The following is a 57,671-nucleotide window of genomic DNA, read 5'->3' on the forward strand; positions in this document are numbered from 1 at the left end:
GTTCGTACCTCCATAGGTTCATAATGGTTTATATCAGTTCTATAATGTTCATTATAGTTCATCCACTTAGGATTTCAAGCATAATTTAAAGCGGATACATTTCCACAATTGACCAGCAATTCAGCGATCTGTTATGTTGAACTTGGAATGCAGATCTCTTAAATCGATTGTTATATAAGTTGAACTAAAGAATACGGAGTGTACCAATAACCGATTTCGATGCTTCAGCTTATATAACTCGTACAACGATGGAGGTGAAGATATGCCTGAGACGATCAACATTCGGCCGGCGGAGGCTGCGGATCTCCCGTTTCTGTGGGAAATGCTGTTGGCTTCCATGTACACGCCGGAAGGGGAGCCACCATTATCCCGCGATATCCTTGCACGCCCTGAAATATCGAAGTACCTGGACGATTGGGGAAAGGAAGGCGACATGGCCTTTATTGCCGTCTCCAGCGAAGGAGAGCGGCTCGGATCGATCACGCTCCGATTGTTTGATCCGGAACATCCCGGATACGGATATGTGGACGAGAATACGCCGGAGCTGGGCATGGCCATCCTGCCGGAACACCGCGGCAAGGGGATTGGAACCCTGCTTATGCAGCGGGCGTTCGAGGAGCTGCACGCTGCAGGGATACTGTCCGTATCCTTAAGCGTGGACCCTAGAAACCGTGCGATGAAGCTGTACGAACGATTCGGGTTCACGGAAGTCGGCATGTCGGGAACTTCGGTCACGATGAAAGCGCAGGTTCACCGTTCGGGTATACAGGGAGCCGAGGAACCAAAATACATAAATCGAAAGCGGGGAACAAGAACATGAGCCAAAGTGCCAAGAGGCTGGACAAAGAAATAACGAAGCGGGTCAAACTGGACTATTTGCTGCACCTGCCTGAAGCCTATGAAAGTGATCCTGAGAAAAAATGGCCGCTGATCCTCTTCCTTCACGGTTCGGGAGAGCGCGGGAGCGATGTGGAGCTGGTCAAAGTGCATGGCATTCCGAAGAACGCGGATCAGGATCCGCAGTTTCCGTTCATTGCCATCTCACCTCAATGCCCGGAAGACTCGTTCTGGGCGATGGAGGAAGACGCTTTAATGGCTCTCCTGGAGGAAGTGGAAGATCACTATCGCGTGGATCCAAAGCGCATTTATTTAACGGGATTAAGTATGGGCGGTTACGGTGCATGGCAGCTGGCTGCGATGTATCCAGATAAATGGGCGGCTGTCGTCCCGATTTGCGGAGGAATGGAACCGAAATATGCCGAGCAGATCAAGGATATCCCGATTTGGGCCTTCCATGGGGCCAAGGACGATGTCGTTCCGCTGTCGGAATCCGAACAAATCGTGAAGGCGCTGGAAGGGATCGGAGGGAACGTGAAATTTACGGTGTATCCGGACGCGAATCACGACTCATGGACCGAGACTTACGCCAACAAGGAATTGTATACCTGGCTGCTCAGCCACTCATTATCTTAAAATAGCAAAGGATGGATATGCCCGGTGCAGTGTCGGGCATACCCATCCTTTTTAAGTGTACAAACATCATAGTTTCAGCGTTCCGAAAATTATTCTAAAGCAAATCCCTGAACCGACAGGGAGAACGGCCCCCGCTGTATAATTCATTAATACCGAAGAGCTTGTCTACAACAAAAAGGGGCGGGGTTATGATGCGCAAGTCTTGGTTTAAGCGGCTGCTGTTATCCTACATGCCGGTATTTATCATTGTCGTCACTTTTATTTTCTTTGTTTTCTTTCAGCTGTTCAGCGTGCAAAGCCGAAGTGAGGCGCTGAATGCCAACAAGACGCTTTCACTTCAGGCGATGCGGATCGTGGATACGTCACTGAAAGTGATCGATAATATGATCGTCCTTGAGAGCATCAACAGTGAGCCGTTGAACAATTTTTTTCGGGCCAGCGGAGGCAGTGACCCATACATCAACATCAGGGCCGTGCAGAAGCTCAAGGAATTGATTAATTACTATCCTTTGATCGATTCCATTTACCTTGTGCGCAATACGGACGGTTATGTGCTCAGTGACGCAACCAACGCTTATATTGGCTCATATCCTGACCGCACGTTTATTGAGGAATATCAGGTATCGAAAATCCCGAAGTGGACCGGCGGCCGCAGCTTTGAACAATTCAAAATGATCGGCGGCAAACAGGTGGTCAGCCTGGTGCGAGGATCGCCATATATGAAAAATGATCTTGGTATGATCGTGGTCAACGTCTCAGCGGATTCGCTAAACAAGTTAACGGAAGATATGTACGAATCCAAGGTCAGCTTTATTCAGGTAAAGGATGCTTCCGGCCGTCTATTGTTTGGGAGTGAGGCGGCAGTAGAAGAATCCGAGCTTTTCTCGGAATATACCTCCGGCTACACCGGCTGGAAATATGGAAGCGGGCTTGTCAATGGCGGATATGTCAATGCCATATCGGCGATGTATAACCTGTGGTTCGCGGTAGGTCTTATCATGATCGCAGCCGGATTCATCTGGATGATCTATGTGACGCGGCGTAATGCCAAGCCAATCGAGCGGATTGCGGAACGTTTCAGCGGCTATTCCCTGCCAGTGAGCGGCGCGGGCAGGCCCGATGAGTTTGCATTTATTGAGTCGGCCTTTGATCATATTCTGGAGCAGTCCACGACATACCAGGAGAAATACCGGGAAGATCTTCATCTGCGGACAAGGTATTTGTTCCATCAGCTGATCGAGGGACAGACCGAGATGAGTATTGAAGAGTGGCGCGAGGAAGCCGCCAGGCTGAATTTGCCTGAGCCGCTGGACCGTTTTAGGCTGCTTATCATTGAAATGGACAAATACGGGGATTTCTGCCGGAAGTATACGACAGGTGACCAGAATCTGCTGAAATTCACCCTGCGAACCGTGGCGGGCGAGATTGCGATGAGACTGAATATCCGGATCTGGTCGGAATGGACGTCACCTTCCAGTCTAGCCGTCATTTGCTTTGAGCGGGAAGAGACAGACGATAGAGAAGGGGAGGTCCTTACCCGTTTTGCAGCGCAAACGCTGAGCTGGACCGAACAAAACTTGAAATTCACCGTTACGATTGGAAGCGGTGAGGCGATATACCGGATCCATGACCTGCCCAAGTCGTATAAAAGTGCAGTTGAAGCGCTCAAATACAAAATCGTCCTCGGGGAGAACCGGCTGATCCGAAGCCAGGATATCGCCGGCACAAGCAATGCCGAAGTATACGCGAACCTGGGAGAAATTCGCTCGATCATTCAATCCTTCCGAATGCTGAATATCGGGTGGGAAGAATCTTATGAGACGTGGTTTAAACAGTTGAAGGGCAGCCTGCTTACTAACGAAGAGATATTTAATCTGATGAATTATTTACTGTATAACGTCGGCCGGGAGCTTTCGGACATGAATAAAGATGCTTACCGGCGATGGGTCCAGGAAGGACTTCCCTTGCTGACGGAAATGTTAGACCACGGCAGTTCACTGGAGCAGCTGCGGTTTGCAATCAGGCAGGAGTTGTCCGGTCTGTTCGAATCTGTGCGCCGGCAGCAGGAAGGCAGGCAGTATACTACGATGATCCGGGACATCTGCAAGCTGATCGAACAAGACTATGCCAACCCGGACCTGTCACTGGAGATGCTCGGTGACCGGTTTCAGTTGAATCCTAAATATATCAGCAAGTTGTTCAAGGAGCATACCGGACAGAGGTTTGTCGATTTCCTCATCCAGGTTCGGATGCGGGAAGCGGTAAGGCTGCTGCTGGAGACAAATGCCTCGGTACAAGAGATCGCGGAGAGGGTCGGCTATACCCATGCCATCTCGTTTACCCGTGTTTTTAAACGGATTATGGGGGCGGCACCGGGCGAATACCGCAGCGATCAGCTTCGCAAAGCGAATGGGTGAAAACGGTTTGGTGGTGGAAAACGGTTAAGGCCGCGATAGAATCGCGGCTTTTTTTGTTTTGGCAGGGAAAGGCGAAAATGGTTAATCCGTATATTCTTGTTTCTTGTTGACCGGCGCTTCAGGCGTTTACAATCGCTTTACATTCCGCCGCATCTGGTAACGGGTGCAGCGATTTTCAAATCATACCTTGGAAGGAGTTCATGCTGATGCGAAGTCCGCACAACAAGCTGCAAACCGGTCCCGGACTGCCTCATCCTGTTCAGGCCTCCGCAGCCATCCGTCCCCGCCCGCAAACGACATGGGTTCGAATCAGGCGCCATTGGCAGCTGTACTTGGTTCTTCTGCTCCCCTTGCTTTACTTAATTGTGTTCAAATATGTACCCATGGCCGGGATCGTGATCGCATTCAAGGATTACAGCGTCATTAAAGGAATTTGGGGCAGCCCCTGGGTTGGGTTTAAATACTTTGAACAGTTTTTCCAATCCCCCAACTTCTGGCTCTACATCAAAAACACGCTCGGAATCAGCTTCTATGGTTTGGCCGTCGGCTTTCCGGCACCGATTATTCTAGCGCTCGCCTTGAACGAAATCCGCAGCGGCTTGTTCAAGAAAAGCGTGCAGATGATATCCTACGCCCCCTATTTTATATCCACGGTCATCATGGTATCGATCATAATCGTCAATTTGACACCCCATGTGGGCATGGTCAGCAAGCTGTTCGAGATGATGGGAGTGACCCAAACGAATTTTATGGGCATGCCGGGGCTGTTCAAATCCATTTATGTCTGGTCCGATGTATGGCAGTACACCGGATACGGGGCGATCATCTATATCGCTGCGCTCGCCGGCGTGAATCCCGAGCTGTATGAGTCGGCCAGAGTCGACGGTGCTTCCCGAATCCAGAAGATCATCAGCATCGATATACCCAGTCTGATTCCCGTGTCGGTGATCATGCTGATTCTGAATCTCGGCAACATTATGAAACTCGGCTTCGAAAAAATCTATTTGATGCAGAACCCGCTCAATCTCGCCACTTCTGAAGTAATTTCAACTTATGTTTACAAAGTAGGCCTGCTTGGTTCCAGTTTCAGCTTCTCGGCGGCCATCGGCTTCTTCAACTCGGTAGTGAATCTGATCCTGCTGATCGCCGTGAATTACATCGCCCGCAAGCTGTCTAGCAGCAGCCTGTGGTAAGGCGAAGTGAAATCGGTGTCGAAGCTGGAACATGATTCAGTAAAAATGTGCCAAGGAGGGGGAACAAAATGTCCAAAACAGCATCAACAACCATTCGGGAGTCCCGGGGGGACCGCATATTTGTCGCGATGGTGTATGTTTTCTTGAGCTTGATTCTGATCATTGTGGCTGTGCCGCTGATCTACATCCTCAGTTCGTCCGTAAGCTCGCCGCAGGCCGTCGTATCCGGCAAGGTGTGGCTGTTCCCGGTCGATTTTACGCTGGATGGATACAAGGCGGTGTTCCAGAACCCGCAGATCGGCGTCGGGTACATAAATTCCTTGATCTATACGGTGGTCGGGACGGCGATTAACGTAACCTTAACGATTATGTTCGGATATCCGCTTTCCAAGCGGACGTTATACGGCCGCCATTTCTTTATGGTTGTACTGGTCATTACGATGATGTTCGACGGGGGCTTGATTCCTTACTATCTCGTCGTGAAGAATCTGCATTTGCTCGATACCCGCTGGGCGATGATTCTGCCGGGAGCGATGGGAGTGATTCAGGTCATCGTTGCCCGCACCTTCTTCCAGACGACCATCCCGGATGAGCTGTCCGAAGCGGCGGAGCTGGACGGCTGCAGCGATATCCGGTTTATACTCAGCATCGTGCTGCCCCTGTCCAAACCGATCATCGCCGTCATGACACTTATGTATGCTGTCGGCCATTGGAATGCGTATTTTGACGCCTTGATCTTTCTCAGGTCTCCGGACTTGTTTCCGCTGCAAATCATTCTGCGCAACGTCTTGATTCTGAACACAGTGGATCCCTCGATGATGGCTAATGTAGACCAGGTACAGGCGCAGCAAGGCCTGAAGGATCTGTTGAAATATTCGCTGATCGTGGTGGCAAGCGCTCCGGTGCTGATCATTTACCCATTCGTCCAAAAGCACTTTGTCAAGGGAGTTATGATCGGTTCACTGAAAGGATAAACAGGAATCCGGCTTGAAGGAGGTGGTGCGGTCCGCTATTAAGGAAGAACCGGTGCATGGAGGATTTACAGGTTGTGACCCAGAATACCATGAAAAAGAATGGGGGAGTTGTTTCGATGCGCAGAAAATGGACGAAGTCTTTAAACGCTGCGTTAATCAGTTTATTAGCCCTGACGATGCTCCTAAGTGCCTGCGGAGGGGGAGGATCCTCTGATACGGCCAAGCCCGACGCCGCGGCTGAGCCTGGCGGGCAATCGTCTTCGGAACAAAGCGGATTATTTACAGAGGTCGGCACCTATCCGATTGCGAAGCAGCCAATGACAATCCGAATGTTCGCTCCGCAGTTCCCGACCATCGAAAATATGAAAACCAACGCCTTTACCCAGTACTTAGAGGAGAAAACGAACATCAAGATCGATTGGGACTTGGTTCCGAACAACGCCTTGAAGGACCGCAAACAACTGATGCTGGCCAGTGGAGATTACCCTGAGGTCATCCTGCAAGGAGACCTATCCAAGGAAGAACAGATGAAGTACGGCAAGCAGGGCGTGTTTATTCCGCTGAACGACCTGATCGAACAATACGCGCCAAATATAAAGAAGGCGATGCAGGATATCCCTTACATGAAGGATTCGATCACAGCCCCCGACGGAAATATCTATGCCCTGCCTCAAGTGAACGAATGTTACCATTGTGATAACGCGCTGAAAATGTGGATCAACAAGAAATGGCTGGATCAGCTGGAACTATCCGTCCCGACCACCACGGAAGAGTTTTATACTGTTTTGAAGGCTTTTAAGGAAAAGGACCCGAATGGAAACGGCAAAGCCGATGAAATCCCGCTTTCGGGCTCGGATGAGATGTGGGCGGGCAACGTGTCGGCCTTCCTGATGAACTCCTTCATTCTGGATGATTATACCGAGAAGAACGCAGGCACCTTCCTACGAGTCATTGACGGGAAAGTGGATTTTACGGCCAATAAAGATGAGTGGAAACAGGGCCTGATCTACTTAAACAAACTGTACAAAGAGGGGCTGATTGATCCGGCCGCCTTTACGCAGAATGCCGACGCCGTTCAGCAAATGGCGAACCGGGAACCGGACAACGTCATGGGGGCATTATCCACCGCGCTGATCAGTTACGCCTACAGCATGGATGACAAAGCGCCGCGGCATAAAGAATACGTCGTGGTACCTCCTCTGAAAGGGCCCGGCGGCGTTCAGCAAACCTTGAATTTTGCCGGTATTGGCAATTCACAGTTTGCCATTACGAATAAAGCGACCAAGGATCAGCAGATTGCCGCGATCCGCCTTGCAGACTACCTGTACACCGAAGAAGCAATCGTGCTGGAGGAGAACGGACCGGAAGACAAAGGCTGGCGGAAGGCAAAAGATGGGGAGCTGGACATTAACGGGCAGCAGGCCAAGTATACGTCGATTCCGAAAACGGACAAAAAGCCAACGCATAATGACGGATGGGAACAGATCGGGCCTTCATTAAGAACTTATGCGTACCGGGCTTCCTGGACCGCGCCGCAGGATCCGCTGGCACCGGACGGTTACGGAACGCGGCTGAATCAGGTATCCAAGGAATATGAGCCATACCATTCCAAGGAGCAGTACCCAAATGGCGTATTTATCGCGCTGGAAGACGCGGAGATCGCGGCGCAAATCAAAACGACGCTGATCGATTACGTCAAGTCCAACATGGCTCAATTCATTACCGGATCCAAAGACATCAACAAGGAATGGGACGCCTACGTCAAGGGATTAGATGGACTCCAATTAACCCAATACCTTGACATTTATCAGAAAGCCTTGGATGCAAAAAAATAAATGCTGAAGTAACATGGGGCTTCCATTCTCGGTTATACCGAGTGGGGGCCCTTTTTTACATGCAGTCATGCCCGGCTCTTCGCCACGCTGTAAAGCATAAAAACGGAATCGGCTGGAAACGCTACTTCATATCTTTGCCATCTAAAATTAACTAGCCTTTGTACATAAAGACGAAAAGGAGAACAGCAGCATGGACCAACAACAAAAGCCTATGGAGCATGGCACTTCAGTGACCGGTTCCGGCGATGCCCTTGACCCCCGCATGGCTCCGGGCGAAGACGAAATGTCTCTGACCACGCGCCAGGGCCATCCGGTGAAGAACAACCAGAACTTGCGGACGGTGGGAAGCCGCGGACCGGCAACGCTGGAAAATTATCAATTTATCGAGAAAATTACGCATTTTGACCGCGAGCGCATCCCAGAGCGCGTCGTGCATGCAAGAGGAGCCGGAGCGCACGGTTACTTCGAGGCCTACGGCAAGGTTGGAGATGAGCCGGTATCCAAGTATACGCGGGCGAAATTGTTTCAGGAAGCGGGCAAACGAACGCCCGTTTTCGTCCGTTTCTCCTCGGTTATTCACGGCGGCCATTCTCCGGAAACGCTGCGTGACCCGCGCGGCTTTGCCGTGAAATTTTACACCGAAGACGGAAACTGGGACCTGGTCGGGAACAACCTGAAAATTTTCTTTATCCGCGACGCCATCAAGTTTCCCGATATGATCCACGCTTTTAAGCCGGATCCGGTCACGAACATCCAGGACAACGAGCGGTTCTTCGATTTTTGCTGCAACTCGCCGGAAACGATGCATATGGTAACGTTTGTTCAATCTCCATGGGGCATCCCGGCCAACTACCGGCAGATGCAGGGGTCCGGAGTCAATACCTACAAATGGGTAAATGCCGAGGGAGAAGCGGTATTGATCAAGTACCACTGGGAACCGAAGCAGGGCATCAAAAATTTGACCCAAGCCGAGGCGGAAGCGATACAGGGTAAAAACTTCAACCATGCGACCCAGGACTTGTACGAAGCGATCGAGCGCGGCGATTATCCGGAGTGGGAGCTGTTCGTGCAAATTTTGAGCGACGACGACCATCCCGAGCTGGACTTCGACCCGCTGGACGATACCAAGCTGTGGCCGAAGGAGCAAATTCCTTGGCGTCCGGTCGGCCGGATGGTGCTGAACAAAAATCCGGAGAACTATTTTGCCGAGGTGGAGCAGGCGGCGTTCGGAACCGGCGTGCTCGTCGACGGGATGGATTTTTCCGATGATAAAATGCTTCAGGGACGTACACTTTCGTATTCGGATACCCAGCGCTACCGCGTTGGACCGAATTACCTCCAGCTGCCGATCAACGCGCCGAAGAAGCGGGTGGCCACCAATCAGCGTGACGGCCAGATGACGTATGATGTAGATATGGCGCCTGGACAGAATCCTCACATCAATTACGAACCGTCCTCGCTGAACGGTTTGAAGGAAGCTCCCCGGAAGGAAACCGACTACATGCCGCATGTGGAAGGCAAACTGATGCGGGCCAGCATTGAACGAACCAACGATTACAAGCAGGCCGGTGAGACGTACCGTGCGTTTGACGATTTTGAAAAGAACGAGCTGATCAGCAATCTGGTTAATGCGCTGTCTTCCTGCAGCCCGGTCATACAGGAGAAGATGATCCACCATCTGACCCAGTGCGATGAGGAATACGGCCGGCGTGTCGCCGAGGGGATCAAGCAGCATGGCTCAAGCAGCCATCATGGCCCGCTGGGCGCCACTCACACTCATGAAGCGGTGGAGGATGCCGAACGGAAGGGCCACAGCACCGACTCATATTGACACCATCCATGCACCTAAAAAAGCACGCATACCTAAACGGTCTGCGTGCTTTTGTCTGCCTTAAACTTTTCTCTCGCATCGTAATCTTTCCGAGCTTGTTCGATCTGAGGATAATGCTCGTTCAGCCAATGATTTAGCTGGCGCATATAGGGGATCAAGCTTTCTCCCAACGGAGTCAAGGTATATTCCACCACAGGCGGAACCTCCGGAAGGACGCTGCGCTCAATTAGTCCGTCCCGCTCCAGTTGGCGGAGCGTCTGGGTCAGCATTTTTTGGGAAATGTCGGCGATGCTTCGCTGAAGCTGACCGTACCGTTTGGTGCCTTTTTCCAATACGAAAATGATGAGGACCGCCCATTTATTCGAAACGATTTCCAGTACACGCCGAGCCGTGCAGGACGTTACCGAAAATGCGGGTTCCGCTGCTCTTATGTTTTCCATCATCCACCTCCTAACGCACCTGCGGGTTCGTAACGAACCGAAAAGTGCCTTCTTTTCACATTGTACTCACTGTATTAATCTATGTCTACCAACCCGAAAACCCCTCCACAATTTGCCAGGAGGCGGGTGGATCCCTTATCCATTTATTAGGAGGCTTACTTATGAATATAAATCATCAACCTCTTCGTGTCGGAATCATCGGTGCCGGTTTGAGCGGTGCGTGGGGAGCTCGGGCACACATTCCGGCTCTGAAGGCGCTGCCCGAGTTTATGGTGACCGCCGTCGGTACGTCGCGGCAGGAAAGCGCAGAAGCGAGCGCCGATCACTTTGGCGTTGAGCATGCCTTTTCCGATCCGCTTGAGCTGGCCCTGCATCCAGAGGTCGATTTGGTGACCGTATCCGTCCGGGTTCCGGAGCATGACCGGCTGATTCGTGCAGCTCTTGAGGCCGGCAAGCATGTGTACAGCGAGTTCCCGCTCGGACGGACGACCGCGGAATCGGCAGCATTGCTGCAGGCGGCCCGCGACCAAGGAGTTCGCCATTTCGCCGGACTGCAGTCGCGCGCCAATCCCGTCATCCGCTACGTCCGGGAACTTCTGGCAGAGGGTTACGTTGGGGATGTGCTTGCCGTTCACGTTAATTACGCCATACCGACGTATCCGATCCGTTCCAAGCAGATCGACCAGAGCCACGTTTATTTGCTGGACGATGCGAACGGAGCCAATCAGCTGACGATCGCCGGCGGCCATCTTCTGGATGGGATCATGTATCTCTTTGGTCCATTTTCCGAAATATCGGCCATATTGAAGACGCAAGCGCGGCAGGTTCCTGTGGAAGAGACGGGTGAAATCATCCGTGCATCGGCACCGGATCATGTCGTGGTTAGCGGGATTCTGCCGGGCCAGGCCGTTTTCAGCTCCCAAATCCGCAACGCGCACGTGGGAAGCTTCGCGATCGAGATCAACGGCACGAAAGGGGATGTACACATCCGCTCACGTCAAAACTTCATGTTCCAGATCGATGACCTGGTCGTGCTTGGCACGCAGGGGAGGGGAGAACTGAAGGAACTGACGCTGCCCGGGCATATCCACCTGCCTCCGGCCGAGCTGATGGGAACACCCGCTTACAATGTGGCGGGCATTTACCAGCAGATCCACCGGGATCTGGCGAAAGACACACACGAGGCGCCGGATTTTCAAACCGCACTTGCGGTTCACGAACTGCTGGATCAAGTGCGAAAGGCGGGGGAGACAGGAGCCGCATTGACATTAAAGAAGACCGAAACCGTTTAAGGTTTCGGTCAGTGGAAGCGGAACAACGAGAAAAGTCGGTAAACCGTCGCCTATTTCTCTCAGACGGCCGATTTATATTCGCATGGGAGACTTTGTGTGTATGAGTATCAGGCCAAAGTGCTTTCCAACGGGCTTTGGACGATCTCGATCCCGAAATCGATCAGTTGCTCCGCGCCCATTAGGGTCAACAGCACCTTAGCTCTTTTTTTATGCTTGTCAATTTTTTTAATCAGCTTCTCCATTCCTTTTAATGGACCCGCTTGCACGACGATGTGGGATTCCTGGAAATAAACCTTGGAATACTCGATCACTTCACTTTCGTTGATTAGGTTCAGTACCACCAACATTTCATCGCAGGGGATTTCTTTGAAAAATTGGGACTCGTCGACAAGATAATGTGGTACTTGATCGTGATCCAAGCCATGCGAATAAAGCCTGATGCATTTGTCTTTTTCATTTCTGTAATTCAGCGTCTGATATATGTAGGGATTTTCTTTCAATTGATAATAAATGGAGTAATTCATGTCAGCCTGAATGAACACATAACCCGGAAACAGCGTTTTAACCGTGTGAACGATTTCGCTGCGTCTTTTTTCCGGGACCTTTCTTTTGGGATTGAGGCTGTACAGCAGGTCTTGGTCGAACTTGCGATCCAGCCACTTTTTGATGTTGGATTCATATCCTGTTTTGACAAACAGCGCATACCATGACATGTTGAAAATCCTCCTTTATATGATCATGAAAATCATAGCAAAGATGGATTAAATTAATTGTCGAAATATGAATAAAAAGCCATTAAATATATCATCATAGCAAAAAAAATAATAGTTTACATAAACTCCAAAATATACTATTATAATTGGTAATTAATGACTTGTTTACATAAACTTATGTTCCACTTAATCGACGTTGCGGCGCGTTAAGAAGGCATAAGGGCCATATACACATCACTACGTTAAAGTGTTGGATGCTTGCGGATTCCCTTAGTTATATAGGGTTCCCGCAGGCATTTTTGCGTTTTCCGGCAGAAGACCAGGGAGAGAAAGACAGGAGGAACGTTCATGGAGAATGCAGAGATGGACCAAAGCCGGGAGGTGCGGTTGAAACACCTATTCAACAACAGGGATGGTCCTGAACAAGCCGCCCTGTATATGGTGCAAATGCGGGAGTGCTTGTACCGCGAGCATGCTGCAGCTTTTCTTCATCCGGGTGAATGGGAATTTTTCGGCACGCTGAAGTTCGAACGAAGGATTCACAGCTATTTGGCTGGACGATACGCCGCGAAGAAAGCCGTCTCGCTGCTTACGGGTGAATGCGATTTGCGCTCAATCCGGATCGAGCGGGGATGCTTCAATCAACCGGTGGTGATCGGATGGGCGAACGTTCAGGTCAGCATCACGCATGCCGGCAATGCCGCCGGAGCCATTGCGTTTCATGAGGCTATGCCGATGGGGATCGACATCGAAAGGGTATCCGTCTCGGCCATGGAGGTTCTGATGAACCAGGCTTCTCCCAGGGAGTTGGAGCTGATGCAGTCCATTCCGCATTCCCTGGAACGTATGCTGACGCTCTCGTGGTCCGTTAAGGAAGCATTGTCTAAGGTGCTGAGAACGGGGCTGACGATTCCAACCAAGCTGCTTGAGCTCAATCGGCTGGAAGCTTGTGACGGTTATGTCATCTCCCATTTCGCCAATTTCATGCAGTATGAAGCGGTTTCAACGTTTATGGGAAGCGATGTTTGTTCGATCGTTTATCCCAAAAGGCGGCCGCCCGACTTAGGTGTACTGCGGCATGCAGTGGAGCAGGCATATCAATATTCGTAGAGAGGATGTGGAGAGCTTATGTTAGCTTATGTGTTTCCGGGACAAGGAGCCCAGAAGAAAGGAATGGGGGGCGCCCTTTTTGACGAATTCCCGGAAATCGTTGCCGAAGCCGATCAGGTGCTAGGGTATTCCATTCGGGAATTATGCCTGGACGACCCCGATTCCAAGCTGAACCAAACCGAGTATACCCAGCCCGCACTGTACACGGTTAACGCCCTGCATTATTACAAAAAAATAAAAGATACCGGCATAAAGCCCGATTATGTCGCCGGACACAGTTTAGGGGAATACAATGCGCTCCTGGCCGCAGGTGCCTTTGAATTTGGCGCCGGACTCCGGCTGGTGCAAATGCGAGGTGCATTGATGAGCCGTGCCGCAGGCGGGGGAATGGCTGCCGTTATCGGATTGAGCGAGGAGCAAATCCACGAAGCACTGTTGGCGAATCAGCTGGAGAGAATTGATGTTGCGAACCTCAACAGCCCGAAGCAAATGGTCATTTCCGGCTCAAAAGCAGACGTAGAGCATGCCAGGCCAATGTTTGAGGGCATGAAGGATGTCATGATGTTCGTCCCGCTGCGGACGAGCGGCGCATTCCATTCGCGATATATGCAGGAGTCCTCGGAGGAATTCGAGGCTTTTTTGAGCGGCTATTCATTTGGCCGCCTGACCATACCGGTCATTTCCAACGTATACGCCAGACCTTACAGGGACGCGGATATCCGCACCAATCTCGTCAAGCAAATCACTCATTCCGTGAAGTGGACCGAGAGCATCAGGTATTTGTGGGGACGAGGGGTTGAACAATTTGAGGAAATGGGACCTGGCCGGGTTTTGACCGATCTGATCACTCGGATCCGGACGGAAGCTGAGCCGCTCATCGTGGATGACAATGAACCTCAGAGTGGCAAGGAAGCCTTGGATGACAAAAGCTCTATTGATTTTTTTTCCACCGTGCCCGCCATGGAGTCGCCCCAGGATCATACCATGGAACAAGTGACCGAACGTTTGGCCTGCATATCGGCCGCCTCCTTGGGGAGCAGTCAGTTCAAAAAGGATTACGGGTTGAAATACGCATATTGTACAGGCGCCATGTACCGCGGAATCGCTTCCAAAGAGATGGTCGTCCGCATGGGTAAAGCAGGCATGATGGGTTTTTTCGGAGCAGGCGGGTTGAAAATGCCCCAAATCGAGGAAGCCATCCTTTATATCAAGGAACGTCTGGATCCGGACCAAGCCGCGTACGGACTTAACCTTGTCCACAATCCTTCGGAGCCTTGGGTTGAAGAGCAGACTGTCGATTTGTTCCTGAAGCACGGCATTACCGTCGTTGAAGCCGCTGCGTTCATGAGCATTACACCGGCACTCGTGAAATACCGGGCGAAGGGACTTAGAAGGGATGCTGAAGGACAAGTGACGGCTTCCCATAGAATGATCGCTAAAGTGTCGCGGCCGGAGGTGGCCGAGCTGTTTTTGAGTCCGGCACCGGAGCGGATTGTCGGCAAGCTGTTGGAAGAGCGAAAAATTTCTCCGCAGGAGGCGGAGATGCTCCGAAAAATTCCAGTGGCGGACGATATTTGCGCCGAAGCGGATTCCGGCGGGCATACCGACGGGGCGGTCGCGTACGCACTAATGCCGGCTATGATCAAGCTGCGGGACGAAATGATGGACAAGTTTGGTTACCGGAAGCAGGTGCGAATCGGAGCGGCCGGAGGGATCGGAACGCCCGAGGCGGCGGCAGCGGCTTTTATGCTGGGCGCGGACTTTATTGTAACGGGTTCGATCAATCAATGCACCGTTGAAGCCGGTACGAGCGACGCCGTCAAAGACCTGCTGCAGCAGGCCAATGTCCAGGATACGGAATATGCACCCGCCGGGGACATGTTTGAAATGGGGGCCAGGGTACAGGTGCTGAAGAAAGGGCTCTTTTTTCCCGCACGCGCCAATAAACTGTATGACCTGTACCGGCAATACAATTCGATCGATGAAATCGACAGCAAAACCAAGGCTCAAATTCAGGATAAATATTTTAAGCAATCCTTTGCGAGTATTTATGAAAAGCTGTGCGCGTCCTATCCGCAGGTGGTGGAGAAGGCCGAGCAAAATCCAAAATTCAAGATGGCGCTTATTTTCCGCTGGTATTTCTCCTACACCACCCGCCTGGCGATCCAAGGAGACGAGGAGAATCGGGTGGACTACCAGATCCACTGCGGCCCGGCGCTCGGCGCTTTCAACCAATGGGTCAAGGGGACACCGCTGGAGCGCTGGCAGAACAGGCATGTGGACCAAATCGCGGAGAAGCTGATGCTGGAGACGGCAGAGCTGCTGAACCGGAGACTTGCGCTGTTTGCCCGGACTCCTGCTGCAAACGAAGTTCAACCCTCAGGATTGGACCATGTACCCGCAGGCGCAGCACGTTAGCGAAAGAGGGTGTGGGAGGCTACCACGGGATAAAGCCTGAAATCATCGTAAGGCGGTAGTAACAAGGAAGAAGTTCAATCACAAGATCGAGCGAGGTGTACCTTGACATGGATAAAGATATCGCCATTATCGGTATGGCATGCCGGTTTCCGGGCGCGCATAACTACGATGAATTTTGGGACAATTTGAAGGAAGGGCGTTCCAGCATTCAGGAAATTCCAAAGGAACGCTGGGATTGGCGGGACTATTGGGGCGACCCCCAGTCCGGCAAAAACAAAAGCAACAGCAAGTGGGGCGGGTTTATTCGTGATGCAGATGCCTTTGACGCAGCCTTTTTCGGCCTTTCCGCCCGCGAGGTCGAAGTTACGGATCCCCAGCAGCGAATCATGCTTGAGTTGTCGTGGGCATGCCTGGAGGATGCCGGGGTGCGGCCGTCTGAAATTTCCGGCGAAAAAATCGGCGTTTACATGGGCGTCTTCAACTTCGATTACAAAGGGCTCCAGGAGAGCTCCAACCAGACGATTGAAACCTATCATTCAATCGGGACGGCCTCGGCGGTCATTGCCAACCGGATCTCTCATTACTTCAATCTGAAAGGTCCCAGCTTTCCGATCGACACTGCTTGTTCCAGCTCCTTCAACGCCATTCATGCCGCAGCGCAGTCGCTCCAGCTGGGTGAATGCCAAATGGCGCTCGCGGGCGGCGTCAGTCTGATCCTGACACCGTCGCGCCATATTTCCTTCTCCAAGGCAGGCATGCTGTCGCCAACCGGTTCGTGTAAAACGTTCGATGACAGCGCGGACGGCTACGTACGCAGCGAAGGGGCGGGGGTTGTCCTGCTGAAGCCGCTGAACCAGGCGGTCGCGGACGGCGATCCGATTTACGGCGTCCTGAAAGGAAGCGCGGTGAACCATAGCGGCAAAACCCACACGCTGACTTATCCAAATCCGGACGCGCAGGCGGAAGTCATCGTCGAAGCCCACCGAAAAGCGGGAATTCCCGTTGATAGCATCAGCTATATCGAAGCCCATGGTACGGGTACGCCGAAGGGGGATCCGATGGAATTCCGCGGACTGGTCCAAGCTTTCGAGAAGCTGCGGCTTGACCAGGATCCCGCACTGGAGACCCCTGGGAACTACTGTGGCCTTGGCTCCGTAAAAGCAAACATCGGACACCTGGAATCGGCTGCAGGCATCGCAGGTGTGATCAAAGTGCTGATGTCCATGAAGCATAAACAGCTCCCCGGTCTGCACAATTTCAAAAAGCTCAATCACCGCATTTCTCTGGAGGCCACCCCTTTTTATATCGTAGATGGGCTTAGGCCCTGGGAGGCTCTAACCAGTGATACAGGCGAAGCTTATCCGAGGCGGGCGGGGATCAGCTCCTTCGGTTTCGGGGGAACCAACTCGCATGTGGTGCTGGAGGAAGCTCCGCCCAAGAAGAGGACGGTCAGCAGAAAACTGCCGTACTGCATGGTCTGTCTGTCGGGAAAAACCGAGGAAGCCCTGGGCCGGAGACTTCGGGATCTTCTGCAGTGGCTGGAACGCCAAGATGAGAGATATACGCTAACCGACATCAGTGCCACACTCCTGCTTCGGCGGGAGCATTTTGGGATTCGGGGTGCCTTTGTCGTTCGGGATATCCGTGAACTGCGAAAAAAAATTACCCAGGTGTTGGCCGGGAATGATGTCGAAGGCTGGTTGACGGCAAAAGTACCTCCGAGCAGACCTGAGGAATCGCTGGCGTTCGAGTCGCAGGGTAACGCATTAGTAAAGGATCTCCGCGCTTTGAAAAGGAGCGATGCGGAAGAGTATGAACGGAAGCTGCAGGAAATCGCTGATTTATATGTCCATGGATACGAAGCGGACTGGAAATCGATCTTTCCCGCTTCTGGATGGAAGCATGCCCATCTTCCGACGTATCCTTTCGCAAGAGAACGGTACTGGCTTCCCGAAGTAAAAGACGCGGCTGCTGGCGGAATGGCTGTGGGTGAGGGCGTTCAAGCCCAAGCCATTCATCCGCTGCTTCATGCCAATACTTCGGATTTAAGGGAACAGCGCTACAGTGCCGCCTTTACCGGGCAGGAATTTTTTCTGGCGGATCACCAGGTGAACGGGGAACGGATTTTTCCTGGGGTAGCCTACTTGGAAATGGCGCGAGCGGCCGTGATCTGTGCTTCCGGAAGGGAACGTAATCGCGAGGCGGCGGTGTCGCTTCGGAACTTGGTTTGGTCCGTGCCCGTCAAAGCCGGTGCAGATCCGGTGCGGATTCATATCGGACTTCATCCGGAAGGACATGATCAGGTGGCGTTCGAAATCTACAGCGAAAACGAAGCAGACGCCGATGAACTTACGATACATAGCCAAGGTACGGCTTATTTTGTTCAAACCGATCCAGGGCCGGCCGCTCCCGTTCGGGAGATCGCGGAACAAGCGCAACTCTCCCGTTTCACCGCAGAACGCTGCTATGCTTACCTTCGTTCCATAGGGCTTGATTACGGTCCTGCTCTTCGCGGAATTGCTGCGGTGTATCCAGGTAAGGAGGATACGGAGCTGTTTGCAAAGCTGTCGATCCCGCAGTCCCTTCGGGAAAGGAACAGTCCGTGGGTCCTGCATCCGGCCATGATGGATTCCGCGCTGCAGGGGGGCGTTCTTCTCCTGAATGGTTTTTTTCAGTCCCAAGAGGAGGAACCGCAAACTCCAGGCCAAATGTGGCTCCCTTTTGCCTTGGACGAGCTCCTGATTTTGCAGCCGTGCCAAGATGAAATGTGGGCCCGGATTCGGTACAGCAAGGACCATCACCCGCTTCGTCAGGTGCATAAGGTCGATCTGGATTGGATGGATGGCGAGGGAAACGTCTGTGTAAGCATAAATGGGCTATCTTGGAGGCATTCGGCCGGGCAGCAGGCAGCAAGGTCTAATGACACGAACGGAACGTTCCCCAATTCCGGATTGCTTCTCATGGAACCGTATTGGAAAGAGGAATCCCCGGCACTGCAGTTCGGGACAAGCAGCTATCGGGAGCACTTGATCGTATTATGCGGCTGTCCGGTGGATTGGGCCGGGCGATTTGCCGAAGGCATGGATACGGCGAGAATTCTGGATTGGCAAAATAGTGGCGAAAGATGTGATGATCATATCCGCGATTACGCCGAACGTTTGCTGAGAGAGCTGCAGCTTCAGATCGAAGATAAAACGCCGGGACGCGTGCTTATTCAGCTGATGTTCATGCGGAGAGGAGCGGACTCGCTCTTGCAGGGCTTGGGCGGCATGCTGAAAACCGCCATCCTGGAAAACCCAAAGTTAACCGGGCAAATGATTGAAGTGGACACGGATGCAACGCCGGATAAGGCGATGGAATATATCAGAGCGAGTATGCAGGATACCGGCCGGTTCCACATCCGATACTTACACGGATCCCGTTCTGTAATGGACTGGAAGTCGGTGGAAGCTAAAGCGGAGCCCATGCCGAATCCGCAGCCCTGGAAAAATGGTGGCGTTTATGTCATTACCGGCGGCTTGGGAGGGCTCGGCTTCCACTTTGCCAAAGAAATCGGCGCGCGCGTAAAGAATGCCACGATCATCCTGTCTGGCCGGTCATCATTAATCGATCACAACAACATGATGCTGGAAGAACTGCGTTCGCAAGGGACGCTCGTGGAATATGTTCAGTCGGACATAACGGTTAAGGACGAAGCCCATCGGCTCGTGCAAAAGATTGTCCAGGCACACGGAACGATCAACGGCATCATCCACGCTGCGGGTCTGATTCGGGATAGCTATCTGATCCATAAAACCGTTGGCGAGCTGCAAGACGTACTGGCTCCGAAGGTGACGGGTCTGATCAATCTGGATGAGTCAAGCCGCCATGTGGACCTCGATTTTTTTGTGATGTTTTCTTCCGTATTCGGTCCGATCGGGAATTCGGGCCAAGCCGATTACTGCACGGCCAACGCCTTTATGGATGCTTATGCCGCATATCGGGACGCGCTTGTGAGCTCAGGCGAACGGAGCGGACATACCTTGTCGGTCAATTGGCCGTTATGGAAGGACGGAGGCATGCAGGTCGCCGAGTCCATTGAACGCAGCATGCTTGCGGAGCTTGGCATGGCAGCCATGGCAAGCGGAACAGGATTAGAGGCATTTTACCAGGCTTATGCCTCCGGTGCGAACCAAGTCCTGATCGTAGAGGGCAACCCCGGCTTATTCTACTCCCGGCTCACGCGCTCCGCCAATCTCACGGATGAGGCAGTTCCGGATCGGAGTCTGATTCAACCGGACAGTGAAATCCGGCCAGCCGGTTATTCTTCGCCGCAGCTTTTGCAGGAACATTCGGAGAGCTTGCTGAAGCAGCTCATTTCCGGCGTCTTGAAAACGCCGGCATCCCGGATCGATGCCGAAGCACCGATGGAGCAGTACGGGATTGATTCGATCATGACGACCCAATTGACCCGCGAACTGGAAAAGACGTTTGGTTCCTTGTCCAAAACGCTCTTTTTTGAGTATCAAAATATCCGTGAGCTGACAGTCTACTTCTTACGGGAGCATCGGGATTCGATGCTGAAAGCCCTTGGAGGAGAGGAGCGGGCTTCGGTATCACAAGTCCAAGCCAAGGAATCCAAGGTTCCAGTTGACATGGACGATGACGGGCAAGGACTTCTCCTTGCCAACCAGCGCCGTCCAAGGTTTGTTCCGCAGGAGACCGCCAGAACGGCGGGCGCGGGCAGTGTCTCAGGCCGTTTTGATGTCGCCGTCGTCGGGGTGGCTGGCCGTTATCCCGGAGCGGGCAATGTCAATGAATTTTGGGAAGTGCTTAAGAAAGGAAGGGACTGCATTACGGAGATCCCGGACGAACGTTGGGATTACCGCATGTATTTTGACGAGGACCGGACGAAACCCGGGAAGGCTTACAGCAAATGGGGAGGCTTTATCGATGGGGTAGACTTGTTTGATCCGCTCTTTTTTCATATCTCTCCGCGCGAAGCCGAATTGATGGATCCTCAAGAACGTCTATTCTTACAATGTGTCTATGAAACGATGGAGGATGCCGGATACACCCGGGACGCATTAGCGGATTCGGGAACGGTCGGTGTCTACGTGGGATCCATGTATCAGGAATACCAACTGTACGGAGCACAGGAGCAGGCGCATGGGCGTCAGATCGCGCTGCCTGGACTGCCGGCGTCGATCGCCAACCGCGTGTCATATTTTTGCAACTTCCATGGCCCAAGCCTGACGATAGATACGATGTGCTCATCCTCGCTGACGGCCATTCATCTGGCGTGCCAGAGCCTGCAATCGGGTGAAAGCGATGTCTGCTTCGCGGGTGGAGTCAATGTTTCCATCCATCCCAATAAGTACTTGTACCTTTCCCAGGGCCAATTCATTTCCAGCAGGGGACGGTGCGAAAGCTTCGGACAGGGCGGAGAAGGTTACGTTCCGGGCGAAGGAGTCGGCGCCGTTCTGCTGAAACCCTTGGCCAAAGCCGTCGAAGACGGTGATCAAATTTATGGGGTCATCAAGGCAACGGCTATCAATCACGGGGGGAAAACGAACGGTTATACCGTCCCGAATCCGAATGCACAAGCAGAGGTTATTGGGAAGGCGATCCGAAAAGCGGGCATACATCCCCGCGCGGTCAGCTACGTAGAAGCACACGGAACCGGTACGGTGCTGGGCGATCCCATCGAAATAGCCGGGCTCCAGCAAGTATTTAAGCAGGCGACGGAGGATGCTCAATTCTGTGCCATCGGATCGGCCAAGTCGAATATCGGGCATTGCGAAAGCGCTGCAGGAATCGCCGGGTTGACCAAGGTTTTGCTTCAACTCAAGCATAAGCAAATTGTGCCTTCGCTGCACTCCTCCGTCCTGAATCCCAATATTGACTTTGAACGATCGGCGTTTTTCGTTCAACAGGAATTGGCCGAATGGATTAGGCCGCTCCTGAATTTAGACGGGCGCTTGACCGAATACCCCAGAATCGCCGGGATCTCCTCTTTCGGGGCTGGGGGTTCGAATGCCCATTTGGTTGTCGAGGAGTACATTCCTGCGTTTTACGATATCGAACGGAAATCGGCGCAAAGCGCAGATCCGTTTATGATCGTGCTGTCCGCCAGGACGGAAGGGCAGCTGAAAGAACAGGCCCAAAGGCTGCTTCTGGATGCGGAAAGCCGGCATTATGGCGATGAACGGCTGCCGGATTTGGCTTACACGCTGCAAACCGGACGCGAAGCGATGGAGGAGCGGCTTGGCCTGATCGTGAAAACCGTGGACGAGCTAACGCATAAACTGCGCGTTTTTCTGGATGGCGATCACGAGTCTGAGGGGATCTATTGCGGGCAAGTTAAACGGAATAAGGATACGATGCAGATTTTTTTCCGGGACGAAGAACTTCAGGAAGCCATCTGGAAATGGATGGAGCGCAAAAAGTACGGCAAACTGATGAACCTTTGGGTCAAAGGCCTTCAGGTGGATTGGAACAAGCTGTACACGGAGTTTCGGCCAAGGAAAATGAGTCTGCCGACGTACCCGTTCGCACGGGAACGTTATTGGGTTCCAGGATGGAAGCCTGCAGGCGAACTTCATCCAATTGCTGCGAATTTCGGTCAAAACGAGATCCGTCCCGTCGAATCCCAGCGCAAGGCGGGGTTCTGGACCAAGCAATGGACGCCGGCTCCCCGGGAGAATGGTGTCTATAAAGGGAAAGGAAGAGGCGTGGCCGTCGTAGCGACATCCGAAACGATGTCTTTGGCCCGGCAAGTATCGGGCCGCATCGAGGGGGCGGTGATTTTGGAAGTGGACACCGGAGAGCTGTCCCATCCGTCAGTTGAGCGGGAGACGTTCGAAGGGGTTATTGATCTGGCGGGCTGTGGTCCATCCCCACTTCGGCCGGTGGACTGGATGGAGTGGATTCAGCAGCAGATCGAATCCCGCCACCAGGATGGGCTTCGAATGTTATGCGTTACCCGCGGCCTGGAGCCCTTTAAAAATCCAACCGTCAATCTTGCCGGCGCTGACCGTGCCGCACTTTACCGCATGCTGCAGTATGAGTACAGCCGGCTCGTATCCTGGCATATGGACGGAGAAACCGTCGCTTCCGACGAAGAGCTGGCTGAACAAATCGCTGCAGAATATAAATCAGGAAGCCTGGATACCGAGGTCTGCTACCGGAACGGAATCAGGTATCGGGCCTATCTCGGGGAATCCCTCGGCAGGAAGCGGGAAGAATCCGGCTCCGGTCGTGGTTCTTTTGCGTTCCGTAAAGAACATGTGCTGTGGATTACCGGAGGTACCCGAGGGCTTGGTTACGTATGCGCCCGCCACTTTGTGCAGAAATACGGCGTAAGGAAGCTGGTGCTGACCGGTAGGGAAACGCTCCCTCCCCGGGAGGAGTGGCACCGGTATCTCGCCCAAGATACGAGCATCGGGCATAAAATCCGCGATTTGCTTGACCTTGAGTCACTGCAAGCGGAGGTGCATGTCCTGTCGGTGTCCTTAACCGATGAAGCCGCATTGCAACACGCCGTGGAAGACATGAAGCTCCGGATCGGTCCCATTGGTGGCGTGGTCCATTGCGCCGGGGTTGTCGACGTTCACAACCCAGCGTTTATCCGGAAATCGATTCAAGGAATTGAGACGGTATTATCGCCTAAAATGGATGGTCTTCAATCCTTATATAACGTGATGAAAGGAGAGGAGCTTAGCTTTTTCGTCCTGTATTCATCGGTTTCCGCGGCGATCCCATCGCTGGCGGCTGGACAAAGCGATTACGCAGCGGCCAACGCTTATATGGATTACTTTGCCGAATCCAAGCGGCACGAATGCCCGTTGGTCAGCATTCAATGGCCAAGTTGGAAGGAGACCGGCATGGGTGAGGTCAGAAACAAGGCTTACGATGAGTCCGGACTGTGGAGCCTGACCAATGAAGAAGGAATGCAGATGCTCGATTCGATATTGACCACAGATTTCGGAGCGGTAGTGCTTCCAGCATCGGTGCGTCCGTCCGCATGGAAACCTGATGCGCTGCTTCGGCTTTCTTCCCGGATGGAGCGGAAAGCGGAGGGCCACAATCCAGGCATGATGCGCAGCGGAGATCCGATCACGTCCGCGCGTGCAGGGGACCTGGATAACCCGCATCTGATGATAGCGTCTTGGTTGAAGGAACTTCTTGCGGAAGAGCTCAAGATCGATTCCGCCAAGCTGGACACGGAAACTTCGTTCCAGGATTACGGAGTAGATTCCGTCATGCTGGCCCAGCTTCTGCGGAGATTGAACGATCTGTTGAACGCAAACCTGGAGCCGACGCTGCTGTTTGAGCATCCGCACATCGAAGCTCTTGCTGCCTGGCTCGTCAAGCATCATCCGGACCAAGCCATGATAGCCGCCAGTCATTCGTTGACTGCGGATGCAGAGCCCTTGGGGATGCTTCCTGAAGGGGATCACGGTGTATTGACAGCATCTGTCCCGGCCAAGCAGGGATATGCAGATCTCGGGGAGGATACGTGTGCTTCGGGCTGGGATGATTATCCGGTTGAAACAAGCTCTCATCGAGCGGAGCCTGCTGCCTCGTCAGATATCGCCGTGGTCGGCATGTCATGCCGATTTCCCGGGGGCGAGTCGCTGGAAGAGTATTGGGACCTGCTGAACGATGGAAGATCAGCCATCCGCCGGATGCCAAGCGAACGATGGGGCTATTCAAGCGGATACGATGCAGGATGGCTGAACGATATTGAAGGTTTTGACGCTTCGTATTTTCTGATCCCGGAAGCCGATGCCAGAGCCATGGATCCTCAGGCACGGATGCTTCTCGAGGAGAGCGTCAAGCTGATTTGCCATGCGGGATATACTCTGCAGGAAGTGAAGGGAAAACGGTACGGGGTTTATCTCGGGGCCAGAACACAGCATTCCCCCGAGGCGTCAGCGCTGATGCAAGCCCGCAACCCAATCGTTGCCGTCGGGCAAAATTATTTGGCGGCGAACATTTCGCAATTCCTTGATTTCAGGGGACCGAGTCTGGTGGTGGATACCGCCTGTTCGTCTTCCCTCGTCGGTTTGCACATGGCCGTTCAGGCGCTTAAAAGCGGGGACATTCAAGGCGCGGTAGTTGGAGGCATTCATCTGTTAACGAGCGATCAAGCCCATCGAATTTTTGATCAGCGCGGCATTTTGAATGCATCCGGTCAGTTCCATCTGTTTGACGGGCGATCCGCCGGCATCATTCCAGGGGAAGGGGCAGGCATGGTGCTGCTGAAAACGGTAGAGCAGGCTCTCGCGGACGGCGACCGGATCTATGCGGTTATCCAAGGCATCGCCGTCAACAATGACGGACGGACCGCCGGACCGGCGGCTCCCAATCTCCAGGCCCAGCGGGAAGTTCTTCGGGAAGCCTTGGCCAAAAGCGGCAAAAAAGCGGAAGACATCACTTACATTGAAGTCAACGGGTCAGGTACCGAAGTGACCGATCTGCTCGAGCTGAAGACGATTCAATCGATTTACAGGAACGACTCCGAGGTGCCGCTGGCGCTGGGATCGATCAAGCCCAATATCGGCCACCCGCTGTGCGCGGAAGGCATTGCCGGCCTGATCAAAGTAGTCCTCATGCTTCATCACGGGCGCATCGTTCCGTTCCTGTCCGGTCAACAACCGATAGCCCATTTCGACCTGCAGGCATCCCCGTTTTATTTCGAGAGGGAAGCCACCGCTTGGGAGCGGAAATCGAGGTTGGCGGCCCTGAACTGCTTCGCCGACGGAGGAACGAATGTCCATGTCATTTTGGAAGATGCCGCAGTTTGGTCCGGGGCTCGTAAGGAGCGCGATCCGCTCCCGGTTCCGGAATGGGAAAGACGGCCAAAAAAACAAGATGCAGAGCGGGAGCTGACAAGTTCCGACGAGGATCCGCCATCCGCCGAACCGCAGCTTATCTTTTGGGAAAGATTCGACTAGGGGGGAGCCAAGTGATATACGAATATTTTAACCTGTCTGCCCGCAACCCGATCATCGCGGGCCATCAAGCATTCGGGCAGCCCTTATTGCCGGGTTTGGCATATATTGACCTAATCTATCAGGCGTTTAACAAGCACGGCTTCTCCTTTCGGCAACTGGAGTTGCGCAACCTGGCCATCCACAGGCCACTGCTGATCAGCGGTTCCGAAGGTGTAAGGCTGGAATTGGCTGCCGATCGCCAGATGACCGGCATATGGAGGATTCGGCTCCAAGGGCACCAAGGGCATTCTTCCGGGGACGATCGGTCGTTCGGCGAAAGCCAATTATATGCTGAAGCCGAAATGCACCTGACGGAGGCGTCCTCTTTTATCATTGATCATTTGGATTTTAAACCGGGTCGTCACGCCGCGCCTGCTGTAGTACCGCTGGAGCGAATGTACAGCGAGTACCGCGAGCAGCAGTTGGTCCACACCGGATGGATCAAAGCGGAGGGAATGCTTTACGAGCGGCCGGACTCCGTGATCTTGGACGTTCGCGTCGCACACGATGCCAAGCCGAGCGCGCAACAGTTTTTGTTTCATCCTGCGCTCATCGACGGCAGCGGGGTAGGGGCAACGAGATTTCTGGCACCCCCGGTTTCCAATGAGCCGCGTTTGTATCTGCCTTTGTATTATGAATCTTTTCGCGCCGTGGAGCCTCTGCAGCTGCAATGTCACACCCTTGTCCGGAAAGACTCGGTCGTCCGGCGGAACGAGCTGATCTCCTGGACGATGGAGTTTTTCAATTCCCAGGGAAGCAAGGTGGCGGAGCTGCGGAATTTTACGGTCAAGCGGGTTCGCGAAGCCGGCCGGATCAGTGTTGATTCAAGACTGGATTGGAACGGAATCGGGACTATTGGAGAAGCCGAATCCGGAACGGACTACCCCTTGGCTTCGCGTGAGAGCGGCGGAACGCTAGAGTCGATCGAACAGTTTCTGGTCGATATCTTGGCAGACAAGCTCGGTATTGCCCGAGGTCAGATCGATCGGCGTGCCGGGTACTACGAGCTTGGTCTGGACTCTTCAGGATTACTGGGGATGGTGAAGACCATGGAGTCCAGAATCGGTACAACTTTGTCGCCGACGTTGTTATTCGAATACACAACGATCCAGGAACTTGCCTCCTATTTGGACAAACATTACCATGACAGATTCATGCCGCCGGCACCGTCTGACGAGCAGGAACGGCAGTATGATAGGAAGCCATCTGGCAAGGGAAGGATACAGCTTCCTTCGTCTGGCGCATCAAAGGGCTCGGGATCGGAGGGTGACATTGCCATCATCGGCATGGCCGGCCGGTATCCGATGGCAGGAAACATTCATGAGTTCTGGATGAACCTGCTGGACGGAAAAAACTGCGTGACGGATATCCCACCTTCGCGTTGGGACCGGGTGAGCATGGGGCATATCAAATCCCCATCGGGAAAAGACATTTCCAAATGGGGCGGGTTCATCGACGACCCGGATGCGTTTGATCCGAAGTTTTTTCGGATTTCCCCCAGGGAAGCGGAGACGATGGATCCCCAGGAACGCCTGTTTCTTGAGGTCTGCTGGGAGACGATGGAAGATGCCGGCTATACGCCCGATACAATCGTACCGCCGCACGGTAATTCCCGGCGCAGAGTCGGTGTATTCGCCGGTGTCATGCATAAGGATTATTCGCTCATCGGGGCGGAAGCGATGTCGCGTGGGGCGATTTTCCCGCTGTCGCTGCAGACCGGTCCGATTGCAAACCGCGTTTCGTACTATTGCGATTTTCATGGACCGAGCATGACGGTCGATACGCTGTGCTCATCTTCCTTAACCGCCGTCCATTTGGCCGTGGAAAGCCTACGGCGTGGAGAAAGCGAGGTTGCGCTGGCCGGAGGGATCAATTTGTCGCTCCATCCAGCCAAGTACGTGACCTACGGACTGTGGGGAATGCATTCCAGCGATGGCCGGTGCAGGACGTTCGGCAAGGACGGGGACGGTTATGTCTCATCCGAAGGGGCGGCCGCAGTGCTGCTGAAGCCGTTAGGCAAGGCCATTGAAGACCGTGACCGCATTTATGCCGTTATCAAAGCCAGTTCGGTAAATCATGTCGGAGCGGTAAGCGGGTTCACGGTTCCCGGGCCGGTCGCACAGGCGGAAGTTATTGCCGACTGCTTGTCGCAGGCCGGAATCGATCCACGGACGATCGGGTACGTTGAAGCCCACGGCACGGGTACGTCGCTTGGGGATCCGATTGAGATGGAAGGCTTGATCCGCGCTTTCGGCGGCGATTCCCAGGATCGCCAATACTGCGCGATCGGGTCGGTCAAGTCCAACATCGGGCATGCGGAATCTGCGGCAGGTGTCATCGGTTTACAGAAAGCCGCCCTGCAAATCTATCACAAAACGCTCGTTCCTTCCCTGCATGCGGAGGAGCTGAATCCTTATATTGATTTCGACCGCTCTCCGTTTTATGTCCAGAACAAGACGGAGGCGTGGATGCATCCTGTGGTGGAGCAAAACGGGTTACAGGTAACTTTGCCTAGGCGCGCCGGCCTAAGCTCTTTTGGGGCAACAGGCTCCAACGCCCACCTTTTACTGGAGGAATATATAGAGCCACCCAGGAGCATTGCCAAGCAGGACAGAAACGAAAGCCAGCAGGAAACGAGAGCGGCCGTGCCGTTATCCGCCAAGAATCCAGAACGGCTCACGGCATATGCCGAGCGTCTTCTGGATTATCTGCTTCAGGTCAAAAAAGCCGGGAAGCTCGAAGAACGGAATACCGCTCTGCAACCGCTTGAAAATCGCGTCAAGTTACGGCTGGAAGCGGCATTGTGCGGGTATCTGGCCCGCATCCTGTTTGTTCGTGATGATTTAATCGAAACCGGGGTTCCGTGGGGGGACTACGGCGTTGAGCCGGTTCACTTCGGGCTGCTGAAAGAAACGCTCCGCAATGAGCTTCATATCGAAATGGACGAATCCGAATGGGGCCAGCGAAGCACGGTTTCTTCTGTTACAGACTACCTGATGAAGGAGTATGCCGAGCAAATTCAGGATTCGTATAGGGATGCCGGACTTGTTGGGGTTGCACTGCTGGAGGACCACACGGATCAGGACAACGTTTTCCTGAAGGATCTCGCATATACGCTGCAGGTCGGACGAGTCTCCCTGGAGGAGCGGATTCTGTTCGTCGTTGACACGGTGGATGAACTTATTCAAAGTCTTCGGGCGTTTCTGGATGGGGACGAAGCGTGGCCGGGCATATTCAGGGGGCAAGCGAAATCAATTTCATCAGGTCCGGAAGCGTTCCAAAAGGAGGATGTCCGCTTATGGGAGCAAACCGGGGATATCGAACGCCTGGCAAACGCTTGGGTTCTCGGAACAGCTGTCGATTGGGCTGCGGTCCATGGGAACGATAAGCCTAACCGAATCAGCCTTCCTACGTACCCTTTTGCCAAGGAAAGATACTGGATCCCGGCGGACATGACAGTTACGCCGGGTCCTCGGCAGACGATCCCGGTCACCAATACGATCACCCCCATTCATCCGCTGCTGCATATGAACGTGTCTGTTTTCGGAGAGCAGCGGTTTGAGACACGGCTGTCTGGCGCGGAATTTTTTCTGACAGACCACAGGGTGCAAGGCAGCAAAGTTCTTCCCGGCGTCGCTTATCTGGAGATGGCACGGGCAGCTACGCTGCATTCCCTCGGGCGCTCAGCCCAAAAGGAAGCTTCTCAAGGGATGCGGCTGAAAAACATCGCGTGGATTCGGCCGTTTGTTGCGGACGATTCGGAAAACAAGCTGACCATCCGGTTGTTCGAGGATCACGGCGGCCGCACTTCTTTTGAAATCTATAGTAACAGCGAGGGAGAGGGACGAGTCATCCATTGTTCCGGGCAAGCGGAAACGGATGAATCTGTGGCGAGTCCGCCTACGCTGGACTTGGATCGGATCTTACAGGTTTGCAGAGACCAATCGCTTTCTTCTTCCAACCTTTACGCGAACTTTAGGCTCATGGGCATGGAATACGGTCAGGATCACCAGGGGATCGACGTCATCCATGTCGGAGAGGGCCAAGTCATTGCCAAGTTAATGCTGACGAATGCTGCTGCATCCGAAACCAACGAGTACGTCCTGCATCCAGGAATGATGGACTCGGCGCTGCAAGCCACAATCGGGCTGCACAAGCTCTCCCGAGCATCAAGCGGCCATCCTTCCAGCACTTCCAAACCGTTAATGCCGTTTGCACTCCAGGAAATGGAGTTATACGCACCATGCGAAGCTGAGATGTGGGCATGGATCCGGCAGAGAGAGGATTCTACGGCAACCACGCAAAAACTGGATATCGATTTATGCGATGCCAGCGGCCGGGTGTGTGTACGGATGAAAGGATTTTCGACCAGAGTGTTGGAAAGAGCACTTGCCTCAAGGATATCCGATTCAAATGCAAAGGAAACGCAATTCCATCGGAACACGAAGGAAACGGTGCAGTATCATCCCGATGAGGCGAGGCAGGCCAACAGCGCATCCGACTTGCATGTAGAAAATGCCGGTCATGAGCCGGTGAGTCTTGCAGGAAACGTCCATCTGCTTCCGGTTTGGGATGAAGTCCCGGCAGCAACTATATCCGCTCTCGCCACATCGTCCTTTAATGGTGAAATGCTAATTGTGGGGGGAAGCCGACAAGCGGATCTCATCCGGCGTTATTTTCCAGATGCCCGCGTGCTGGTGCCCGCTGAGGAAGATTCGGTTTCCGCGATCAGCGCGAGACTCGGGAACTTAAGCCGCATTGACCACGTCGTGTGGATCACTCCAGAGTCCAAATCCGGTTGGGCCGATTCTGAAGGTTGGATACATGCCCAGGAACAAGGGATTCTTCCTTTATTCCGATGGATTCAGGCATTCCTGGATCGACGTTATGACGAACAGCCTTTGCAATGGACCATCATTACGACGGAAACCCTGCCGGTATCAGACAAGGAGCAGGTTCTGCCCGCCCATGCGGGAATTCACGGGCTGGCAGGATCCATGGTGAAAGAATATGCGAACTGGTCCGTCCGGATTGCCGACCTCGAGAGTGAAAGCGACTGGCCGCTGGACACCTTGTTCTCGCTTCCGGCCGACCGTCGTGGCCACCCATGGGCATACCGAAACGGGAAGTGGCATAAGCATTCGCTGATCCGGGTCCATGCACAGGTACGACCGGAAAGATCCCTGCTGCAAAGAGGCGGGGTATATGTCGTCATCGGCGGAGCCGGAGGCATTGGCAGAGCTTTCAGTGAATATATGGTACGCACTTATCAGGCCCATATCGTATGGATCGGGCGAAGACCGCTGGACGAAGAAATCCGTAGCCGAGCTGGCCGGATCGCCGCGTTTGGACCAAAGCCCGAGTACTTGTCGGTTGACGCGTCCAGCGAGGGTTCGCTGCGTGAAGCCTACATGCATATTAAGGGGAAGCATGCGCGCATAAACGGCGTCATCCATTCCGCCATGGTTTTGAGCGATCAGGATCTTGCCGGTATGAGCGAGGAATCGTTTCGGGCCGCGCTCCGCGCCAAAGTGGATGTCAGCGTAAGGCTGGCAAAAGTATTTGAAGAAGAACCGCTGGATATCGTGCTGTTTTTCTCCTCCTTGATCAGCTTCATTAAAAATGCAAAACAAAGCCATTATGCATCGGGCAGCGCGTTCAAAGACGCATTTGCCCACCGGATGGCGCAGGAATGGTCCTGCCCGGTCAAAATCATGAACTGGGGGTACTGGAGCAGCCCGGAAGCTAATGCTTCAGAAGAGGTCAAGCAGCTGGGGCGCATCGGCATGGGGCTGATCGAGCCTGCGGACGGTATGGAGGCGCTGGAGCTTCTACTATCCGCTCCGTTCCGTCAAATGGCCATGATTCGAACGACTCGGGAACTAGTGGTGGAAGGCATGAGCACCGAAGATCGAGTCGAAATGCTGCCGGATACGGACAACGGTTCCTTTTCGTGGCCGCAGCAGCTTCCGGACCGAAACCAAACCGCCCTGGATTTGGAGAAAAGTTTGGTTCTGGCACACGAAGCGGATGATGTGCTCGGAACCATGCTTCTGTCACGACTGGCATCCATGGGGATGTTCCATGGCATAAGCGGTACTCGTGATGATTTGTGCAAGCAGGCCCATATTTCTCCACGATATACCCGCTGGCTGGAGGAGAGCCTGGAAGTATTGACCAGGAAAGGGCGGCTGATCCGAGCCGGCGAGTCGTATCGCTTAGCGGAAGGTGTTACGCAGAATTCGGATTTCGCCCGATCCGCTTGGGATGAGCATAAGAAACAGTGGGTGACCGATTCCAGCCTGAAACCTTGGATGAACCTGGCCGAAACGATGCTGGAGGCGCTGCCTGATATTTTAAGCGGTAAAATCCGTGCTACCGATATGATGTTCCCGAATTCCTCCATGCGCCGGGTGGAAGGAATCTATAAGAATAACCCTGTGGCGGACTACTTCAACGAGGTGCTGGCGGATTCGGCCGTGGCCATCATCCAGGAGATATGGCGCCGGAATCCGTCGTACAAAGTCAGGCTGATTGAAATCGGAGCGGGAACCGGAGGGACGAGCAGCCTGCTTTTCCGCAGGCTTCAGCCTTATCAGGACCGGATCGAGGAGTACTGCTACACGGATATATCCAAAGCCTTTCTGCATCACGCGGAAAATGTGTATGGCCCTCATGTCTCCTATCTGACTTACGATTTATTTAATGTCGATGATCCCGGTACGGGATGGATGGACAAAAAAGTAAAGTTCGACATTGCCATCGCGGCCAACGTGCTGCATGCGACGAGAAACACGCGCCGGACGCTGCGACACGCCAAGGCGCTGCTGAAGAAAAATGGTCATCTTCTGATCAACGAACTTAGCAGCAGTCGTCTTCTCACCCATCTGACCTTTGGACTCCTTGAAGGCTGGTGGTTGTATGACGATCCGGAATTCCGGATACCGGGATGTCCAGGACTGTATCCTGAGTCATGGAAGTCAGCGCTGGAGAGCGAAGGGTATGGGCAGGTTGAGTTTCCGGCAGCGCATGCCCATTCCTTGGGACAGCAAATCATTGCCGCGGCAAGCGACGGCACGATTCGCATCAGAACTTCCGTGTATGGCGTGGACCGCGGCCGAACTGTAGGAAGAAAACCATCCTTGAGCGGAGCGAGAAACGGTTCGCTGGCTGATACCGGAAGTTCTGACGTGATTCACGTACATGAGACGAAGCGAATCAGAACAGAATCCGACGACCAGACCAGAGATGCTGTACGGTCGATCCTCGCCGCTTCACAGCCATCTCAAGCCCATGACGAAGAGATGAATTCCCATAGACTGGAGCAACACGTCAGGGAGGTGATCGTGGACAAGCTGTCCGAGGCGCTGAAGGTACATCCGCAGGATATTGATCTGGATGAATCATTTGCCGATTACGGACTTGACTCGATTATCGGAGTCCACCTCGTGCAAATTTTGAATCAGTCGCTAAACATCGAGCTGGATACGACCACTTTGTTTGATTACAGTTCGGTCCGGCAGTTGACCGCCTATATATTGAAGGATCACAGGGAGGGGGCTGCCGGTACACTGGCAGAGATTTCGCCGCCTGCGTCCGCTTTGATGAATGATGGAGCGGAGGACGAACTTGAGAATTCCGGACATGAGAGCTTCGGGTCAATGGACCATCCTGCCTTGGAAAGCGAGCGGTTCGTTTCAGCGCAGGAAAGCGGAAATCCATCTGTTGCGCAGGGATGGGAGGAGGAACACGAACCGATCGCGATCATCGGAATGAGCGGCAGATTTGCCGGTTCGGCCGACGTAAACGAGCTGTGGGAGCACTTATCCCGAGGCGAGGAGCTGATCGGCACCTCTCCAAGGTGGGACCTGTCCGACCACTATCCACCGGGCTCGGCATTCTGCGAGGCTGGGGGATTTGTGGACGGCATCGACCAATTTGATCCTTTCTTCTTTAACATTAACGGACTGGAAGCCACCTACATGGATCCGCAGCAGCGGGTCTTCTTAGAGGAATGCTGGAAAGCGCTGGAGGATTCCGGATACGCAGGCACCCGCGTTCAGGGGAGCCAGTGTGGCGTGTATGTCGGCTGCCTGGGCGGTTCCGGTGATTATTCGTCTCTGGCGGGAAGCGAGCGTCCGCCGCAGGCCTTTTGGGGAATGGCCGGGTCGGTCGTCCCTGCCAGAATCGCCTATTATCTGGATTTGAAAGGCCCCGCCATCGCCATTGACACGGCGTGCTCCAGTTCGCTGGTCGCCGTCCACCTGGCCTGCCAGGGCTTGAGGTCCAGGGAGACGGACATGGCATTGGCCGGGGGCGTATTCCTTCAGTCAACGCCTTGGTATTATTTGAGTACCAACAAGGCGGGGATGCTATCGGCTACAGGGCACAGCTATACGTTCGACGAACGTGCCGACGGTTTCGTCCCCGGAGAGGGAGCCGGCGTTCTGGTGCTGAAGCGTCTGAAGGAGGCCTTGACAGACGGGGACCGGATTTATGGGGTTATCCGGGGCAGCGGGCTCAATCAAGACGGGACGACCAACGGGATCACCGCGCCAAGCGCCCTGTCCCAGGAAAGGCTGGAGTGCGGCGTATATGACAAATACGGCATCGATCCCTCGCATATTCAGGTTGTCGAAGCGCATGGCACCGGAACGAAACTGGGCGATCCGATCGAATACCAGGCGATTACGCGAGCTTTCCGTAAGTATACCGACCGAAGCGGCTACTGCGCGATCGGCTCGATCAAGACCAATATCGGGCATGCCGCCCACGCGGCGGGCGTGGCCGGCATCATCAAAATTTTGCTCGCTTTAAAACACGGGCAAATTCCGCCAACGCTGAATTTCCACCAGGGCAATCCCGGCATTTCGTTCGAAGACAGCCCTTTTTACGTCAATACAAGCCTGAAAGAATGGACCCCGGAAGGGCAGCGCCCAAGGCTTGCCGCCGTCAGCTCATTCGGTTTCAGCGGAACCAACGCCCATGTCGTCATTGAAGAATCTATAGCTCCTATGCGAGTATCGGCAAGCCGGCCGGGGCACCTGATCGCCTTGTCCGCGCGGACAGCTGAGCAGCTGCGTGAGCAAGTTCGACAGCTGTCGGACTTCATGGCTGAGCACAAAGAAACGCCGCTTGTCAACATCAGCTACACGCTGCTGCTGGGGAGAAAGCATTTGAACCATAGGTTTGCCTGTGTGGTCAAATCGGAAGTAGAGCTACAATCACTCCTTCATGGGTGGCTGTCAGGTGGTCATCTGCAGCAGCAAGTCTTTACGGCTTCCTTTCAGGAAAACGAACGCAGCGAGAGGCTGACTCTTAAAAGATACGGAAATCAATGCATCCATGAGCTGCAGGACATTCATGAGCCGGACGAGTATATGGAACGCCTGACGGCCGTAGCAGAGCTTTTCGTACAAGGCTATGTTCTGGATATCGAGGCTTTGTTCCAAGGGAACGGGCATACCGTTGTCTCGCTTCCGTCGTATCCATTTGAAAAAGGAAGCTACTGGATTTCGGAAACTTCCACGGACCGGGAAGCAGCGCGGCGACTGCATCATCCGTCCGGATCTCCTTTAGAGCGCCACCCGCTGCTGCACGACAATGTATCTGATTTGTCCGGCGTAAAATTCCGTTCCCTCATAACCGGAAATGAGGATTACCTGATCAAGCTCCAGGAAAAAGGAGGTTACCGTCTTCCTGGAGGAGCATGCCTGGAAATGGCGAGAGCAGGTGCCGCGCTGTCGTCCAATAGTTTGAAACTGCCGGCTAAGGACATCGTTCTTAGGGGCGTGGCATGGTCCAAACCGCTAAATCTGGTGCAGGATGGTGTCACCTTGGAACTGGAGCTGTTTGCCGAAGAGGACCAGACCCTCGCTTATGAAATTCGGGCACAGCCGCTGGCTGAGGGTACCGAGCCCGAGCCCTTTGTACTCAATCAAGGGTCGGTTCTTTGGGAGACGGTCCCGGTAGAGTGCGCAGATCTTTCGGCGATTCGAGCCCGCTGCTCCATCCAAACCTGGACGAAACAGGAGTGGTACCGTTCATTTGAAACATCCGATATCCGCTATGCGCCCGAACAGCGGATTATCGAGAGCGTATGGGGCGGAGACGGGAAGGCGCTGGCTAAAATTTCCGCTGACTGCTTGACGAATGACCAAGAGCACCGAATGGTGCTTCATCCCATCGTATTGGATCAAGCCCTTCAGCTAGCTTGCGCGATCGATTGGACCAGGGTGAATCCGCTGGGCGAACCGATTCGCTTTCGTGCGGCTTCTCTTCCGATCACCGCTGCAGAAATTCGAATCAAGGACACGGGTGCCCACGCCATGTGGGTTTACGTCTCGCAAAGCGAACAGGATGGCGGTTTCAGTGAGACGAGGACGATTGATTTGGACCTATATGATTCAAAGGGAACTCTGTGTGCGCGATTCGGTCATTTGACGGTGAAATTGCCCGAGCGCGATTTCCGTTCCGCCGTAACAATTTCAGAAATGGGAGAGATGAGAAGATGAGCAGACCGACCCAAGGGGATGGATCCGGCAAAGCAGCACCATCCGCAGATATTCTACAACTCACCCCGTTTTATCAAGAAACGGACTTTCAGGCTAATGAGGTTCAGGAGGCGGATGCTGCTTATACGCAGCACATTCTGTTATTGTGCGGACTAGGACCTCACTTCCAGGATCTCTGCCGCAGCAGGCTGCCCGAAGCGCAGCAAATCGTTTTGGCATGCAGCCGCTCTGAACGGCCAGATCTGGATTTGATGGAAAATGCCGATCGCATGTTATTAGCACTTCAGGAGGCGATGAAAGACAGAGGCACAGGAAAAGTGTTGGTTCAGCTCGTCATCCATTCAGCGGGAGAGCTCAAATTGCAGACGGGGCTGTATGCCTTTTTAAATACGGCTCGTCAGGAAAACCCCCGGATTGTCCCGCAGCTGATCGAGATCGGTGAAGGCGTGAACGAAACAGCATTTGTTCATTGGATCATGGCAGCGAAGTCCACCGGCAGCTGCGAAAGACTCCGGATTCAATTCGGGTCTGTTAGCCGTTTTGGCTGGAGGGAAGAGAAGATGGAAGAAAGGGGTGCAGTCACCCCTTGGAAAGATGGTGGAGTCTACCTGATTACCGGAGGCATGGGTGGACTCGGACGCCAATTTGCAGACGATATCTGCCGAAAGGCCAGCCGCCCTGTCGTCATTCTTTCGGGCCGCGCTCCCTTGGACGCGAAGAAAGAAGAGCAGCTGGCGTTTCTAAGCTCCATAGGGGCGAATGTCGAATATATTCAGGCCGATATCGCGGACAAAGATCAGGTTGACGACCTGGTCCTGCTTCTGATACGCAAATATGGCGTTCTGAACGGAATCATCCACTGCGCGGGGGTCATCCAGGACGGATACATTCTAAGGAAAACGGTTAAGGAAATGCACAGGGTGTTGTCCCCCAAAGTGACGGGGCTGACCCTCCTGGATCAAGCAACACAAGACGTGGCTCTAGACTTCCTTGTTCTTTGCTCTTCCATTGCCGGAAGCCTCGGCAACCCGGGACAGGCGGATTATGCGCTTGCCAACGCCTATATGGACGCGTACGCGGCCTACCGGAACCGGCTCGTTGCGGAAGGATTGAGATTCGGCCGGACGATATCGATCAATTGGCCGCTCTGGAAAGATGGGGGAATGGAAGTCGCAAACCATACCGAGGACGGCAGGAACGGAAACCGGGGACTGACCGCCATGGAAACGTCGGACGGACTCGAGGTTCTATATTTCGGAATCGCGACCAAACATGATCAGATCATGACATTATCCGGAGATATCGAACGCTGGAGGCATGAGCTGTTAGGCGCGGCTGAAAGTTCACGTCTTTCTGAATCCACTAGCTCTCTGGCGCAAACCGCTTCATCGCTTACTCACTTAAACTCAGATATGCTGAAGGAACGTACCGCCGAACAGCTTAAAGAGCTGTTCGGGAAAACGATCCAGGTACCGTCTTCCCGAATAAGCCTTCACGAACCGTTGGAGAGCTACGGCCTCGATTCTTTGATCGTCAATCAAATGAATCGGCAGCTGGAGGAGATTTTTGGAGATCTGAGCAAAACTTTATTTTATGAATACATGACCCTGGGGGAGGTTGCGGATTATCTGTCATCGGTCCATATCGATGCATGCATCCGCTGGAGCGGTTACGAAAATGAATCCGTTCAGGAAACGACCGCACCGGAGGAGCAAGCGCAGAGCGTATTTCCGACTCTGGTATCCCGAAGAAAAAATCGGCATGCAACATCAACCTTACCTGCAACGGTGCAGACGGATCGACCGGAACGGCAGGAGAAACCGGCAAATGAACCCATCGCTATCATCGGGATAAGCGGCCGTTATCCACAGGCAGATGATGTCCAGCAATTTTGGGATAATCTGATGGCTGGGAAGGACTGCATTATCGAAGTACCTGAAGAGCGGTGGACTTTAAATGGGTTTTACACGCCGGATCCCGGGACGGCCGTCGAAAGCGGCATGAGCTATAGCAAGTGGGGCGGCTTTTTGGAGGGATTTGCAGAGTTTGACCCGCTGTTCTTTAACATTTCCCCGAAGGAGGCCTTGATGATGGACCCACAGGAGCGTTTGTTCCTGCAATCCTGTTGGCATGCGCTGGAAGATGCCGGTTATACACGCGAGCTGCTGGCAGTCCGGCATCGCCGGCGGGTTGGCGTGTATGCGGGTGTTACGAAAACGGGCCACGATCTATACGGGCCTGAGGTGAGGAATAAGGGGGATAATGCCCATCCCTACACATCGTTCAGTTCCGTGGCAAATCGGGTATCGTACTTCCTGAATGTCAACGGTCCGAGCATGCCGGTGGACACGATGTGTTCTTCCTCCTTGACAGCCATTCACGAAGCCTGCGAACATCTTCGCCGGGACGAGTGCGAGGTCGCCATCGCAGGAGGTGTAAACCTGTATCTTCACCCTTCAAGCTATACCTTGTTAAGTGCGCAAAACATGCTGTCCGCGGACGGAAAATGCCGCAGCTTCGGCGAAGGAGCCAACGGTTTCGTACCCGGCGAAGGCGTCGGCGTCGTCATTTTGAAGCCCTTGTCCACCGCCGTACGTGATCGGGATAACATCCATGCCGTCATCCGTAGCACCAGCATTAATCACGGAGGCAAAACGAACGGTTATACCGTTCCAAGCCCGAAAGCTCAAGGCGATCTGATCCGGGCGGCACTCGACAAAGCTGGCGTCGACGCCAGAACGATCACTTATCTTGAAGCCCACGGAACCGGAACCGAACTGGGCGATCCCATCGAGATTACGGGTCTCACCCAGGCGTTTGCTGTGGATACGAAGGATACCGGTTTCTGTGCAATCGGTTCGGCCAAATCCAACATCGGTCATTTGGAGGCGGCGGCCGGCATCGCCGGCTTGACCAAAATCGTTCTGCAGATGAAGCACCGGACGCTCGTTCCAAGCCTGCATGTTTCACGGCTCAATCCCAATATTTCTTTTCAGAAGACGCCGTTTAAAGTGCAGCAGCATATGGAGGACTGGCAAAGGCCGATGATCCAGGAGGAAGGAAAAAAGCATGTCTATCCACGCAGGGCAGGCATTTCCTCGTTTGGTGCCGGAGGATCCAATGCCCATGCCATCCTTGAGGAGTATTTGCCGGAAGAGCCGGGAATTACCCGGTTATCGCCTAAGCAACGAAAGCAGTCCATCATCGTCATCTCTGCCAAAAATGAAGCCGGCTTAAAGATGAGAGCGCAGCAGCTGCTCAAGGCCGTCCACGGCGAATTCGCGCTTGAAGCTAATATCGGCGACATTGCTTATACGCTGCAGGTAGGCAGAGAGGCTATGGAGGAACGGTTGGCATTTCTGGCGGGTTCCATGGAAGATCTGAGGTTTACATTGGAGCAGTTTGTCAGCGATCAGCAACGAAGCCTTCAGGACGGACTTTTCCGCGGGACCGTCATGGGGGTTGCCCGGGTAGAGGTGCAAACCGAAATCGACCGGAACATCGAGGCATGGGTCCGGGATGAACAGTTCAGACCTGTAGCGGAACTCTGGGTGCAGGGCGCCGCACTTGACTGGGAACGGCTGTACGTGGACATGAAACCGAGCCGCATCAGCCTGCCGGGGTATCCTTTTGCCAAGGAGCGATACTTCATCAGAGATCAGGTGAGACGCACGCCGATCGTCAATAAAGAATCGTCAGCCGTTACTATGAAGAGCACAATGGCTCAACCGTCCACCGGCAAAGGACGGAGAGCGGAGATGCTCGGTCTGCAAGCAGTGCAATGCCTGGAGCTGGACGTGAAGGAGCAGATTTCGGGAATTCTTCATCTTCCCGTGGAGCGGCTGAATCTCAGCGCCAATTTGTCGGATTTCGGATTTGATTCGATCAGCCTGTCCCAACTGGCAGCACGGCTCTCCGGGCTACTCGGGATTGACCTTTCTCCGTCCGTCTTTTTCGGCCATTCCACGATTGAAAAATTGTTGCATTACATGAGCCGGGAGTTTCGGGATGTCATCGCCGACTTTTACAGGGAAAGTCCCGCAGCAGAGGGAGTACAGCCTGTCCCAACGCGGTTAGGGACAACGGCGGTTAACACTGACGCAAAAGGACTGCCCCGTGATTCTTTATCGTCGCCTGAAGAGCATCCGGAACCCGTCGCCATCATCGGCATAAGCGGCCGGTTTCCCGGAGCAAGAGACATCGAAGAAATGTGGTCCGTCCTTGCCGGGGGGCGTATCGAGGTTTCGGAAATCCCGGAGGACCGGTTTGACTGGCGTTCGTATTACAGTGATTCCGGAAGTGCAGCGGGGTCCATGGACAGCAAATGGCTGGGAAGTCTTCCCGGTGTCAGGGAGTTCGATCCCTTATTCTTCGATATCGCTCCGAAGGATGCGGAAACGATGGATCCCAGGCAGCGACTTCTGCTGCAGGAAGCGTGGAAAGCGTTGGAACATGCGGGATATGGAGATGCCCAAATTAAGCAGGGGCGTATCGGCATGTTCGTCGGTGCCGAGCAAGGGGATTATCAGCAACTCCTGCACGAACAAGGAATTACCTCCAACCATAATGCGATCCTCGCGGCAAGGCTTTCTTATTTCCTGGATTTGAAGGGACCTGTGCTAACGGTCGACACTGCTTGCTCATCCGGACTTGCCGCCGCACATCAAGCTTGCCTTAGCCTCCGCAGCGGCGAATGCGATACCGCTATTGCTGCAGGCGTGAATTTGATGCTTACTCCCGCTCCATACTTGGCGATGAGCAAGGCCGGTATGCTCTCCAAAGACGGGAAATGCTTGACGTTCGATAAGCGGGCGAACGGCTTGGTTCCCGGAGAGGCGGTTGCCGTTGTCGTACTGAAAAGGCTCTCCAAGGCGGAAGAGGATGGAGACCCGATCCTGGGTGTCATCCGCGGCAGCGGAATCAATTACGACGGCAGAACCAACGGAATTACTGCACCGAGCGCGGTTGCGCAGACGGAACTGATCCAGTCGGTGTACGATCAGGCCGGGATTCATCCGGAGCATATCGAATGTATCGTCTCGCACGGGACAGGAACCAAATTGGGGGATCCGGTTGAGGTAGGCGCGTTGCAGGAAGCATTTAGACGTTACACGGATCAAAAAGGCTTCTGTGCCATCTCATCCAACAAGCCTCATTTTGGACACACGTTTGCCGCTTCCGGACTGGTCAACCTGATTCATTTGGTTCAGGCGTTCCGTCATGAGCTGATTCCTGGCAGCACACATTTGGAGCAGGGTAATGATTTTATACAGTGGGAAAACAGTCCCGTATATGTCAGCAGGGAGAGTGTCCCCTGGCCGGAAACGGAATCCGGACGCTTGGGTGCGGTAAGCGCCTTCGGCATGAGCGGCACGAATGTTCACATGGTTGTTCAGAGCTACGCTTCATGCCCTGAGCCCGAAACAGGAGTGGAACCCTCCCATTTCCTGTTCGCCCTTTCCGCCAAAACGAAAGAAGCGCTGGAAACCAAAGCCCGTGAATTGGCGGAATGGCTGCAAAAGGACTCCTTTACCGAACAGAATCTTGTAAACGTATGCTATACGCTGCTGACGGGAAGGCAGCACTTCCAGCACAGAATGGCGGTGGTGGCCAGAAATGTGCAGGAAGCCATTTTCCTATTGGCAGGATCCGGCGGAAGAGACAAACAGGCGAACCGTTTTACGGGAAAAGTACCTGTTGATTTTGTCGGACAAAGCATGATCGGTCAATATGCATCCGACTTAACCCGCAGAGCTGCGGAACAGGAAGAACCAGCGGATACATATAAGGAAATCCTATTGGTCTTGGCGGATCTCTACTGCCAGGGATATTCCGTTGATGGGACTACCCTTTATACCGGTTGCTTTCCGCGCCGAATCGAACTGCCGTCCTATCCATTCCAGAGGGAACAATATTGGGCCGTCCATCAGAAATCGATGCCAACAACCCAAGAGCAAGGTTGGCTAAGCGTGCAGCCGCAAAGCATGACCCCTCAAACGGAATCGATTGGAGGAGCTCATGAGATTGCCGAGTCGGGATATCGTTCGTCCCCGCTTCCTGAGGAAAGCGAGGTGCTGATGTCGTTCGAGGAGGTTTGGGCCCGGGAGGATCTTCCACATGACGGTTCATTATCTTGGAAGCCGCGTACGCTGCTCTGTTTCCTGAATGAAGATGAGCATAAACAGCAGCTATTAGCGATGGTCCGTGAACGGAGCCCAGAGACCCGCATCATGTTTATTTCCCGCCACACCCCGGATACCGGGCTGTCAGTGGACGAACATACCTTAACTGTCACCGATCCGAAAGCGTATGCGGATGCGCTAGCCAATGTTAAAGAGCGATTCCCAGAAGTGGACTCCGTTCTGTACATGTGGGCAATGGAAAATCCGGCGTTGTCCTGCGATTATGTATCGATTGTTCATATCATTCAAGCCATGGCCTCAGCCCGCCTGAAACCGAAACAGCTGCTTCTTGCGGGGCGCTATTCCAATCCGCTGGAACGCTGCCACTTGGAATCATGGATTGGATTCGAGCGCTCGCTTGGGCAGGTCATGCAGGGCATACAGGTAACCACCGCAATATTCGCTGCGGATTCCGGCCGTGAAGAAAGACCACAGGCTTGGTTCCCACACATCTGGGATGAGCTTGGAGCCGAACTCGGGCAAAGCGTCCTGTACGAGGGGGACGACCGCCGCGTCTGCCGGGTCCACCCGGTGGCGGATCAGGAACTAAGTACCGATGAACGAAGCGTCAGCAGCTGGATCCGGGAGGGCGGCACGTACTTGATTACCGGCGGCTGCGGAGGGCTCGGATTACAGTTCGCGAAGCATGCGGCAGCTAGGCATGCCGTGAACCTGATTTTGACCGGCAGATCCACGCTGGAACCGGCTAAGCAGTCGGAGATTGACGCTTTGGAGGCGCTAGGTTGCAATGTTTATTATTTGCAAGCAGACCTTTGCGATATCGAGGCTATGCGAAACGGATTAGATGAGGCGCGGCGCCGTTTTGGAAAAATAAACGGGGTCCTTCATGCGGCAGGCATCTCTGACGGCAGAAACATTTTGCAGAAAGACGCGGAAGCGTTTTTGCAAGTGCTCGCGCCCAAAATTTCCGGCACCCTGATTCTGGATGAGCTTCTGCAGTCCGATCCGCCCGAATTCGTTTGTTATTTTGGTTCTTCATCATCCGTGCTGGGCGATTTCGGCGCCTGCGACTATGCGGTGGGCAACCGTTTTGAAATGGCCTATGCGCAGCATCGGGCTGATTCGGTAATCGGGAAAACACGAATCATCAATTGGCCGTTATGGAAAGAGGGCGGCATGGGCTTCCACGATCCAGACAGCACAGATATGTATTTGCGAACCAGCGGGCTGCGTTTGCTCGAGACGGGAGAAGGATTGGATGCTTTTGACCGCATTCTCGCGTCGAAACAAACGCAGGTGCTGCTACTCCCGGGCCGTCCAAGCCGCGTACGCCGTTTTCTGGGCATTTCCGGGTCAGAGGCAGATCGGATACAGGAAACTCAAACGGCATTCAATGCAACCGTTCAGGTACTTCCGGACTCCCCGGGAGGAAAAGGACGCAAAAAAGAAATGAAAGGGTGGAGCATCGAGCAGTGTCTGGAGTGGGACATAAAGGAGAGGATCGTCGAACAGCTTCACATTCCGGCCCATCATCTCGATTCCGATGAAAACTGGGCTGATTTCGGCTTTGATTCCATCCATCTGGCCCAATTTGCCACTCGGCTCAGCGAATATTACGGTCTCGACATTTCGCCGTCGATATTTTTCGGACAGTCGACGATTGCTAAACTGACAGGCTATTTCATGGATGAATATGAAAAACCCATGCTGTCCTTCTATGCGGAAGGGCTGGACAGCGCGGCAGAAGCAGCCAAAGCGAATGAGGAACAGATTCTGCTTGTCTCCGGAATACGGGAGCCAGCCGAGGATTCGAGCAGTCGCCCAGCTGCGCCTCCAAGCCCAATACAAGCTCCGGCAGCCGGTCAAGCCGAGATTACCCGACCTCGTGTGTCGGAACTCTCGCATTCGGTGTCGGAAGCCGCAGGTGACCGAACGGAGCCTGTCGCCATCATTGGAATGAGCGGACGATTCCCTGGAGCCAGAACGATCGATGAGATGTGGACCATTTTGTCGGAAGGAAAATCGGCCGTTTCGGAGGTGCCTCTGGACCGCTTTGACTGGCAGCATCATACCCGCGAGGCCGAAGCAGCCGGAGACAAGGTATTCTGCCGGTGGTCCGGAACGATTCCCGGTGTCGGCGAATTCGACCCCTTGTTCTTTGAGATCTCCCCCAAGGAAGCGGAATGGATCGATCCGCGCCAGCGTCTGCTGCTGCAGGAAGCCTGGCGGGCGCTGGAGGATGCCGGATATGGAGAACAACGGCTCAAGTCAAGCACGATCGGCATGTTCGTCGGCGTTGAGGAAGGCGACTATCATTTGTTGACTAAAGAGCAGGGCAGCATCACTTCCAATCACAATGCGATCCTGGCAGCAAGATTATCCTACGTACTCAATCTGTCGGGGCCGAATATGGCGATTAACACCGCATGCTCTTCCGGGCTGGTGGCTGTGCATCAAGCCTGCATGAGCCTGCGAAACGGAGAATGCGACACAGCCGTCGCCGCTAGCGTCAACCTAATGCTTACACCTGATGCCTACGATGGCATCAGCCATGCGGGCATCCTGTCGGAGGACGGAACATGCTACGCCTTTGATCAGCGGGCCAACGGAACGGTTCCGGGCGAAGCGGTTGCGGTCATCGTACTGAAACGCTTGTCGAAAGCAGTGGCCGATCGGGACCCGATCTATGCGGTGATCCGCGGAAGCGGCGTCAATTATGACGGAAAGACCAACGGCATCACGGCACCGAGCGAAACGGCACAAGCGCGCTTGATTCGTGACGTCTACCGGCAATATCACATTGACCCGGAACGGATCGAGTATATCGTCACGCACGGCACCGGAACCAAGCTTGGCGACCCGGTCGAAATCAACGCTTTGAATGAGGCGTTCCGGACCTTTACGGACAAACGGCGGTATTGTGCGGTAACGTCAGCCAAAACCAATTTCGGACATAGTTTTGCAGCCTCCGGCCTCGTCAGCCTGGTCAATCTGGTGATGGCCATGCGTCATGGCGTCATTCCAGCAAGCCTGAATTTCGAGCGTGAAAATGAGTATATCCGTTGGGACGACAGTCCGTTTTACGTCAATGGGGTCAGACGGACATGGGACGTATCCGGAGAGAGCACCCGGGTCGGTGCCGTCAGTGCCTTCGGCATGAGCGGGACCAATGCGCATATGGTGGTGGAAAGCTATCCGGATGCGGCAAACCGGGCGACAGCCGGAAATCCGCCATATTACCTGCTTCTATTGTCGGCCAAGACCAAGGAAGCCCTGAGGACTCGGGCGGAGGACTTGACCGAATACCTGGCTGCCGGGGATCGGTCCGATGAAGAACTTAAGGAGATCAGCTACACCCTGCTTCAAGGTCGGCAGCATTTTCAATACCGGTCGGCTGTCGTGATTCGAGACTTGTCGGATGCCCAAAACGTGCTGCAGCAGTCCCTTCTGGGTATGAACTCCCCTCATTATGTGGAGGGCAGGGTATCGCGCCAATTCACCGCCCAACGGGCATTGAACCAGTATGTCGATGAGCTGATGCGGCAAAGCCAAAGTCAACGGGAAGATGCGCAAACCTACCGGGACACGCTGCTCGCTCTGGCGGATTTGTACTGCCAAGGCTATTCCTTAGATGGAGATCGGTTGTTTGGCGAGGACCCGCCGGGCTTTGTCCATTTGCCAACCTACCCTTTTGCCCGCGAATATTATTGGGTGAAGGCGGTACAAGGCCAGGAGGATGCCGCGTCCGCAAACGTTATATCCATTCGGGAAAAGATGGATAAGGAGCTCTCCTCACGTGACGATAAGGAGCATACTCTGCCAAAGGATGGATTAATTTCGAATGACGTTAGACTCCGATCGGAACGGGATGGACAGATGCGTACCAACGGGCGCCATGATGAAACAACAGCGCTGGCGGCAGCGGCAGTCGGCCATTTAAGAACGATCGTGGCCGAGGTCACCGGCGTTCCCTACGATCGGCTGGAGGATGAGGCCTCCTTTGAGGAAATCGGTCTCGATTCCTTGATGATCACCGGATTGAACGCCAAAGTCGAACAGTGGATCGGAACGCTGGAGTCCACCTTGTTCTATCAATATAACAATATCCAGCAGCTCGCCGACTATTTGGCGGTTCATCACAAGGAGGCGGTGGAGTGCCTGCTTCCCGATGTCTCCGAGCCCTTACCAATCCATATTTCTGCTCCAAAAGATCGGAAATTGGCCAAGCCGGCTTCCCTTGTGGAGGAGACAGTCCCTGCACCATCTCACCGGGAAAGCCAAGATTCAGCGACTAAGAACGAGGCAAGTCCAGATGCCGGCGCCATATCTGGGCTAAACCTAAGCCCAAATGGAGGACAGAACGGAGCTGTCGATATCGCCATCGTCGGTTTGGCTGGTCGATATCCCCTGGCGGATACGTTGGATCAGTTTTGGTCGAATCTTTATGAAGGTAAAGACTGCATCGAAGAGATCCCTGCAAAGCGCTGGCCGCTAAAAGGCTTCTACGAGCCGGATCGGACCAAGGCGGTGGCAAACGGGCTGAGCTACAGCAAATGGGGCGGTTTCCTGGATCGGATCGAATACTTTGACCCGCTATTTTTCAACATCTCGCCTCGGGATGCCATGTACATGGATCCGCAGGAAAGGTTGTTCCTCGAGACGGCCTGGGCATGCGTGGAAGATGCCGGATATACCCGCGATTCGTTGAGACAGGACGGTTACGGGAACCAGATCGGAGTATTCGTGGGAGCAACGTTTAACAATTACCAGCTTTATATGGCTGATGCCGCGATCAAAGCCAATCAAGAGGAGTACATCGCAACGAGCCAAATGTTCTCGATCGCCAACAGAGTCTCCTACGTGATGAACTTTACCGGACCGAGCCTCGCGGTGGATACCGCCTGCTCCTCCTCCCTGTATGCCGTGCATCTGGCCTGCGAAAGCATCCGAAACGGCCAATCACGGATGGCCATTGCCGGTGGCGTGAATTTATCGATTCATCCCAGTAAATACGTGACACTCTGCCAGGGACAATTCAATGCATCGGATGGACGCTGCCGGGCATTTGCCGAGGGAGGGACCGGATATGTTCCGTCCGAAGCAGTTGGCGCCGTCCTGCTGAAACCGCTGGATGAAGCAATCCGGGATCATGACCAAATCTATGGGGTGATCAAAGGAACCGCTGTCAGTCATGCGGGCAAAACCAACGGATATACTGTTCCCAGCCCAGTTTCCCAATCCCAGGCGATCGACAAAGCGCTGGGACAGAGCGGAATTCATCCGCGAACCATTAGCTGCATCGAAGCCCACGGCACAGGAACGGCGCTCGGCGACCCTATCGAAGTGAAGGGACTGACCGACGTCTTCACCCGATATACCGATGCAAAAGGTTACTGTTCCATCTCGTCCGTAAAATCGAACATCGGGCATGCCGAAGCGGCCGCCGGAATTGCCCAATTAACCAAAGTGCTGCTTCAGATGAAGCACCGGACGCTGGTTCGCAATGTGATGCACGCCGGACTGAATCCCAACATCGATTTTGGTCGGACGCCTTTTACCGTACAGACGGCAACCGCTCCATGGGAGCGACCGGTCATTGACGGCAGGGAGTACCCGCGCAGATCCGGCATTTCTTCGTTCGGGGCGGGTGGTGCAAATGCGCACGTCATCGTGGAAGAATACACCACCGATCCGCAGGATCACCACAACGATAATGGCACTGTCAACCGAGTCTTGATTTTGTTGTCCGCCAAAAACGAGGACCGACTCAAGGCCCAAGCGGAGCGGCTGCTGTCCTCGATACGCCGCGGGCTGTGGTCCGATGAGCAGCTGCCGGACCTTGCTTACACCCTTCAAGTCGGGCGCGAGGCGATGGAGGAAAGGCTGGGCTTAATCGTACAGAGCCTCGAGGAGCTTGAGAAGAAGCTCGATGCTTTTATGGAAGGAAGAGGGCTCGGCAAAAACTACGTTCGGGGACAGGCTAAACGCAATAAAGAGATTGTGTCCGTCATTGAGGCAGACGCCGACTTTCAGGAGACAGTGCTCAAATGGATGGAACGGGATAAATACGATCAGCTATTGGGACTGTGGGTCAAAGGACTGAATGTGGATTGGAGCCTCCTTTACGGAGAACGTAAACCATTCCGCATCAGTCTGCCAACATATCCTTTTGCAGGTGAACCATACTGGGTTCCTGAGATTGAGAACTTATCCGCGCCTCGAGATGATCAGGCAGCATCTAGCGGTCCCCGGTCCGCTGTTCTTCATCCGCTATTGCACCGCAACACTTCGGACATATCGGGCGTCCGATTCAGTTCCACGTTCGATGGGACGGAATTCTTCCTGGCGGATCATGTGGTAAAGGGAAAACCGGTTCTTCCGGGCGTGGCTTATTTGGAGATGGCGATTCAAGCTGTGACACTAGCGATGCCGGAAGCTAGCGCTCAGCACAGACATCCCGATATCCGGTTGAAAAACGTGGTGTGGGCCCGGCCGATCGCGATAGAGGGAACGCCGGTGGAAGTCCATGTGGATCTGCTCCAAGATGAACACGGCGAGATTGCCTACGAAATTTATACCGTCCAACATCAAGCGGATGAGCAGGCGGAAATGACCCTGCACAGTCAGGGTTCTGCGACCGTCGGCAGCCGTGGTGAGCGTCCGGTGATCGACTTACAGAAGGCCCGGTCCCGCTGCCGTCCCGATCCGATCCCTTCCGAAGAGCTTTATGCGCTGTACGGCAGCATGGGGATTCAATACGGTCCGGCACATCAAGGGATTCGGGGGATATGGACGGGTGACGGGCAGGTCGTGGCAGAAATCGCGCTTCCTGACGCACAGGCGAGAACGGAAGCGGATTTCCTGCTTCATCCAAGCCTGCTCGATTCCGTGCTTCAGGCGACCCTCGGCTTCGTGATGGGGCCGGACCGGAAAGCGGGAGGAGAGACAAAACCCGGTCTTCCGTTTGCGCTGCAAGAACTGGAAGTCTATGGCCGCTGCCCCGAAGCGGTGTGGGCGGTGATCCGATTTAGCGAAGACCACAAGCCTAACAGCCCGGTTCAACGGGTGGATATTGATGTATGCGATGAGATCGGGACGGTCATGGTACGCATGAAAGGATTTTCCACCAGGTTGCTAGAGGCGGCCTCGGCCGTTAAAGGACCGGAAGACGATGCCGGAGTGCTGTTGTTTGAGCCCATTTATTCGGAGAGTCCAGCGCCACTGTACGGAGGGATGCCGTCCTATGCCAGCCGCTTCGTGTTCCTGTGCGATTTGGAAGAAGCCTCCGCTATCCGTATAAACTCCAAAGAGTCGGCATTACCTACCCGGTTTGTCGCACTGAACATGGCGACCGGAAACATGGCGGAGCGTTATGCTTCATATGTGGAAGCCGTGTTCACCGAGATCCGGAGCGTTTTACGGCAGAAACCGAAGGATCGGGTTCTCGTCCAGGTGGTAATGCCGACCCGCGAGGAGCACCGGTATCTCGCAGGACTTGGCGGTCTATTGAAAGCAGCGCAGTCGGAGAGCTCCAAGCTGGTGGGCCAAGTCATTGAGCTTGATCGCATCGATTCCGGCCTTATCAACCGATTGGACGAGTGTGCGAAATGTCCGGGCGATTCCCGAATCCGCTATGCGGACGGCAAACGCTGGACAGCAGGATGGAGCGAGCTTGCGGGCAAATCGGATATGCTAGCGTTGCCATGGAAAGATCATGGCGTATACTTGATCACCGGCGGCACAGGCGCCTTGGGATTGATGTTTGCCCGGGAAATCACAAGTCAGGTTCAATCGCCGACTTTGATCCTCACCGGCCGTTCGCCGCAATCCGCTGCTGTGGAGCGAGCGATGCGCGATCTAAGCGACGCCGGAGCCCAAGTGATATACAAACAGGCGGACGTGGCAGACCATGAGCAAACGGCGGACCTGCTCCGGTGGGCAGCGGAACGGCATGGAACGATTAACGGGATCATTCATGCGGCAGGCATCATCCGTGATAATTTGATCGTCAACAAAGAGGTCGACGAGCTGCAGGGCGTGCTATCAGCAAAAGTCGCAGGCCTTGTGAACTTGGACGAAGCCAGCCGTGACCTGCCGCTGGACGTTCTGATTGCGTTCTCCTCCGTGGCCGGAGCCACGGGCAATCCGGGGCAAGCCGATTACTCGGCAGCCAACGCTTTTATGGATGCCTATGCCGCCTACAGAAACCAATTGGCCCAAGCGGGACAGCGGCATGGACGCATGCTGTCGGTCAATTGGCCGCTGTGGAAGGAAGGCGGCATGTCCGTGGACGAGGACGTCGTAAAAATCATGCGTCAAACATTGGGCACCTGGCCGATGGAAACCGGGGATGGAATCCGTGCCCTATATCAGGGGCTGGCTGCGGGAGCGGATCAGGTTGTAGCCATGGCCGGGCTCGGTTCAAAAATCCGTGCCAGAATGCTGCCATCGAATCCGTTGCCTTCAGCAGTCCAAGTACAGGATGCCGATATGCCATCCAGGGAAACAGGTGCTGATACGTTGGAACAGATTTACACCGTGCTGCGGAAAAGTGTCTCCCATCTCCTCAAAGTCAAAGAGGAGGATATCGACGCCGATTCCGAGTTCAGCGATTACGGATTCGATTCCATTTCATTGACCCAATTGGCCAATCTGCTGAATGAAAAGTACCCGTTGGAGCTTACGCCAACGCTGTTCTTTGAGTACACGACGCTGGGCAGCTTTGCAGAATACTTGCTGGACCGTCATGCCGATGCATTTTCGGATCGCGCCGCTCCGGAAACCAGCCAATCTGCAGCTCATGTATCTTCAAACGTTCGTTTTGCTGATGACGAGGATTCAGAGGATGCACTGCCGAATGCGGCAGAGCACACGATCCCTGTTATGCAGCCAAGGGGCGGATATCCCAGGCGATCCCGTGCTCAATTGAGCAGAAAATCAGTTACAGATTCAGGACATGACGATTTAACCGGGCCTCCAGAACCCCCTGTTGTGATGGCGATCCCCGAGCCCGAACCGGTTGCGATTGTCGGTGTCAGTGGTGTCTTCCCGGGTGCTAAGAACATCCATGAATTTTGGAGAAATATTATAGACGGCAATAGCGCCATCAGCGAGATTCCTTCGGATCGGTGGGACTGGCGGGATTATGCTGGCGAATCCACGGCGGAAGGAACGGTAACCAGCCTGAAATGGGGAGGCTTCATCGATGGGGTCAAAGATTTTGATCCCTTGTTCTTCGGTATTTCGCCAAGGGAAGCGGAACTAATGGACCCACAGCAAAGGCTGTTGCTGATGGAAGCCTGGAAGGCTGTGGAAGATGCGGGCATCGCAGTGCAGCGGCTATCCGATCATAGTACGGGTGTCTTTGTTGCCGCCGGTCCAGGGGACTATATGAGCATGACGGGCATCGAACAAGGGAATCCGCAAGCCATGACTGGCGTCGTTCCTTCGCTGATTCCGAACCGGATTTCCTATGCGCTGAATCTGCACGGACCAAGCGAATATTATGAAACCGCATGTTCGTCCACGCTGGTAGCCCTCCATCGCGCCGTCCGCTCCATTCAGGGCGGGGAATGCGATCAGGCGATTGTGGGCGCCGTGAATCTGTTGATTTCACCCGATCCTTTCGTCGGATTTGAATCGATGGGATATTTAAGCTCCGAGGGACGGGCATCATCTTTTCAGCCGGATGCGAGCGGATTCGTACGCAGCGAAGGGGTCGGTGCCGTCATGCTGAAACCTCTGTCCCGTGCCATAGCGGACCGGCACGAAATTTACGCCGTTATTCGAGGGAACGGCATATCTCATGGCGGCAAAGGCATGTCTCTAACATCGCCCAATGCCCAAGGGATGAAGACGGCAATGAAGCAAGCTTTCCGCCAGTCCGGCATCGATCCGAGGACGGTTTCGTACATCGAAGCGCATGGGATTGCGTCTCCCATGGCAGACGGAGTCGAAATCCATTCCCTCAAAACAGGCTATCTCGAGATGGCGGAAGAAATCTCCTCCAAACCGTGGAATGATCCGTGCTATATCGGTTCGCTTAAGCCGTTAATCGGACACTGCGAGGTCGCTTCAGGAATGGCGTCTCTCATCAAAGTGCTCTGCGCTTTCCGGCATAAGGTGATACCTGGAATACACGGTTTTACGGAGCCGAGCGGCCAAATTTCCTTGAATGGCAGTCCGCTGCGGCTGACCTCGGAGCACTTGACTTGGTCCGCATTGACGGATGCGGAAGGGCGGGAGCTTCCACGGAGGGCCGCGTTGAACAGTTTCGGGATCGGAGGGGTGAACGGGCATATCCTTCTGGAGGAGTACACCTCTCAACATACGGAGGCGGCACAGGAACATCCATCAAACAGGAAGCACCTATTTGCTTTGTCTGCGCGAAACGGGGACCGCTTGAAAGCCTATGCCCGTCAGATGCTTGAGTATGTCGAGGGCATGGAGCGTCTGCCGCTCGCGGACATGGCGTTTACGCTTCAGCTGGGCAGAGAAGCCATGCATTCGCGCCTCGCCCTGATCGCCGGCACCCGTGAGGAACTGCTTGCCGGATTAAGTGCATTTTTGCAGGATGGAAAAATAACCGGATCAACAGTATCTTGTGCGGTTTCTATTGCCGTCGGCAGCGCAGAAAGCCCGCCAAAGGATGTTTCGGAGCAGGATGTAGCCGAATGGATAGCAGCTGCAAATATTCAGAAGCTTGCGGCTTCTTGGGTACAGGGCGTCAGGGTGCCATGGGAGCAGCTGTATCAAGGAAGCAAACAACGCCGAATCCCGCTGCCGACTTATCCATTTGAAACCAGAAGGTGCTGGCGCGAAGTCCCGATGAGCCGCCGGGACGCGGAGGGTACAGCCAAGATGAACAACCTGGCCTGGGAGGAGACGGAGGCAGCCGCTGCCGCCATACAGGCAGGCAAACGAATCACTGGAGTCGTAAGCGCCCTGCTTGGGATGGATCCTGAAGAAATGAATCCCGACCTTCCGCTGGATCAATATGGACTCGATTCGATTCTGTTCATGCAGCTGCTGCAGCGGCTGCAGCAGCACATCGATCCGGGAATCGACTTATCGAGCCTTCAGGAATGCCATACTCTTAAAGATTTGATTCGGATTGTCCCGCAATCCGTTGTCCAAACACAGCGGGACAATCCCATTGATGGTGATCAGCGGGTTACAGGCGAAGTCAGGACATGGCCAGCCTTTCCGGAGCTGATTTTGCTGAATGCAGGTTTGCGGACGCTGCGGCCGGTTTTCTGGTTTCACGGCGGCCTTGGCGGCGTAGAGATGTACCAGGATCTATCACGCCAGAGCGATCGACCATTCTATGGCATTCAGGCAAGAGGATGGATGTCTGAGCGGGCGCCGCTTCAGGGGGTGGCCGCTATGGCAGCCTATTATGTGCATATGATTCTCTCCGTGCAACCCGAGGGACCGTACGATCTGGGCGGCTACTCCCTTGGCGGCGTGTTGGCCTACGAAGTTGCGAGACAGCTTCAAGAGCTGGAGCACAAGGTAAATACCGTTGTCATGCTCGATTCCCCGTATGGCGAAGCTTTTCAGGAAGGGGAGATTTCCAGGCCGACAGCGGTGCTGCAGGCGGTCAATCTCGCCTTGGCTTCAAACCAATTTCAGCGTCCGGACACTTTTGCCGAAACCCTCATCCACAGGGACGAGCTGGAGCTTGCCTCCGACGAAGAAGGGCTCCTGCAGCAGCTTATACAACTAGGTTACGGGCGGGGTTTAACCAAAACGGAGCAGCAGATCCGCGCGATGATCGATGCAAATATCAAAATGCAGCACGCATACCAGTTTGACCGTTTCTCGGTGAAGCCGCTCAGTAATGCAGCGGAGATCACCTGTTATTATTTCCGTAATAAACGAGGCTTGATTTTCGGAGAGCTCGAACCGTACTTTTCCATTCACGAAGACACAACACCATTGGACCAAGCGGCTTATTGGGAAGAATGGGAGCGGCAGTTCCCCAACATTCACATGATTGATATCGATCCCTCCAATCATATGGTGCTGCTCTCGGAACCTCAGTCTTATGAGAAGATCTACGAGTTCTGCGCCCGGTTATACTCGAAGGAAGGTGTTTCGGAGGCATTTCTGAACGATTTTAAAAGAAGAACGGCAAACCCGATAAGCGGCTAAGTGCGCAACCCGGTCGTGAGGCTGTATGCTCCGCCATTCGACCGGGACCTGCGCTTCCGTTGAAGAACAGGAGAGGAGGGGAGCTCAACTGAGCTATGATGTTTATCCGCTGCGAACCGTTTCCCTGCCTTTTATTAATTACACGTATATCGTGGTGGATTCCCGCACACGCCAAGGCATGCTGGTTGATCCGGCTTGGGACATCCAAATCATTACAGGTAAACTGAAGGAGCTGCAAGTGAAAGTGCAAGGAATCCTGCTGACGCATTCCCATCAAGATCATGTTCATCTAGCATCAGAGTTAACGGAAATTTACGGTTGTGCCGTTTACATGTCCGCGATAGAGGTAGATGACTATGGGTTCAGATGCAAAAATTTGATAAAGGTGTATGATAGAGAGAGACTGCGCTTTGGAGAAACTACGGTGACGTGCATCTGGACGCCAGGGCACACCTCGGGAAGCATGTGCTACTTTCTGCGGGAATGCGTGTTCACTGGGGACACGCTTTTCATTGAAGGGTGCGGGGAATGTCAATTTAGAGGGAGCTCAGCAGAACAGATGTTTGACAGCATTCAAAAAATCAAAGCCAGTGTTACACCCGACATGCGCGTTTTTCCCGGCCATTCGTTCGGTGAACCTCCCGGTGCAAGCTTTTCCCACTTATATGACCGGAACATTTACGTTCAGCTGGAGTCCCGCAAGCACTTTGTCGACTTCCGTATGAGGCCAAACCAAAGCCAAGCGTACCATTTTCAATAATCTGGAGGTTACTTCACCATCATGGCAAAACCCGTCGTTTTCTTGTTTCCCGGTCAAGGCTCCCAATATTACCAGATGGGAATCGAACTTTACGAACGGCATTCCGGATTCCGGGCATGGATGGACCGGATGGACCGGTGGCTGTATCAGTCAGCGGGCAGGTCTGTCGTCTTGGAATTGTACGATAGCGTCCGTAAAACGGGCGAACCTCTGGATCATTTATCCTACAGTCATCCGGCCATCTTTATGGTGGAATATGCATTGGCGCAGGTGATGATAGAAAACGGGGTATATCCGGATATCGTGCTGGGGACGAGCTTAGGCGAGTTTGCATCCTGTGCCGTTGCCGGCGTTATCGATTGGGAAACGGCTTTGGAGCTTGTTGCCGCTCAAGCCGACGTGGTCCAGCAGACTTGCGAGCCGGGCGGCATGATCGCCATCGTAAGCGATCCCGCGATGTTCGAGCAAACCGTTGAGCTGCATGCGCACACCGAGCTGGCCGCTGTGAATTTTCATTCCCACTTCGTTGTATCCGGCACAGCGGAAGGCATCCGGCAGGCGGAAGCGTTCCTAACGCAAACCCGAATTGCCCATCAGGTGCTGCCTGTGCGGTACGGCTTTCACTCCGCATCAATCGACGCAGCGGAGACGGCGTATAAATCTTATTTGAAAGGGATCAAGTTTTACCGGCCGCAGGTGAAACTGATTTCCGGTCTATATGGGATGGGCATCACGTCGTTATCTTCAGACTATGTCTGGGATGCCGTTCGGCATCCGATCCGTTTTCTGGAAGCGATCCAGCGGCTGAGCCCTTCGGAGCATATCTGCGTAGATTTAGGGCCGTCCGGAACGCTCGCCAATTTCACAAAGCATCTGTGGAAAGCAGTATCCGGTTCAGGAGTGTACAGCGTGCTCAGTCCTTTTCAAAAGGATTTGGACCGGTTGGAATCGACGATACGCCGAATACAGCAAGAGTAGCGGTATTCTTGATCTAATCCCATTCCCACAAACTGGGGATGGGATTTTTTTATGGGAATAAGTGTGAATAGAGCAAACATGACGGTTACAGAATTGCAACAAACCGGATTGAAAACATCAATGTTAACGTAATATTTATTATGTTAACCTAAATTGGGTGATATAATTTTCTATTTATCACATTTATATTTAATATCATTAATAAAATTCTCATTTCCCTGCAATTCCCTCCAATTTATTCACTAGGGCTAACTCTGACCTTGACCTGGAGTCAGCTCCAGCGTTTACAATAAGGGGGAAAAGGGGTGATTTTCTATGTATAACATTCGGGAAGCTTCCACAATGACTGGATTTAGTCTGGACACATTACGTTATTATGAAAAAATGGGACTGATCCAACCAGCTTCGCGTGGAACGGGTGGTGTCAGGAGCTATAGCGATGCAAATGTCCACCAAATTTTATCGATCAAATGCTTAAAACAGAGCGGTTTGTCGCTGGAAGACATTAAGGATTTTATTGCCGACGGGCAGTGTTTCAGAAACAAGGAAGCTCTGGACGATGAAGAGATGAAGTTAATCCAAAGCCGGATGTCTATTCTAGCGGCTCAATTGGACCGGTTGGAGGAGCAGCGGCAGGCACTGGACCAAACGATCGCGGAAGCACGGACCAAATTGGACTATTACGAAAAGCTTATGCAATCTTAACGAGGAAAAAATGATTAATGTAATTCCAAACTCGTGGAGCCAGGACATCTTGAAAGAAAGTGTGCCTTGGTCATCCGCGCAATAAATGGTTAACATAATATATATTACGTAACCACTACCTTCATTGTGTCCCCGTAGAGATTCAATGTAATGCAAAAAAAGCTTGTTTGGTTCGTATTGGTGTTTGTGCTGGTGGTGGTGTTAGTGACTACATATCTTGATTGTGGTCTTTTTTGGCCTGGTTTCGCGCCACTTTGATCCGGTTTCCGCAAATCTTCATGGAGCACCATTTCCGTCGTCCCGAACGGTCAACATAGAGCAGGACGCATTCGGGATTGGAACACCGATGAAGAAACGCCAATTCACCGGCTTCCAGCAGCCGGAGCGCGTCCAGGGCGACCAGGGACAGGATCGCATCGATATCAGAGCCTCGCGGAACGGGAACGAGTCTTCCGTCGATGAAGTGATAGGACAATGGAGCGTTGGCAATGCACGCTTCCATGAGGTGGATCCATGAGCGGGTAACCTCTTGGCCGTCAGCCAGCCGCTCGTACATGTCTCTGACGACAATCCGAAATTCTTTAACTTTATTCAGCACTTCTTTCGTGATCTCCGATGATGCATGCTGAAGTGAAGGCAGACTTTCCTTCATATTTAATGCTTCAAGCCAAGCGGTTAGATCTTCCGGACGGATCAGTAAATCATGGCGGATGCCTCTGCGAACCAGCTCGGTATTGAC

19 protein-coding genes (1 of these 19 running past the window's edge) are annotated in these 57,671 nt (G+C 53.8%); 16 read left to right on the top strand and 3 right to left on the bottom strand.

Features of this window, described 5'->3' with window-relative positions; genetic code table 11:
• Positions 1–262: 262 nt before the first annotated feature.
• The 7 genes from GCU45_RS00005 (at position 263) to GCU45_RS00035 (ending at position 9,723) form a co-directional block, all read left to right on the top strand.
• Positions 263–820, top strand: a complete 558-nt coding sequence (locus tag GCU45_RS00005; protein WP_152397554.1) for a GNAT family N-acetyltransferase — start codon at positions 263–265, stop codon at positions 818–820.
• Entirely contained in the window at positions 817–1,473 is a 657-nt protein-coding gene (locus GCU45_RS00010; protein WP_152397555.1) for a carboxylesterase family protein, read from the top strand. Before GCU45_RS00005 ends, GCU45_RS00010 begins: the two co-directional genes overlap by 4 nt.
• 188 nt (positions 1,474–1,661) lie before the next feature.
• Positions 1,662–3,890 (top strand): helix-turn-helix domain-containing protein, encoded by a 2,229-nt coding sequence (locus tag GCU45_RS00015; RefSeq protein ID WP_244364339.1) that lies wholly within the window; start codon positions 1,662–1,664, stop codon positions 3,888–3,890.
• Positions 3,891–4,096: 206 nt separating this feature from the next.
• Entirely contained in the window at positions 4,097–5,083 is a 987-nt protein-coding gene (locus GCU45_RS00020; RefSeq protein WP_152397556.1) for an ABC transporter permease, read from the top strand.
• A 68-nt stretch (positions 5,084–5,151) separates the two neighbouring features.
• A complete protein-coding gene (locus GCU45_RS00025) occupies positions 5,152–6,057 on the top strand; it encodes a carbohydrate ABC transporter permease (RefSeq protein WP_152397557.1) in 906 nt (301 codons plus the stop codon).
• Between the two features lie 116 nt (positions 6,058–6,173).
• On the top strand, positions 6,174–7,892 hold the full coding sequence (locus GCU45_RS00030) for an ABC transporter substrate-binding protein (RefSeq protein WP_152397558.1): 1,719 nt from the start codon (positions 6,174–6,176) through the stop codon (positions 7,890–7,892).
• 211 nt (positions 7,893–8,103) lie between these two features.
• The gene (locus tag GCU45_RS00035; RefSeq protein WP_425281310.1) at positions 8,104–9,723 is read left to right on the top strand and encodes a catalase; all 1,620 of its coding nucleotides are present in this window, start codon (positions 8,104–8,106) and stop codon (positions 9,721–9,723) included.
• Between the two features lie 32 nt (positions 9,724–9,755).
• On the opposite strand, the gene GCU45_RS00040 is transcribed toward GCU45_RS00035, so the two are convergent.
• Positions 9,756–10,163: a winged helix-turn-helix transcriptional regulator gene (locus GCU45_RS00040; protein WP_152402652.1), complete on the bottom strand. Its 408-nt coding sequence runs from the start codon at positions 10,161–10,163 to the stop codon at positions 9,756–9,758.
• Between the two features lie 161 nt (positions 10,164–10,324).
• On the opposite strand from GCU45_RS00040, the gene GCU45_RS00045 reads away from it, so the two are divergent.
• Positions 10,325–11,455 (top strand): Gfo/Idh/MocA family protein, encoded by a 1,131-nt coding sequence (locus GCU45_RS00045; RefSeq protein ID WP_244364341.1) that lies wholly within the window; start codon positions 10,325–10,327, stop codon positions 11,453–11,455.
• Positions 11,456–11,562: 107 nt separating this feature from the next.
• On the opposite strand, the gene loaP is transcribed toward GCU45_RS00045, so the two are convergent.
• A complete protein-coding gene (gene loaP / locus GCU45_RS00050; RefSeq protein ID WP_152397560.1) occupies positions 11,563–12,168 on the bottom strand; it encodes an antiterminator LoaP in 606 nt (201 codons plus the stop codon).
• Positions 12,169–12,516: 348 nt separating this feature from the next.
• On the opposite strand from loaP, the gene GCU45_RS00055 reads away from it, so the two are divergent.
• The 8 genes from GCU45_RS00055 (at position 12,517) to GCU45_RS00090 (ending at position 56,932) form a co-directional block, all read left to right on the top strand.
• Positions 12,517–13,278, top strand: a complete 762-nt coding sequence (locus GCU45_RS00055) for a 4'-phosphopantetheinyl transferase family protein (RefSeq protein ID WP_152397561.1) — start codon at positions 12,517–12,519, stop codon at positions 13,276–13,278.
• An 18-nt stretch (positions 13,279–13,296) separates the two neighbouring features.
• On the top strand, positions 13,297–15,696 hold the full coding sequence (fabD, locus tag GCU45_RS00060; RefSeq protein ID WP_152397562.1) for an ACP S-malonyltransferase: 2,400 nt from the start codon (positions 13,297–13,299) through the stop codon (positions 15,694–15,696).
• A gap of 107 nt (positions 15,697–15,803) precedes the next feature.
• The gene (locus GCU45_RS00065) at positions 15,804–25,637 is read left to right on the top strand and encodes an SDR family NAD(P)-dependent oxidoreductase (protein WP_152397563.1); all 9,834 of its coding nucleotides are present in this window, start codon (positions 15,804–15,806) and stop codon (positions 25,635–25,637) included.
• 11 nt (positions 25,638–25,648) lie between these two features.
• Positions 25,649–36,190 (top strand): SDR family NAD(P)-dependent oxidoreductase, encoded by a 10,542-nt coding sequence (locus GCU45_RS00070; RefSeq protein WP_167527033.1) that lies wholly within the window; start codon positions 25,649–25,651, stop codon positions 36,188–36,190.
• Complete coding sequence (locus GCU45_RS00075) at positions 36,187–54,489, top strand: SDR family NAD(P)-dependent oxidoreductase (RefSeq protein ID WP_152397565.1); 18,303 nt, start codon at positions 36,187–36,189, stop codon at positions 54,487–54,489. Before GCU45_RS00070 ends, GCU45_RS00075 begins: the two co-directional genes overlap by 4 nt.
• Positions 54,490–54,514: 25 nt before the next feature.
• Complete coding sequence (locus tag GCU45_RS00080; RefSeq protein WP_152397566.1) at positions 54,515–55,249, top strand: MBL fold metallo-hydrolase; 735 nt, start codon at positions 54,515–54,517, stop codon at positions 55,247–55,249.
• A 21-nt stretch (positions 55,250–55,270) separates the two neighbouring features.
• The gene (locus GCU45_RS00085; RefSeq protein ID WP_152397567.1) at positions 55,271–56,227 is read left to right on the top strand and encodes an acyltransferase domain-containing protein; all 957 of its coding nucleotides are present in this window, start codon (positions 55,271–55,273) and stop codon (positions 56,225–56,227) included.
• A 315-nt stretch (positions 56,228–56,542) separates the two neighbouring features.
• Complete coding sequence (locus GCU45_RS00090; protein ID WP_105442876.1) at positions 56,543–56,932, top strand: MerR family transcriptional regulator; 390 nt, start codon at positions 56,543–56,545, stop codon at positions 56,930–56,932.
• A 208-nt stretch (positions 56,933–57,140) separates the two neighbouring features.
• Here GCU45_RS00090 and GCU45_RS00095 read toward each other — a convergent pair whose 3' ends face one another.
• Positions 57,141–57,671, bottom strand: the 3' portion of a protein-coding gene (locus tag GCU45_RS00095; protein ID WP_152397568.1) for a CGNR zinc finger domain-containing protein. The gene runs 60 nt beyond the window's last position; 531 of the gene's 591 nt are visible here — the last part of the coding sequence; the start codon falls outside the window, past its right edge; the stop codon is at positions 57,141–57,143.

Source organism: Paenibacillus cellulositrophicus (genome assembly GCF_009363095.1).
Taxonomy (GTDB): Bacteria; Bacillota; Bacilli; order Paenibacillales; family Paenibacillaceae; genus Paenibacillus_AQ; species Paenibacillus_AQ favisporus.

Coding starts and splice junctions, on each gene's coding strand:
- GCU45_RS00005 (WP_152397554.1), top strand. CDS start 263: ATGCCTGAGACGATCAACATTCGGCCGGCGGAGGCTGCGGATCTCCCG.
- GCU45_RS00010 (WP_152397555.1), top strand. CDS start 817: ATGAGCCAAAGTGCCAAGAGGCTGGACAAAGAAATAACGAAGCGGGTC.
- GCU45_RS00015 (WP_244364339.1), top strand. CDS start 1,662: ATGATGCGCAAGTCTTGGTTTAAGCGGCTGCTGTTATCCTACATGCCG.
- GCU45_RS00020 (WP_152397556.1), top strand. CDS start 4,097: ATGCGAAGTCCGCACAACAAGCTGCAAACCGGTCCCGGACTGCCTCAT.
- GCU45_RS00025 (WP_152397557.1), top strand. CDS start 5,152: ATGTCCAAAACAGCATCAACAACCATTCGGGAGTCCCGGGGGGACCGC.
- GCU45_RS00030 (WP_152397558.1), top strand. CDS start 6,174: ATGCGCAGAAAATGGACGAAGTCTTTAAACGCTGCGTTAATCAGTTTA.
- GCU45_RS00035 (WP_425281310.1), top strand. CDS start 8,104: ATGGAGCATGGCACTTCAGTGACCGGTTCCGGCGATGCCCTTGACCCC.
- GCU45_RS00040 (WP_152402652.1), bottom strand. CDS start 10,163: ATGGAAAACATAAGAGCAGCGGAACCCGCATTTTCGGTAACGTCCTGC.
- GCU45_RS00045 (WP_244364341.1), top strand. CDS start 10,325: ATGAATATAAATCATCAACCTCTTCGTGTCGGAATCATCGGTGCCGGT.
- loaP (WP_152397560.1), bottom strand. CDS start 12,168: ATGTCATGGTATGCGCTGTTTGTCAAAACAGGATATGAATCCAACATC.
- GCU45_RS00055 (WP_152397561.1), top strand. CDS start 12,517: ATGGAGAATGCAGAGATGGACCAAAGCCGGGAGGTGCGGTTGAAACAC.
- fabD (WP_152397562.1), top strand. CDS start 13,297: ATGTTAGCTTATGTGTTTCCGGGACAAGGAGCCCAGAAGAAAGGAATG.
- GCU45_RS00065 (WP_152397563.1), top strand. CDS start 15,804: ATGGATAAAGATATCGCCATTATCGGTATGGCATGCCGGTTTCCGGGC.
- GCU45_RS00075 (WP_152397565.1), top strand. CDS start 36,187: ATGAGCAGACCGACCCAAGGGGATGGATCCGGCAAAGCAGCACCATCC.
- GCU45_RS00080 (WP_152397566.1), top strand. CDS start 54,515: ATGCTCCGCCATTCGACCGGGACCTGCGCTTCCGTTGAAGAACAGGAG.
- GCU45_RS00085 (WP_152397567.1), top strand. CDS start 55,271: ATGGCAAAACCCGTCGTTTTCTTGTTTCCCGGTCAAGGCTCCCAATAT.
- GCU45_RS00090 (WP_105442876.1), top strand. CDS start 56,543: ATGTATAACATTCGGGAAGCTTCCACAATGACTGGATTTAGTCTGGAC.